The organism is Bradyrhizobium sp. MI1.4, assembly GCF_055811315.1.
The window spans coordinates 1-56695 of the sequence record NZ_JBVVPP010000026.1 but is presented as its reverse complement, the minus strand read 5'-3'; the positions used below and the strand labels follow the sequence as shown (position 1 = coordinate 56695).

The following is a 56695-nucleotide window of genomic DNA, read 5'->3' as shown; positions in this document are numbered from 1 at the left end:
ACCGGCCTGACCGTATTTCAGCACAAGAAGACGGTCGTCCCGATCCCGGGCTGGGGACTCAATGATCTGATCTTCGCGCGGATTCGCGCCACGATCCCTGCCGGCGTGTCCGTTCTGAGAATCCCCTACAACCCGGCGAAATTTCCTCCCCGCGATGAGTCCAAGGACACATTGAAGGACAGGTTGTTCCGCGATCTCAATGCGGAGCTGGCCCAATACATGCGCGACGTCGTGAAAGGAACGAATTGCCGGCACTACATCCAGATCCTCAATTCAATCAGCCCTTTCGGATCATCCAACTATACGGTCCGCGGCTTCGGCATCCTCAACCATGATGTGGTGCTCGGGCGTCGCATCTATCTCTACGCCCTGGCGTTTGTCCGCATCTTCGATGGGCGCGACTTCTCCGTTGTCAGACAGAGTTCTGCGCTGATCAACACGCATCATTCCCTTATGGTGCAGAGGCTCTTGGGCGTGCAAATCGGCGGCCCCTATCGCGAACTACCCGCAGAATCGTTTCCAACCCGCCCTGAAGATGCCGCCGACAATCCCGCACTGCGCGACGACGTGCGTGCCATGCTGACGGAAAGCCTCGACAAGACGCTGCCGCTGCTGATCGGGGTTCAACGAGCGGCGCGCAACAGCGACGCGCGCTGATCGACACGTCCTTCGCAGCAGGAACTGGTCTCGATTATTGAGAAATCGTGGGCACGTCGCTTGCGCGCCTTTGCCCACTCTACGAGAGCTAATCCTGCGCCTTCAAATCGTCCGGCCGCGGCATCAGGACGGTGTTGTAGCCGGAATCGACATAGTGGATCTCGCCGGTCACGCCGCCGGAGAGATCCGACAACAGATACAGCGCCGAGCCGCCGAGCTCGTCGAGCGTCACGCCCCGGCGGAGCGGCGAATGTTTTTGCATGAAGGCGAACATGGCGCGCGCCTCGCCGATGCCGGAGCCGGCGAGCGTGCGGATCGGGCCGGCGGAGATCGCGTTGACGCGGATGCCGCGCGGTCCGAAATCCGAGGCGAGATAGCGCACCGAGGCTTCCAGCGCCGCCTTGGCCACGCCCATCACGTTGTAGTTCGGCATCGCGCGTTCCGAGGCGCCGAAGGTCAGCGTGATCATGCTGCCGCCCTCCGTCATCAGCTCGGCGGCGCGTTTTGCCACTTCCGTGAAGGAGAAGCAGGAGATCACCATGGTGCGCGAAAAATTCTCGCGGCTGGTGTCGGCGTAGCGACCCTTGAGCTCGTTCTTGTCGGCGAAGCCGATCGCGTGGATCACGAAATCCAGCCGGCCCCACTTTTCGCGCAAGGCCGTGAATGTGGCGTCGACGCTGGTGATGTCCTCGACGTCGCAGGGCAGCACCATGTCGACGCCAAGCTGCTCCGCCAGCGGCTTAACACGCTTGCCCAGCGCCTCGCCCTGGAAGGTGAAGGCAAGCTCGGCGCCGTGGGCATGCAGCGTCTTCGCCATGCCCCAGGCGATCGAATGATCATTGGCGATGCCCATGATCAGACCGCGCTTGCCTTTCATTAAGCCTTCCATTGCCTGATAGCTCCCATTATTCCGGCGTCATCGCCCGCCTTGCGCGCACTTGCGCACTGGGGCAGGCGATCCAGTATTTCGAGGCGATTACTGCAAATCGAGAAGTTGCGGCGTGCTGGATGCCCGCCTTCGCGGGGCATGACAGCGTGCCAAAATTACGCATCCAGCCGGCTGAACACCAGCGTGGCGTTGGTGCCGCCGAAGCCGAAGGAGTTCGACAGCACGGTGCCGATTTTGACGTTGTCGATGCGCTTGCGCACGATCGGCATGTCGGCGAACACGGGGTCGAGCTCCTGGATGTGGGCGCTCTCGCAGATGAAACCATTGTTCATCATCAGCAGCGAATAGATCGCTTCCTGCACGCCGGTTGCGCCCAGGGAGTGACCGGTCAGCGCCTTGGTCGCCGAGATCGGCGGGCACTTCTCGCCGCTTCCGAACACCCTGCGGAGTGCGTCGATCTCCGGCGGATCGCCGGCCGGGGTCGATGTCGCGTGCGGATTGATGTAGTCGACCTTGGTCTTCACGGTCGACATCGCCATGCGCATGCAGCGCTCGGCGCCCTCACCTGATGGTGCGACCATGTCGTAGCCGTCGGACGTCGCGCCATAGCCGACGATCTCGCCGTAAATGCGTGCGCCCCGCGCCTTGGCATGCTCGAGCTCTTCCAGCACCAGCACGCCGGCGCCGCCGGCAATCACGAAGCCGTCGCGGTTGACGTCGTAGGGACGGGAGGCCGTCGCAGGCGTGTCGTTGTACTTCGAGGACATCGCGCCCATGGCGTCGAACAGCACCGACAGCGACCAGTCCAGCTCCTCGCAGCCGCCGGCGAAGATGACGTCCTGCTTGCCGATCTGGATCGTTTCATAGGCATTGCCGACGCAATGGTTCGACGTCGCGCAGGCCGACGAGATCGAATAGTTCACGCCCTTGATCTTGAACCAGGTCGCAAGCGTTGCGGAGGCCGTGGAGGACATCGCCTTCGGCACTGCAAACGGCCCGACACGCTTCGGTCCCTTGGTGCGGGTGATGTCGGCGGCTTCGACGATGGTGCGCGCCGACGGACCGCCGGAGCCCATGATGATGCCGGTGCGAATATTGGAAATTTCGTCGGGCGAAAGACCGGAATCCTGGATCGCCTGTTCCATCGCGACGTGATTCCACGCCGCGCCCTGACCGAGGAAACGCATGGCGCGGCGGTCGACTACCGTCGAAGGATCGAGCGTTGGCGCACCCTGCACCTGGGAGCGGAAGCCGAGCTCGGCATATTTCTCAGCCCGCGAAATGCCCGACTTCGCCTCGTGAAGGCTCGCAAGCACTTCCTGGGTGTTGTTTCCGATGGAGGAGACAATGCCCATCCCGGTGACCACAACCCGCCTCATGACAGCCTCGCCTCAATCGTTGTCTTCGTGGTGATGCGCTCAGCCCAGGCTCGTGCCCTGCTTGAACAGGCCGACCTTCAAATCCTTTGCGCGATAGATAATCTGGTCATCCACCGAAAGCCATCCGTCGGCGATACCGAGCACCAGCTTTGAACGCATCACGCGCTTGATATCGATGTTGTACACAACCTTGCGGGCCTCCGGCAGCACCTGGCCGCTGAACTTCAGCTCGTTCAGGCCAAGCGCGCGACCACGACCTTCACCGCCGCTCCAGCCCAGATAAAAGCCGACCATTTGCCACAGCGCATCGAGCCCGAGGCAGCCGGGCATCACCGGATCGTTCTTGAAGTGGCAGCCGAAGAACCAGAGGTCGGGCTTCACGTCGAGCTCGGCGCGCACCACCCCCTTGCCGAATTCGCCGCCGGTCTCGCTGATGTCCGTGATGCGGTCGAACATCAGCATCGGCGGCAGCGGCAATTGCGCATTGCCAGGGCCGAACATCTCGCCGCGGGCACATGCCAGCAGATCTTCATATTCGTAACCGTTGCGCCTGTTCAGCATGCGGAAGCCTTTGTGTTCAAACCCCGATTGAGCGGCGTTTCCGGCGAAAATGGGCCCCATCCTGTTCGAAAGGCGACATCTGTTGCCATTGTCAGCGAGAATACCGAAGGACCCTGGATGGATAGCGAGCGGCCCTCAATGCCGGGTCGCGCCAAAATGGGTTAAGCGGAACCGCGGGCTCTCTAACACAGGCCATTTCGGGTAGCAAAGCGCTCTCATGAAGGTAAAATGACGGGCCGCCACCCCGGTTCCCTGCCTGATTAGAACCACTCTAGTTGCGAGAAACTTGCATCTGCATCTATCTCTCCATATATGTTGGGCAACGACAGTGTTCACGCGTGCCCGAAGCTGGAAATGAACGAAAATAACGCGCCCCATCGCGACGAAGAGGCCCATGCGGCGGCTCTTATGTCCGGCCGCCAGCCGGCGTTGACCGGCTGCCCGTGGCACGACGTCAACGAAATGCTCCAGTCCGCAGGGCTTCGCCCCACGCGCCAGCGCATGGCGCTCGGCTGGCTCCTGTTCGGCAAGGGTGCACGTCACCTCACGGCTGAAATGCTTTACGAGGAAGCGACGCTGGCCAAGGTGCCGGTCTCGCTCGCGACCGTCTACAACACGCTGAACCAGCTCACCGATGCCGGTCTGCTGCGTCAGGTCAGCGTCGACGGCACCAAGACCTATTTCGACACCAACGTCACGACCCACCATCACTACTACCTCGAGAACAGCCATGAGCTGGTCGACATCGAGGATCCGCATCTGGCGCTGTCCAAGATGCCTGAGGTGCCCGCGGGTTACGAGATCGCCCGCATCGACATGGTCGTACGGTTGCGCAAGAAGCGCTGAGATCTATCCTGAACTGCTGATTTGATCGTCATGGCCGGGCTTGTCCCGGCTATCCACGTTATTCGGTCAGGCGTCAAAAAATGCGTGGATGCCCGGGCATGACGGTGGAGCAACAGCTCCGCTCCCGCCCAGATCAGTTCACCTGCTCGTCCGAGTAGACGCCCCAGAGGCGCTCCTGCTGGATCCAGCCGTCAAAGCCGTTACCGCTGACGCGGCACCAGTTTGCAGTGCACTTCTTCACCTGGGTGACGACACCGGCCTGGAGCCTGGCCGCAACCGCGCTCTCGGGATCGGCGCGGTCGTAGATCGGCGCGAGCTCGTCCTTGTGCTTCATGGTGACGACAGCGGTACGGCGGCCCGACAGCAGCGAGTGATAGACCCAACCCTCGGCGCCCTCGGAATCGCGGACCCGGCGCCAGTTCTCGAACTCGGCGGTGATTTCGACCGGCAGGCCGGAACGGGTGTAGACCCAGGCGACGTCGTTGTCCTTGGTCGGGCCGGCGCGGACGTTGACGTGATCCGATTTCAGGCTGACGTAGCGCGGCACCGGGAGGCCCGAGGCCGTCTGAGGGGTGTTGTCCTTTGCCGAATGCCCGGGACTGACCGAAGCGCTCAACCAGGTGCAAACGAGCGCCATCACCGAACAAAAACGCCCCAACGCCATCAACCCGTCTCCTGTCGAAGGTCCGGCCGAGCCGATCCCTCGCCCCTAAATTCCCAAACCAGGCCGCTGTCGCCCCTGACCCCGCCCCACGCGGGTGTTCCCGAGCCCTTTACCCGTGGTTCTTGTCTTGGCCCCGCCTTCTGCTAGAGAGGACGGACATCTGAACAACCGGTTTGTCCCGATTTTCCGGCCGGAAATGTCGGGAGAGCTTGAAGGAAACGCCGGGGACGACACGGCAAGCGCAGTGTCGAACAACCGGGTTAATGAGGCCTCAACGGCCGGCCTTTGGCGACAGAGGCGGCTCGCAACGCCTCATGAGGGCAGGACATGTCGGTGAAGAAAAAGCCCCTCGTCGTGGTGACGCGCAAGCTTCCGGACTCGATCGAGACCCGGATGCGCGAGCTGTTCGACGCGCGGATCAATCTCGACGACACGCCGATGTCGCCCGAGCAGATCGCGGAAGCCGCCCGTACCGCCGACGTGCTGGTCCCAACCGTGACCGATCACATCTCCGCCGACATCGTCAACCAGCCCGACTGCAGGTTGAAACTGATCGCGAATTTCGGCAACGGCGTCGACAACATCGATGTCGAGGCCGCGCATGCCCGCGGCATCACCGTCACCAACACGCCGAAAGTTCTGACCGAAGACACCGCCGACATGACCATGGCGCTGATCCTCGCCGTGCCCAGGCGGATGATCGAAGGCGCCTCGATTCTGACGGAAGGAAAACCATGGCCGGGCTGGTCGCCGACCTGGATGCTCGGTCATCGCATCGGCGGAAAGCGCCTCGGCATCATCGGCATGGGCCGGATCGGCCAGGCGGTCGCACGCCGCGCCCGCGCCTTCGGCTTGCAGATCCACTACCACAATCGTCGGCCGGTGGCGCCGAAGATCGCCGAAGAGCTGGGCGCGACCTATTGGGAAAGCCTCGACCAGATGCTGGCACGGATGGACATCATCTCGGTGAACTGTCCGCACACGCCGGCGACCTACCATCTGCTGTCGGCGCGCCGGCTGAAGCTTATTCGCAAGGACGCCTACATCGTCAACACCGCGCGCGGCGGGGTCACCGACGAGGACACCCTGATCAAGCTGATCGAAGGCGGCGAGATCGGCGGCGCCGGCCTCGATGTCTACGAGCACGAGCCCGCGGTGAATCCGAAGCTGGTGCGGCTCGCCAAGGCCGGCAAGGTGACGTTGCTGCCGCATATGGGCTCGGCCACGATCGAGGGCCGGGTCGAGATGGGCGAGAAGGTGATCATCAACATCCGCACCTTCCTCGACGCCCACAAGCCGCCGGACCGCGTGCTGCCGAGCATGCTCTGACGTCTATTTGCTGCGTGTTTCGCGCTTGCGCCAGTCGGCAACGAAATCGATAAAGGCCCGCAGCGCCGGCGGCGTTTGTCGCCGGCTTGGATAGTACAGGAACGGCCCGGGAAACGGCTCGCACCAATCCTGAATCAGACTGACGAGCGCGCCGGACTTCAGGGCTTCGCCGACATAACCATCAAGCGTCGCCCAGATGCCGGCGCCGTCGAGCGCGGCGCGCATGGAAAGGCCCATGTTGGTCGAGATCAGCTTTGCCGGCGGATCGACCTTCACGAGCTGGCCGGCCTTCTCGAACTCCCAATCGTGCATGACACCGCTGGAGTAGCGGGCACGGATGCAATCATGGTCGAGCAGATCCTTCGGATGCTCCGGCTTGCCGCGGCGCGCGAGGTAATCGGGCGAAGCGACCACGACATAGCTCTGCGGGCCGCTGAGCGAGATCGCGACCATGTCCTGCGCGAGATGCTCGCCATAACGCACGCCGGCATCGAAGCCCGCGCTGACGATATCGACGAACCCGCTCTCGGAGACGATGTCGAGGTCGACCTGCGGATAGGCCTTGAGGAACGGCCCGATCATGGGGGCCAGCACGAGATCGACCGCGGGCGGCGGCGCGTTGATGCGCAGCCGGCCCGAGGCCATCTCGCGCAGGCCGCGGACCTGATCGAGGGCGTCGCCGACATCGCGCAGCGCCGGAGCCACGCGCGACAGCAGCAGCTCGCCCGCCTCGGTCAGGGCGACGCTGCGGGTGGTGCGGTTCATCAGGCGGACGCCGAGGCGCTCCTCCAGGTCCCGCAATCGCTGGCTAAGGCTCGACACCGACACACGAATATCGATCGCCGCGCGCCGGAAATTGCGGGTGCGGGCGACCGCCATGAAGACGTCGAGATCACGCAGGTCGGGCTCAGCCATTGTTCGTTAATGTGAACAAGCCATTCTCGATTGTCCAGCTTATCGGCGCAATCGATCAAGCGCATATCAGGCCTCGTCACGCGGCGCAGTCAGCGCCTTTCGAGGAGAGCCATCATGGAACAGCGCAAACTCGGTTCGACCGGTTCCACCGTCTCCGCTCTCGGTCTCGGGTGCATGGGCATGTCCGAGGTCTACGGCCCCGCCGATCGCGGCGAGAGCATCGCCACGATCCACGCCGCACTGGATGCCGGCATCACCCTGGTCGACACCGGCGATTTCTACGCCATGGGCCACAATGAAATGCTGGTGCGCGAAGCGCTCAAGGAGGTGCCGCGCGACAAGGTGCAGATCAGTGTCAAGTTCGGTGCGCTGCGCGGTCCTGCTGGCGAATTCACCGGCATGGACACGAGGCCGGCCGCAACGAGGAACTTCCTCGCCTATTCGCTGCAGCGGCTCGGCACCGACTACATCGACGTCTACCGTCCGGCGCGGCTCGATCCCAACATTCCGATCGAGGAGACCATCGGCGGCATCGCCGATCTCGTGAAGGCCGGCTACATCAAACATATCGGCCTGTCCGAGGTCGGCTCCGCCACCATCCGCCGCGCGCATGCCGTGCACCCGATCGCCGATCTTCAGATCGAATATTCGCTGATCGAGCGTGGCATCGAACGCGACATCCTGACGACCTGCCGCGAGCTCGGCATCGGCATCACGGCTTACGGCGTGTTGGCGCGCGGCCTCATCAGCGGCCATTGGTCGAAGGACTCCGGCAAGACAGGCAAGGACTACCGGCTGATGACGCCGCGCTTCCAGGGATCGAATCTCGATGCCAATCTCGCATTGGTGGAGCAGCTGCGCGCCATCTCCGCTGAGATTGGCGCGACGCCGGCACAGGTCGCGATCGCCTGGGTGGCGGCGCAAGGCAAGCAGATCGTGCCGCTGGTCGGCGCCCGCACCCGCAACCGCCTCACCGAAGCACTCGGCGCGGCCAAGGTCACGCTGACGCCGGCTCATCTCGCCGTGCTGGCAACGGCCTTCCCGCCCGATGTCGCTGCCGGCACGCGTTACGCCGCCGAGCAGATGGCGCATCTCGACAGCGAGAAGCCGGCCACAGCATAACGTCTGCAATCAAGTGCGATGGGCGCTGAGATCGGTGATCACAGGCCCATCGCCATTGAGCGGATTGGCGGGATCGCGCGCGTAACGCAGCGTCTCGAAGCGCATCGCGCGCGCATCGATCATCAGGAGGCGGCCGACGAGGCCGTCGCCAAAGCCGACGATCTCGCGGATCGCCTCCAGCGCCATCATCGAGCCCATCACGCCCGCGAGCGCGCCCATGACGCCGGCTTCCGCGCACGCCGGCACGGTCCCGGCCGGCGGCGCTTCCGGGAATAGGCAGCGATAGGTCGGATTGAATTCGCCCTGCTCGTTTGTCTCATGCGCGCGGATGGTGGTCAGCGAGCCATCGAAGGTGCCGAGCGCCGCCGTGATCAGCGGCCTCTTGGCGAAGAAGCAGGCGTCCGAGGCCAGATAGCGGGTCGAGAAATTGTCGGAGCCGTCGAGCACGAGGTCATAGTCCCCGATCAGCGACAGCGCATTGTGGGCATTGAGCCAGGTGGCGTGACCGACGAAGCGGACATGCGGGTTGAGCGCCGAGATCCGTTCGGCCGCGCTCTCGACCTTGTGCCGGCCGATATCGGGCGTGGTGTGAATGACCTGGCGCTGGAGGTTCGACAGCGACACCACGTCGTCATCGACCACGCCGAGCGTACCGATGCCGGCGGCCGCCAGATACATCAAAGCGGGCGCACCGAGCCCGCCGGCGCCGATCACCAGCACGGAGGCCCGCTTCAGCGCAGCCTGGCCGGGGCCACCGACATCGCGCAGCACGATATGGCGGGCATAACGTTCGAGTTCGTCCGGGCTCAGCATCGTTATCCTTCCAGATCCTCTCCTCATGGTGAGGAGGCGCGAAGCGCCGTCTCGAACCATGCAGGCCCCGCTGCGGCTGCACGGCCTTCATCCTTCGAGACGCCGCTTACGCGGCTCCTCAGGATGAGGAGCTAGACCTCTCCTGCCGGTCTGAACCACCGCAACATTGTTCGCGACCAACGAGATGTGCTTCAATGGCATTGCGTTCAATGGGCGGGCTGGATTTGTCATGAGATCGATGCTTGCGGCAACACTGATGTTTGCGGCTGCGACAGGCGCGAACGCCCAGATGACGACACCGCAGCTTCCCGGCACCAAGCCGAAGCCGGTCCAGACCGTTCCGATCCGGCCTCCTGCATTGCAGACGCCGGCTGCGACGGCCGATGCCATGGCGCAGGCGGAGCGGCTGTCGCTGCAGTCCGACCTCGCCTGGGTCGGCCAGTATAACGGCGCCATCACCGGCGACGTCAGCGCGCGCCTGGTCGAGGCCATCAAGGAGTATCAGAAGGCCAAGGGCGGCAAGGCGACCGGCGTGCTCAATCCGCAGGAACGCGCAGCGCTCGCCGAGACCGCGCGCCGCAAACAGGACAGCGTCGGCTGGAAGATCGTGACGGAAATGACCAGCGGCGCGCGGCTCGGCATTCCCTCAAAGCTGGTGCCGCAGCAGGCGACCGACGCCAACGGCTCGAAATGGACCTCGCCCACTGGCACGGTGCAGGTTCTGCTCAGCCGCCGCAAGGAGGCGAACCCGACCACAGCCAAGCTTGCCGAAGCGGAGAAGAAAGAGCCGGGTCGCAAGGTCGACTACACCGTGGTAAAGCCCGACTTCTTCGTGCTGTCGGGTCTGCAGGGCCTGAAGAAATTCTATTTGCGCGGCACCTCCAGGGGTGACGAGGTCCGCATCATGACGATCCTCTACGATCAGGCGACCGAGAACACGGTCGAGCCGGTCGTGATCGCGATGTCGAGCGCCTTCAACGCGTTTCCGTCGGGGCCACAGGCGGGGCCGCCGCCACGCAAGACCGTCGAATATGGCACCGGCATTGTCGTCAGCGACGATGGCGCGATCCTCACGGACCGCCTCGTCACTGATAGCTGCCTCGCGATCACGATCGCCGGCTATGGCAGCGCCGACCGTCTCGCCGAGGACCGGGAACACGACCTCGCGCTGCTGCATATTTACGGCGCCCGCGGCCTGAAGCCCCTCAACCTCGCGGCCGGCGCAGCGAAGACGAGTGTCGATGTCATCGGTATCGCGGATCCGCAGAGCCAGGGCGGAGCCGCGGGTGTGTCGAGCCTCAAGGCTACGCTGGCATCCGTCGGTGGTGGCGATTCCCCACTCTCACCGCCACCGTCTGTCGGCTTCTCCGGCAGCCCCGCCATCGACGGCGACGGCAAGTTCGCCGGCATCGCACTATTGAAGCCGGCGATGGTTGCGGGCCCCGCGACGTCGGTGCCGGCGTCGCAGGCGGTGATGGTCTCCGCGGAGACGGTGCGCGATTTCCTGAAGGCGAACGGTGTCGCGGCGAACGGAACGTCCACAGATGCGAAAGCCGCTGTCGTGCGCGTGATCTGCGTGCGCAAGTAGCTCTCGTGTCCCGGGCGCGGTGCGGCATGAAATGCGCGCCGCTGAAGAAGCGCTGCGCTGCGTCCGGGGCATGAGACCTAGCTCAGCCTGAACCTGATCCCGGCCTTCGCAAGACCACCCGAGATCCCGACCGGCGTGCCGTCCGCACGCCAGCAAGCGGCGCCACTCATGGTGCCGTCGTCGTGGAAGGCGATACCATTCATGCCGCCGGCGACTGCCGCGACAGGCTGCACCTTGTGGCCGAGCTCCGCGAGCTTCGCGCGCACGCTCTCCGGCACCCTCTGCTCGACCTCAAGCGCATTGCCTTCGGTCCAGACCCGCGGCGCCTCGACTGCTTCCTGCAAGCTCATACCGTGGTCGATCAGATTGAGCAGCGCCTGCATCGCGCTCGGGAAGATTCGTTTTCCGCCGGGCAAGCCGAGCGCATAGCGCAACTTTCCATCACGGAGTGCCATCATCGGCGACATCGAGGTCGTCACCCGCTTGCCCGGCGCCAGCGACAGGGCGTGGCCTGGACGCGGATCGAACAGGTTCATGTAGTTGTTGGCGATGGCGCCCAGGCCCGGGATCATGATCTTGGCGCCGAACAGATTGTTGATGGTCTGCGTGGTCGCAACCACGTTGCCGAACGCATCCGCCGCCGTCATGTGCGTGGTGTGAGCGCCTTCAAGCTGCGACACGCCGGCGCCCCAGCTCTGCGCCCGTGCCGGATCGATCGCAGCGCGGCGCTCCTCGGCGTAGGCCTTCGAGGTCAGCCGCTCCACGGGGACGCCGACATAATCAGGATCGCCGCTGGCCGCGGCGCGGTCGGCGAATGCGATCTTCAGGACCTCGGCAAGATAGTGGATGGTCTCGGGCGTACCGAAGCCGAGGCCTTGGATGTCGTAGCCTTCCAGGATGTTCAGCATCTGTGCGATATGCACGCCGGAAGCCGCGGGCGGCGGCGGGCCAAAGATAGTCCAGCCGCGGTAATCGGCGCGGATCGGCTGCCGTTCGACGGTCTTGTAGCTGGTGAGATCGTTGCGCCGGATGAAGCCGCCGGCCTTTTCCATATAGTCGACCAGGATATCGCCAAGCGGCCCCTCATAGAGCGCCTTTTCGCCGTGGTCGGCGATATGCCGCAACGTCTCGGCATACTCGGCCTGTACCACGCGCTCGCCGACCTTGAGCGGCTCGCCGTCTGGCAGATAGATCGCCGCGATCGGCTTGTCCTTGCGCATCTCGGCGGCGCTCTCGGTGATGCATTCGTGCAGATAGGGTGTCGTCGCATAGCCGCGCGCGGCGTGCTTGATCGCGGGCTGCATGACGTCGGCAAGGCTCATGGTGCCGAAGCAGCGCAGCGTCTCGCACCAGGCTTTCGGCGAGCCCGGCGTAGCGACCGCCTTTGGTCCGTTGAGATTTTCATTGCCGACGGTGTCGAACACATCATGCGCGGAACCCGGCGTGGGGGTGTAGCTGGTGTCAAGCACCGCCGCAGGCACGGTGCTCTGCCCGTCGATGAAACGGTGGCTGCCGTCGGCGAGCCGGATGTGCGCCATGCCACCGCCGATGATGCCCACCATCATCGGCTCGACCACGGTCAGCGTGAACAGGGTCGCTATCGCGGCCTCGATGGCGTTGCCGCCGGCGGCCAGCATCTCCGCGCCGGCGCTGGAGGCCAGTGGATGGTTGCTGACCACCATGCCGCGGCTCGATACCGCGGGCATCTTCTGGCATTCGAAATTCGCCGTCGTCCGGTCGCGCCAGTTTCCGCCCATGCCGCTTGTCCTTATTATTCACGGCTGCAAGCACAGCACACGTACGAGTACGGGTCCAGTAATGGTACGGATTCGCTGGTATTCCCGATTCCGCCATCATCGTGACTGCTGATTCGGACCTCGGCGATCTCCTTTGGATCGGGCCGGCACGTCCTGAGCGAGAAGAGCTCAGCATCGAGATCGATGCACGTTCGCGTGGCGTTTCCCGAGACCCAAGCACTCCAAAGGATTGATCTTCAATGCACACGATCGCACTGGCCACCCAAAAGGGTGGCAGCGGCAAGAGCACGCTCGCCATCGGCCTCGCGCTGGCAGCCAAGCAGGCCGGCTTCACCGTTCGCCTGATCGAAACCGACCCGCAGGGCACACTGTCGAACTGGCAGCGCCGCCGCACCACCGATGATCTCGTCGTCGAGCCGATCTATCACGCCGCCGATATCGAGCCGCGCCTGAAGATGCTCGCCGACGGCGGTCTCCAGATTGCGATCGTCGATACCGCCGCCGGCCTCAGCGCCGCGACCACCGCCGCGATCCGCCATTCCGACCTCTGCCTGATCCCGGCACGCCCGAGCGTCGCCGACATCGAAGCCACCGTTTCGACGCTGAGCGTCGCGCGCGCCTGGAAGCGGCCTTACAGCTTCGTGCTGAACCAAACCCCGATCCGCGGCCAGCGCATCGACAACGCCGCCAACACGCTCGCCGAGGAAGCAGCGCTTGATCTCGCCGAGGTGCTCGCGCGTCCCCTGATCGTGATGCGCAACGATCACCAGGACTCGCTCGCCAGCGGCCTTGCGGTGAGCGAATTCGCGCCGAACGGCAAGTCGACCGAGGAGATCCGCGGCCTCTGGCATTGGATTGAGACCCGGCTCGAGCTCGACGTCACCACCAATGTCTTGATCGACCAGGTCATCGCGGCCGCGGATGGAATGTTGCACGTCGCCGCCGAGCTGGCCGCCGATGAAACTACGATACTGGCGTCCTGAGCGGGGGTATCGCTCGGATGGCAGCCGGACCTTCACCATCCGGAAGGGCCTTAGCGACGAAGCAATCCGGCCACCAGCCCGGCCGGATTGCTTCGCTTCGCGTTTTTGGGAAACCCTATCTCCGCTGTCATTGCGAGGAGCTTTGCGACGAAGCAATCCAGACTGCTTCGTTGGAAAGATTCTGGATTGCTTCGCTGCGCTCGCAATGACGGTCGTGGTGGGCTCGTCACCGCCGCTGAACTTACGACCTCTCGGATACGAGCCTGATTTTCACTTCTGACATTTCGGACACCAGAAGGTCGACCGGCCGTTCTGCGTAAAACGCTTGACGATGCCGCCACATCGCGGCGTGGTGCATTTCTCGCCCTCGCGATCGTAGACCTTGAACGAGTGCTGGAAATAGCCGAGCTCGCCCGAGGTCTGGCGATGATCGCGCAAGCTGGAGCCGCCGGCTTTGATGGCGTCGTTCAGCACGGTGTGGATCGCGCCGACCAGTCGCTTTGCATGGTCGGTCGGCTCGCCCCCGGCAACGCCCTTGCGTTGTCCGGCCTTGGTCGACAACGTCGCGGCGATCCGGCGCGGCGACAGATGCGAGCGATGCAGGGCTTCGCAGACATAGATATTGCCGAGCCCGGCGACCACGCGCTGATCGAGCAGCGCGGCTTTCAGGCTCGTGGTCTTGCCGGCGCAGGATCGCGCCAGCATCGCGGCGTCAAATTCGTTGCCAAGCGGCTCGGGCCCGAGCCCGCGCAGCAGCGGCTCCTCGTCGAGCGCGCTGCGCGCGATCACTTTCATGTAACCGAAGCGGCGCGGATCGTTGAAGATGATGTCGGCGCCGGAGGACATCCGAAACAGCACGTGATCGTGCGCGGAGTCCTTGGCTCGCGGATAGTGAAACTCGCCCGGCTGAGCCTCGTTGTCCGGCTTGATGACGCGAAACGAACCCGACATGCCCAGATGCATCAACAGCACGTCGCCGGAGGCGAGATCGGCCATGAGATATTTTGCACGGCGGCCGAGCCCCGTGACGACCTGCCCCTTCAGTCGGGCCACGAAATCCGGCTGGAAAGGAAAGCGCAAATCGGGCCTGCGGGTCTCCGCGACCAGGATTTTCGCACCCTCCATGACAGGCTGAAGGCCGCGGCGGACGGTCTCGACTTCGGGCAATTCGGGCATGGTCAGGCATTCACCTTATGAGGGCGGTGTGATAGCGCCATTGCGGCGGGCGCGCTATGGTCCGCCTCGTGGAGTAGAGTAATGGATCGGCCGGGCGAAACCACGCATTTTGGCTTCAGGGACGTCCCCCTGGGCGACAAGCAGACGCTGGTGAACGATGTGTTTCACAGCGTGGCGTCGCGCTATGATTTGATGAACGATTTGATGTCCGGTGGCCTGCATCGGGTCTGGAAGGACATCATGATCACCGCGCTCGACCCGCCGCGAGGCGACCGGCGGTTCGCGCTGCTCGACGTTGCCGGCGGCACCGGCGACATCTCGTTCCGCGCCGCCAAGGCCGCAGGCCCCGGCTTCCATGCCACCGTCTGCGACATCAATTCCGGGATGCTGGAGGTAGGCCGCGAGCGCGCCGCAAAGCGGCATCTCAAGACCCAGGTCGATTTCGTCGAGGGCAATGCGGAAGCGCTCGCCTTCGCCGACCGCAGCTTCGACGCATATACGATCGCTTTCGGCATTCGCAACGTGCCTCGGATCGATCTCGCGCTGGCCGAGGCCTATCGCGTGCTCAAGCCAGGCAGCCGCTTCCTCTGTCTGGAATTCTCCACCGTCGAGATGCCCGGACTCGATCGTCTTTATGACCTGTTCTCGTTCAAGGTCATCCCGCCGCTCGGCCGCATGATCACGGGTGACGCCGAGTCCTACCAATATTTGGTCGAGTCGATCCGCAAGTTCCCAAGACCCAACGCCTTCGCCGATATGATCCGTAATGCCGGCTTCGCCCGCGTGAACTGGCAGATATTGTCCGGCGGCATCGTCGCACTGCATTCGGGCTGGCGTTTGTGATCTCTGCCATAACCCATAGTGCGCGCCTGATGCGCGCCGCGTTCGTATTCGCGCGCGAGGGCGTGTTCGGCGCCGTCGATCCCAGCCTGGTGCCGCCGCCCGGACAGCTCGCGCTGAAGCTTGCGCGCATCGTCGAACGGGGCGGCCCTAAGGACGGGCCTCGGCTGTCGCGCGCGCTGACCCGGATGGGCCCGGCCTATCTCAAGCTCGGGCAATTTCTGGCGACGCGCCCCGATGTGGTCGGCGTTGCCATGGCGCGTGATCTGGAAAGCCTGCAGGATCGCCTGCCGCCGTTTTCGCAAGTCGAAGCGGAAGCCGTGATCGCGACGTCGCTGGAGCGTCCGCTGACGGACGTATTCGCGAGCCTCAGTGCGCCGGTCGCAGCGGCCTCGATCGCACAGGTGCATCGCGGCGAAGTCTTGCGCGATGGCATCCGCAAGGCAGTCGCCGTGAAAGTGCTGCGCCCCAACGTGGCCGCACGCTTCCGCCGCGACCTCTCCGACTTCTTCTTCGTCGCATACAAGGCCGAGTCCTATTCGTCCGAAGCGCGGCGCCTGCGTCTCATCGAGGTCATCAACACCATGTCGCGCTCGGTCGCGATGGAGATGGACCTGCGCCTCGAGGCCGCGGCGCTGTCGGAGATGGCGGAGAACACGCGCGACGATCCTGATTTCCGCGTACCGACCGTGGACTGGGACCGCACCACGCACAACGTGCTGACGATGGAGTGGATCGACGGCATCGCGCTGAACGATCACAAGCGCCTGGCCGAGTCGCAGGTCGACCTGCCCGATCTCGGCCGCAAGGTGATTCAGAGTTTCCTGCGCCACGCGCTGCGCGACGGCTTCTTCCACGCCGACATGCATCCGGGCAATCTGTTCCTGGATGACGCCGGTCGCCTCGTCGCGGTTGATTTCGGCATCATGGGCCGGCTCGGCATGAAGGAGCGGCGCTTCCTTGCCGAAATCCTGCTCGGCTTCATCACCCGCGACTATCGTCGTGTCGCGGAAGTGCATTTCGAGGCAGGCTACGTCCCGGCGCATCACTCGGTCGAGAACTTCGCGCAAGCGATCCGCGCCATCGGCGAGCCCATTCATAACCGCACGGCGGAAGAGATCTCGATGGCGCGGCTGCTGACGCTGCTGCTCGAGGTCACCGGCCTGTTCGACATGACCACGCGGCCCGAGCTGATCCTGCTCCAGAAAACCATGGTGGTGGTCGAGGGCGTGGCACGCGGCTTCGATCCCAAGCTCGACATCTGGAAGGTCGCCGACCCCGTGGTGCGGGAATGGATCGAGCGCAATCTCGGTCCGATCGGCCGGGTCCAGGGCGCGATCTCCGGCACCGGCGATCTCGCGCGCATCCTGATGCGCCTGCCTGATATCGCCGCGCGCTCGGTTGCGGTGCTCGAACAGCTGGAGACCATGACCCGGGAGGGCATCCGGCTGTCGCCGGAGAGCATCGCGGCGATGGGCCGCAGCGAAGGCCGCAAGAACCGTTGGCGCACCGTGGCGCTCTGGATCATCGCCGCGACCTTCATCGGCATCCTGATCGCCGTCCGGAATCTTTGATTGCAGTGCAATCATGCGAATGATAGCATCGCCATCATTTGTGCTGGAGGGGCGTCATGGCGAGCCTGACCATTCGCAAGCTCGATGAAGGCATCAAAACTTACCTTAGGCTGCGCTCGGCCAGGAACCGCAGGTCGGTCGAGGAAGAGGTCCGGGTCATCCTCGGCGAGCTGATCGAGGGCCGCGAGGAGCCCCTGACGCCGTTCACGGCGCCGCCCGCGGCTTCCGCCACCCCCACGCCCCAGCGCAGCGGCGCCCTCCCCGAGGCCAACGTCACCCTGATCATCGGCGGCGGGATCGCGGCCTACAAATCGCTCGACCTGATCCGCAGGCTCAAGGAGCGGCGGATCGAGGTCCGCTGCGTGCTGACCAAGGCGGCGCAACAATTCGTCACGGCATTGGCCGTGAGCGCGCTCTCGCATGAGCGCGTCTACACCGACCTGTTCGATCCCCAGAGCGAGTTCGACGCCGGTCATATCCGGCTGGCGCGCGAGTGCGACCTGATCGTGGTGGCGCCTGCGACCGCGGATTTGATGGCCAAAATGGCCAACGGCCATGCCGACGATCTCGCCAGCGCCATCCTGCTTGCGACCAACCGCAAGGTCCTGCTCGCGCCGGCGATGAACCCGCTGATGTGGAACAACGCGGCGACGCGGCGCAATGTCGCGCAACTTCAACGCGACGGCGTGATGCTGATCGGGCCGAATTCCGGCGAGATGGCGGAAGCCGGTGAAGCCGGCATCGGTCGCATGTCCGAGGCGATCGAAATTGCGGCTGCCACCGAGCGACTGCTGCGGCCGCCGGTGCCGCGCCCCCTCGCCGGCAAGCGCGTGCTGATCACGGCTGGTCCGACCCACGAGCCGATCGATCCGGTGCGCTACATCGCCAACCGATCCTCCGGTAAGCAGGGCTTTGCGATCGCCGCCGCGGCACAGGCCGCGGGCGCCGAGGTAATCCTGGTCAGCGGCCCGGTCGATCTCAGCGATCCCCAGGGCGTGACAGTCAAGCATGTGGAATCGGCACGGCAGATGCTGGAGCAGGTGCGGGCCGCGCTCCCCGCTGACATCGCGATCTTCGCCGCCGCCGTCGCCGACTGGCGGGTCGCCAATGAAGGCGAGCAGAAGCTGAAGAAGACTTCGGCCGGCATGCCGCCGCTCCAGCTGGTCGAAAACCCCGACATCCTCGCGACGATCGCCAAGCTGACCGACCAGCGGCCGCCACTGGTGATCGGCTTTGCCGCCGAGACCGAGCACCTCATCGACAACGCCAAGTCGAAGCTTGCCCGCAAGGGCTGCGACTGGATTGTCGCCAACGACGTCTCCCCCGCAACCGGCGTCATGGGCGGGGACCGCAACACCGTGCACCTCATCAGCCGCAAGAGCGGTGAGAAGGATGGCGAGCTTGCAGTTGATTCCTGGCCGGCGATGACCAAGGAACAGGTCGCCATCGAACTGGTCGCGCATATCGCAAAGAGCGTGACCGGCAAATCCCGGGAGCCCGCATCTTGAGCACCAAAGTCACCGTCGAACTGCAACGCCTGCCCCATGCGGAGGGGCTGCCGCTGCCGGCCTATCAGACCAATGATGCCGCCGGTCTCGACCTGATGGCGGCGGTGCCTGAGAACGAGCCGCTGACGCTCGCGTCCGGCCAATACGCGCTGGTGCCGACGGGACTCGCGATCGCGTTGCCGCCCGGCTACGAGGCGCAGGTGCGGCCGCGCTCCGGGCTTGCGGCCAAGCACGGCGTCACCGTGCTGAACTCACCGGGCACGATCGACGCGGACTATCGCGGCGAGATCAAGGTGATCCTGATCAACCACGGCCAGACCGCCTTCGTGGTCAAGCGCGGCGAGCGCATCGCGCAGATGGTGATCGCGCCAATGGTGCAGGCCGCGCTGGTTCCCGTGTCGACATTGTCCGCGACCGATCGCGGGACCGGCGGATTCGGCTCGACCGGCCGCTAACACACGGCACATCCTGCCGAATCACCCGAGGAACTACGTGAATTGGAACACCGCCTCCGGCATTTTTTTGGGACCGCCGTTGCGTTCACGATCTGGACTCTTACCGGTGGAGTCACGGTGAGGGTATTGTCGTTTGATTCGCGCGCGACGGGGGTCGCCGCGCGCAAATTCGTGCGATCTTGGGGCAACTATGTCAGGCGTGATCGTGTCGATGCGTCGGACGCTGCTGTCGTGCACATCGCTCGTGCGCAACGGCTTGTTGGGAAGCGCTCTCGCAGCGCTGCTGCCGGCTGCGCCGGCTGAGGCCGCCGACCTCGTCGACACACTCTCAACGTTGCTGGATTTCAACCGGCAGGAGCTCGCGGTGCTGGCCACCGCGCTGGCCTTGCTCGGCTTCTCGGTGGTCGCCGCGATCCTCCTGATGCGCACGCGCGTGCGCACGGCGAAGAACGAGGCGCGGCTGCGCGCCCGGATCGGGGAACTCCAGCTCCAGGCCGACCGCTTCGGCGCATTGCTGTTCGCCGAGCCGCAGATCCTGATCTCCTGGCCGGCCGGCGACAATCGCGCGCAGATCTCCGGTGACATCTCCATGGTGCTGCCGCGCGACTCCTCTCCCCAGCGCGTGCTCGCGTTTGGAACCTGGTTGCCGCCGGAACCGGCGCTGCAGATGGATCACGCCGTCGATGCGCTGCGCGACCGCGGCGACGGGTTCCAGCTGACGCTCACCACCGCGCATGGCCACACGCTGGAGGCCATCGGCCGCGCCATCGGTGGCCAAGCCATCGTCAGGATTCGCGAACTCTCGGGGCTCCGCCGCGATCTGGCCGAGACCAATCTGCGTTACAAGGCACTTTCCGACGAGACGGAGATGTTGCGCGGCTTCGCGACCGCCGCCCCCTGGCCGATCTGGGCCAAGGGCGAGAACGGCGCGCTGGCTTATGCCAATCCCGCCTATGTCCGTGCGACCGAGGCGGCGAGCATCACCGACGCCCAGGAGCGCAAGCTCGAGCTGCTCGACAGCGCCGACCGCACCGCGATGGAGCGGGGACTGAAGGAAGCGGCCAATTTCACCTCGCGGCTGCCGATCGTGATCGGCGGCGAGCGGCGCATCTATGATGTGCGCGCCGTCAATGTCGGTGGCGGCAATGTCGGCGTTGCCATCGATGCCAGCGAGGCGGATGCCTTGAGCTCGGCGCTGGTGCGGATGGCGGAGGCGCATCGCCGTACGCTGGACCAGCTCTCCTCGGGCGTTGCCGTGTTCGACGGCCAGCGCCGGCTTGCCTTCTACAATGATTCCTACCGCCAGCTGTGGGACCTCGACCGCACCTTTCTCGACGCCAACCCCGATGATTCCAGCGTGCTCGACAAGCTTCGCGCCGCGCGCAAATTGCCGGAGCAGCCGGACTTCCGCGCCTGGAAGGCCAAGCTGCACGAGGCTTATCGGGCGGTCGAGGCCGCCAAGGACACCTGGTATCTGCCCGATGGGCGCGCGCTCTCCGTCGTCACCACGCCGAATCCCGAGGGCGGCGTCACCTATCTGTTCGACGACGTCACCGAGAGCCTGGAGCTCGCCCGCCGCTTCGACGGCATGATCCGGGTCCAGCGTGAGACGCTGGATAGCCTCGCCGAGGGCGTTGCGGTGTTCGGCAGCAATGGCAGGGCGCAGCTGTTCAACCCGGCGTTCGTCCGGATGTGGAAGCTGTCCGCTGACGCCATGCGCGACGAGCCGCACATCCAGACGGTCGAGGGCTGGTGCCATCAGCTGTTCGACGACGCGATCGTTTGGCGGCAGATCCGCGAGGCCGTCACCTCGATCGAGAGCCGCGCCGACATTCCGCTGAAGCTTGAGCGCAAGGACGGCAGCGTGCTCGACGGCATGATCCGGCCGCTGCACGACGGCGCCACGATGCTGACGTTCCAGGACATCACCGACACCGAGAACGTCGAGCGCGCTCTGCGCGAGCGCAACGAGGCGCTGGAGGCGGCCGACCAGATGAAGGTGGATTTCGTCCACCACGTCTCCTACGAGCTGCGCTCGCCGCTCACCACCATCATTGGCTTTGCGCATTTCCTCAGTGATCCCTCGACCGGGCCGCTGACCCCGAAACAGGCCGAATATCTCGACTACGTCACCAAATCGACCAATGCGCTGCTGGCGCTGACCAACAACATCCTGGATCTCGCCACCATCGACGCCGGCGCCATGAAGCTGGAACTCGGTCCGGTCGACGTCAGCAAGACCATCGAGCTCGCCGCCGAGGGTCTCCAGGACCGGCTCGCCACCGACCGCATCCGCCTCAAGGTCGAGATCGCGCCCGATGTCGGCAGCTTCACCGGCGACGAGAAGCGCGTGGTGCAGGTGCTCTATAACCTCCTCGCCAACGCCGTCGGGTTTTCTCCACCGGATTCCACCGTCGGCATCAGCGCCCGCCGCACCGAACGCAGTGTGGTCTTCACCGTGACAGATTCCGGGCCTGGAATACCTGCCGACATGAAGGACAAGGTGTTCAACTGGTTCGAGAGCCGCTCGCAAGGCTCGCGTCATCGCGGCGCCGGGCTCGGCCTGTCGCTGGTGCGCTCCTTCGTCGAGCTGCATGGCGGCAATATCCGGGTGGATTCGATCGTGGGCAGGGGCACGGTGGTGATCTGTGACTTCCCGACCGACCAGGCGGCGCATCGCGACGCCGCCGAATGACTGCGCCAACCACATTCGCCGTCGCGCTCCACAACGAGACAGCCACTGCGCAACTGATGGCCGACCTCGCGCTGCTGGTCGGCCCCGGCGATGTCATCACGCTCACCGGCGATCTCGGGGCCGGCAAGACCGCGGCGGCGCGGGCCATGATCCGCTACCTCGCCGGTGACGATGCACTGGAAGTGCCGAGCCCGACCTTCACGCTGGTGCAGGGCTACGAGCTGCCACCGTTCCCGGTGATGCATGCCGACCTCTACCGCGTCGAGGACGAGAGCGAGCTCGAAGAGATCGGGCTGTCGCCGCTGCCGGAAGCAACCCTCGTCCTGATCGAATGGCCGGAGCGCGCGCCGTCGGCGATGCCTCAAGACCGCATCGACATCGCGCTGACGCACCGGCCGGCGCTGGGCTCGAATGCACGCGCCGCCGACATCACCGGCCATGGCAAGGCTGCCGCCATCGTCGCGCGGCTGCAGGCGCTGCGCGAATTCCTCGATGCATCCGGCTACATGGAGGCAACGCGCAAACGCATGGCGGGCGACGCCTCGACGCGCTCCTATGCGCGGCTGCAGCGCGACGACGAGATCGTCATCCTCATGAATTCGCCGCAGCGCCCCGATGGTGCTGCGATGTACAACGGAAAATCCTACAGCGCCGCGGTGCATCTCGCCGAAAACATCAAACCCTTCGTCGCCATCGACGAGGGCCTGCGCGCGCAGGGAATCTCGGCGCCCGCGATCCATCATTCCGACCTCGACCACGGGTTCCTGATCAGCGAAGACTTCGGCACCGAAGGCGTGATCGAGGGCGATCCGCCGCGCCCGATCGCCGAACGCTACGAAGCCGCGGCCGATCTGCTGGCCGTGCTGCACGGCAAGACGCTGCCGCAAACGCTGCCGCTCGGGCGGCAGACCTACGCCATTCCCGTCTTCGATATCGAGGCGCTGCTGATCGAAATCGGCTTGATGCCGGAATGGTACCTGCCTGATCGCAACGCGCCGCTGGACGACGCGAAGCGCGCCGAATTTTTCGCCATGTGGCGCGAGTTGCTGCAGAAGGCGCAGGCCGCGCCGAAGACCTGGATCATCCGCGATTATCACTCGCCGAATCTGATCTGGCTCAGCAATCGCACCGGCATCGAACGCGTCGGCGTGATCGATTTCCAGGACACCGTGCTGGGGCCGCAATCCTACGACGTGGTGTCGCTGCTCCAGGACGCCCGCATCGACGTGCCCGAGGCGATCGAGCTGACGCTGCTGTCGCGCTACATCAAGGCGCGCCGCGCCAGCGAGGCGAGCTTCGATGCGGCCGGCTTCGCCGAGCTCTACGCCATCATGTCGGCGCAGCGGAACACGCGTCTGCTCGGCACCTTTGCCCGCCTCAACCGCCGCGACGGCAAGCCGCATTATCTGCGTCACCAGCCGCGGATCTGGACCTATCTCCAGCGCTCCCTGGCGCATCCCGCGCTCGCCCATCTGCGCGACTGGTATCTCGCCAACGTCCCGCCGCCCCAAAGGCAGGCCCAAGGCTGAGGCCCAAGGCTGAAAAGGCTAGTAGGGGCTGAAAAGGCTGATTCAGGGCTCGATTTACCGGCTGTTGGCCAAGACGCCGGTAATCTGGCGGCGGAGCAGCCGGATGATTACGGGCTGGAGCAGGGCAGATGGCGGTGAAGACGGACCAGCGCGGCAGCAGCCGGGTTGTTTTCGAGCGCGGGATCGCGGCCCAGATGATGGGTATCGACGGCACCTGGCGGCGCGACTGCACCATGGAGGACGTCTCCGACAGCGGCGCCAAATTGACCATCGACGGCTCGGTCGAAGGCTTGCATCTCAAGGAGTTTTTTCTGCTGCTATCGTCCACCGGACTTGCATACCGACGCTGCGAGCTCGCCTGGGTCAATGGCGACCAGATCGGCGTCAACTTTCTCAAGCTCGGCGACAAGAAGAAAAAGACGCGGTCAACGTCCATCGGGGCGTAACGGCAACACCTGTCGTACAAGCGTCACGGCAGGTGGTTAAGGCGGTTAAGACGCGGTGCGGTCGGTCGAACCTCATGTTAGGATTGCTGCGAACGCGAGATCAGTAGGTCTGAGAAAGCGAAGGATGCCCGTCAAACCGACCAAAGCCATGGTGCTCGCCGCAGGGTTCGGCCTGCGCATGCGTCCGTTGACGGACAAGATGCCGAAACCGATGGTTCCGGTGGCCGGCCAGCCGCTGCTCGACCATGTGCTCGACAAGCTCGGTCGGGCCGGCGTGAGCGAGGCGGTGGTCAACGTGCATTACCTGCCGGACCAGATCATCGATCACACCGCATCCCGCCAGCATCCGCGCGTGACCATCTCGGACGAGCGCGACCAGGTGCTCGGCACCGGCGGCGGCGTGGTCAAGGCACTGCCGCTGCTCGGGGACGCACCGTTCTTTCACGTCAATTCCGACACGCTGTGGATCGACGGCGTACGCTCCAACCTGACGCGGCTCGCCGAAAACTTTGATCCCGCGCGGATGGACATTTTGCTGCTGATGGCGCCGACGGCGACCAGCATCGGCTATAGCGGCCGCGGCGATTACGGCATGCTGGCCGACGGTGCCCTGCGCAAGCGCAAGGAAAAAGAGGTCGTTCCGTTCGTCTATGCCGGCGCTGCGATTTTGTCGCCGTCGATCTTCGCCGATGCCCCCGCGGGCGAGTTCTCGCTGACCAAGATGTTCGATCGTGCCAACGAGCAGGAGCGGCTGTTCGGCCTTCGCCTCGACGGCGTCTGGATGCATGTCGGCACGCCTGATGCCGTGCACGCGGCGGAAGAGGCGTTTCTGGAGAGCGTGGCGTAGGGCTGCGCCATTGTCCCCTACGGCACCTGTTCTGGTCCGGCAAACAGCGGGGACTATCCCACCTCCGCCCATGACCATTTGACTCCGCCTCCCTATATTGGCGCCTGATTCCCGAATCAGGCAGCTCATGCGCGTTTTCAGCGTTCCCATCTCAGTTCCGTTCCTGCGCACCGTCGTCTCAGGCTTGCTCGACGGCCGGCTGGTCGAGGGCTTTGAGGCACGCAAGGAGCCGGCACGGCTGGCGGATACCACACTGTACCTGCCGACACGGCGCGCCATGCGCGTCGTCCGCGAGATCTTCCTCGACGAGATGAAGGCGGATGCTGTCGTGCTGCCGCGGATCGTCGCGCTCGGCGACATCGACGAGGATGAGCTCGCTTTCGCCGATGAGGGCGAACAGTTTTCCGGCGCAACGCCGCTCGACATTCCGCCGCGGCTCGGCGAGCTCGAACGGCGGCTGACACTGGCGCAACTCGTCGCGGCCTGGGCCAAGGGTCCGGTGCTGTCTCCGCTGGTCGTCGGCGGCCCCGCATCGACGCTGGCGCTCGCTTCCGATCTCGCGCGGCTGATCGACGACATGGTCACGCGCGGCGTCGACTGGAGCGCGCTCGATGGCCTCGTGCCCGATATGCTCGACCGCTACTGGCAGCATTCGCTCGAATTCCTGCGCATCGCGCGCATCGCCTGGCCCGGTCATCTCGCCGAAATCAAACGCATCGAACCCGCTGCCCGCCGCGACCTCCTGATCAATGCCGAAGCCAGGCGGCTGACCGTGCATCGCCATGGCCCCGTGATCGCGGCCGGTTCGACCGGCTCGATGCCGGCCACGGCAAGATTTCTCCACGCAGTCGCTTCGCTGCCGCATGGCGCCGTGGTGCTGCCCGGCCTCGACACTGATCTCGATGACGATGCCTGGCGCAGCATCGGCGGCGTCCGCGATGCGCTCGGCAAGTTTGCGGAGCATCCGGTCTCGAACCATCCGCAATATGCCATGCACGCGCTGCTGGATCGCTTTGGCATCAAGCGCAGCGACGTCGATATCCTCAAGCCTCCGGCGGAAGGCGGTCGCGATCTGCTCGCCTCCGAATCGATGCGGCCATCGGCCAAGACCGAGATCTGGCACGACCGGTTGAAGCAGCCGGATGTGGCCTTAAAGATCACCGGCGGCATGAAGAACCTCGCGGTTGTCGAAGCTCCCAACCCTGAAATGGAAGCGCTCGCCATCGCCATTGCGATGCGCGAGGCGCGGCACCTCGACAAATCCGCCGCACTTGTCACGCCCGATCGCGCCCTGGCGCGGCGGGTGATGGCCGCGCTGACCCGGTGGGATCTCGCATTCGACGATTCCGGCGGCGACGTCCTGATGGAAACCTCCGCCGGCGTCTTTGCCCGACTGACAGCTGAGGCTGCGACCAAGGGACTGGAGCCGCCGACGCTGCTCGCAATGTTGAAGCATCCGCTGTGCCGGCTCGGCCGGGCCCCTGGCGCATGGAAGGCTGCGATCGAAGGCCTGGAGCTCGCCTTGTTGCGCGGCACGCGCCCGCCTGCAGGCACCGCCGGCCTCTTGCGCGAATTCAATCGCTTTCGCGAGGAGCTGACCAAGCTGTGGCGCAGCGAAGTCTCCGCGCTGCATAAGGCCGAGCCGCGCGCACGTCTCAAGGCGGAAGACCTCGATCGCATCCAGGCGCTGATCGATGCCTTACGACAAGCCTTGGCGCCGATCGAGAGTCTTGCGTCATCAAAACCGTATGACTTCGCCGAACTCGCGCATCGGCATCGCGAGATCATGATCGAACTGTCGCGCGACGAGCAGGGCATTTCCGTGGCCTTCGAGGACCGCGAGGGCCTCGCGCTCGCGAGCGCCTTCGACGATCTCCTGCGCGGCGGCACGACCAGCGGACTGATGGTCACGCTGCCCGACTACGCAGACGTGTTCCAGACCGCGTTCAGCGATCGCGCGGTGCGGCGGCGGGACAGGCCAGGCGCGCGGCTCCAGATCTACGGACCGCTGGAATCACGCCTGATGCAGGCCGACCGCATCATCGTCGGCGGGCTGATCGAGGGGGTCTGGCCACCGGCGCCGCGCATCGATCCGTGGCTGAGCCGGCCGATGCGGCACCAGCTGGGCCTCGATCTGCCGGAACGCCGTATCGGCCTCTCCGCGCATGATTTTGCGCAACTGCTGGGCGGCGACGAGGTCATCCTCACCCACTCCGCCAAGGCTGGCGGTGCCCCGGCGGTTGCCTCGCGCTTCCTGCACCGGTTGGAGGCGGTCGCGGGCGATGCGCACTGGAAGGCCGCGATTCGCGCGGGCGAGAAATACGTGCAGTTCGCAGCCGCGCTGGACCAGCCCGACGAGGTGAGGCCGATCAAGCAGCCCGAGCCGCGACCGCCACGCGCGACCCGGCCGCTCAGGATGTCTGTGACTGGGATCGAGGACTGGCTGCGCGATCCCTATACGATCTACGCAAAACACATTTTGCGGCTCGACGCGCTCGATCCCGTCGACATGCCGCTGTCGGCCGCCGACCGCGGCTCGGCGATCCACGATGCGCTCGGAGAGTTCACGGAACGCTACGCCACCGATCTGCCCGACGATCCGGCGCGCGTGCTGCGCGCGATCGGCGAAAAATACTTTGAGCCGCTGATGGAGCGACCCGAGGCGCGGGCGCTGTGGTGGCCGCGCTTCCAGCGCATCGCACGCTGGTTCGGCGAATGGGAGACGGCGCGGCGCGACGCGATCGAGGCGATCGCCGCGGAAACTCGCGGCGAGATCTCGATCCCGCTCGACCATGGGCGCAGCTTCCGTCTCTCCGCGCGCGCCGACCGCATCGAACGGCGCCGGGGCGGCGGCTACGCCATCCTCGACTACAAGACCGGCCAGCCACCGACCGGCAAGCAGGTCCGCATGGGCCTGTCGCCGCAGCTCACGCTGGAAGCCGCGATCCTGCGCGAGGGTGGTTTTCCCGACATTGATGCCGGCGCGTCCGTGAGCCAGCTCGTCTATGTTCGCCTGAGCGGCAACAATCCGCCGGGCGAAGAACGCATTCTCGAACTCAAGTTCAAGCAGGGCGACGAGCCGCAGCCGCCGGACACCGCGGCTGCCGAGGCCAGGGCCAAGCTCGAGGCGCTGATTCGCGCCTTCGAGGACGAGAACCAGCCCTATACCTCGTTGAACCTGCCGATGTGGACCAACCGCTACGGCGCCTATGACGATCTCGCCCGGATCAAGGAATGGTCCGCGGCCGGCGGATTGGGGATCGAGGAATGGTGAAGGCACCGCGCCCCATCCCGGATGAGGTGCGCGCCAGGCAAGCGCGCGCATCGGACCCGTCCGCGTCGGCCTTCGTGTCGGCCAATGCCGGCTCGGGCAAGACGCATGTGCTGGTGCAGCGCGTGATCCGCCTGCTGCTCGCGGGCGTGCCGCCGGAAAAGATCCTCTGCATCACCTTCACCAAGGCGGCCGCCGCCAACATGGCCGAGCGCGTGTTCACCACGCTCGGGCATTGGGTGACGCTCGACGACACGGCACTCGATGCGGCGATCCGCGCGGTCGGCATCCCGCACCCCACTACAAAATTGCGGCGCGACGCACGTAAGCTGTTCGCCTGTGCGCTGGAGACGCCCGGCGGGCTCAAGGTGCAGACCATCCACGCGCTGTGCACGCGTTTGCTCCAGCAGTTTCCGTTCGAGGCCAATGTCCCCGCGCGCTTCGCCGTGATCGACGAGCGCGACCAGACCGACATGATGGAGCGCGCCAATCTGAAGGTGCTGCTGGAGGCCGCGCGCGATCCTGACAGCGTCACCGGCCGCGCGCTGCTGACCGCGATGGCGAGCGCCGCCGATGTCACCTTCAAGGAAGTGGTGCGCGAGGCTTGCCTGAGCCGCGATCACTTCATGGCCTGGACCGATGAAGCCGGCAGCGCGGAGCTGGCTGCCGCGCAGATGGCAGCGGCGTTGGGGGTGGACGCGAACGATCGGATCGAGGACATCGAGACCGAGATTGTCGACGGTCCGTTCCTGCCGCGATCGCGCTGGGACGACATCGCCGTTGCGCTGGAGGACGGCAGCAAGTCCGACAACGACCAGGCCTGCCGGCTTCGCGAGGCAATGGTCTTTTCCGGCGCCGCGCAGGTCGATGCCTATCTCAGCGTCTTCCTCACGGACGAAAAGCTGCCGCGCAAGGCGGTGCTGACCAAGAAGTTTTGCGATCACAACCCGTCCGTCGCCCGCCTGTTCGAGAACGAGGCGCAGCGCGTCAGTGGGTTAATCGAGACGCGCCGTGCGGTCACCATGCGAGACCGCACCGCGGCCCTGCTGCATATCGCGACCGCGGCTGCCGCAAACTACCGCCGCGAGAAGCAGGAGCGCGGGCTGCTTGACTATGACGACCTCATCGACAAGACGCTGGCGATGCTCGATCGCGTTTCCTCGGGCTGGGTGCATTACAAGCTCGACCGCGGCGTCGATCACGTGCTGATCGACGAGGCCCAGGACACCAGCCCGCGGCAATGGGACATCGTCGCGCACATCATCTCGGAATTCACAGCCGGCGAAGGTGCGCGCGAAGGCCTGAACCGCACCGTCTTTGCTGTCGGCGACGAAAAGCAGTCGATTTTCTCCTTTCAGGGCGCCCAGCCCCGGGAATTCGATGCGCGCCGGCGCGAACTGCACCGCAAGTTCACGGGGGCCGGACTGAAATTCGATCCGGTCGCCTTCACCTATTCGTTCCGCTCCGGCGCCGCGATCCTGCATTCGGTGGACCACGTCTTCCGCGAGCCCGCGATCTACAAGAGCATCCATTCGGTCGAGACCGGTCATCCCCTGCACAATGCACTCGGCGATGCCGGCCCCAGCGTGATCGAGCTGTGGGACCTGGCGGAAGCCGACGACAGGCAGGAGATCGAGGGCTGGCGCGCACCGTTCGACGGGGTCGCCGCCACCAGCCCCGAGGTGAAGCTCGCGCGCCGGATCCAGACCGAGATCAAGCGGCTGGTCGAAAGCGGCACGCTGACCGGGCACGAAGGCGAGCGGCGTCCCCTACGCTATGGCGACATGCTGATCCTGGTGCGCCGGCGCGGCAATGCGTTCGACGCGGTGATCCAGGCGCTGAAGCACGCCAACGTTCCGGTCGCCGGCGCCGATCGGCTCAAGCTCACCGAGCACATCGGAATCATCGACCTGATGAATCTCGCCGATGCGCTGCTGCTGCCGCAAGACGATCTCGCGCTCGCGGTGGCGCTGAAGAGCCCGCTGTTCGGGCTCGATGACGACGATCTGTTCCAGCTGGCCCATGACCGCAAGGGATCGCTGCGTCGCGCGCTCGGCGAACATGCCCCGACAAGCGAGACATTCGCTGCGGCCCTGCGACGCCTCGAAGCCTGCGAAATCCGAGCCCGCGAGGAGACGCCGTTCGCCTTTTACGCCTGGTTGCTCGGGGGAGACGGCGGACGCGCGCGCATGCTGCGCCGGCTCGGTCATGAGGCCAATGACGCGCTCGATGAGTTCCTGGAGCTGGCGCTGAACTACGAGCGCAAGGCGCCCGCCTCGCTGCAGGGTTTCATGGCCTGGCTGCGCTCGGCCGATACCGAGGTGAAGCGCGACATGGAGATCTCGCGCGATGAGGTGCGGGTGATGACCGTGCACGGCGCCAAGGGCCTGGAGGCCTCGGTCGTGTTCATGGTCGACACTACATCGTCGCCAGCGGATTCGCAGCGGCTGCGGCTGATCCATGTCCCGCGCGGCAATGGCGGCGAGGTGGTGGTCTGGGCCGGACGCAAGGCGGATGATCCCAAACCCGTCGTCGAGGCGCGCAAGGCGATGCTCGAGGAGACCGAGGACGAATATCGCCGCCTGCTCTACGTCGCGATGACGCGCGCCGCCGACCGGCTCATCGTCGGCGGCTGCATGCCCGGCAACATGAAGACGGTTCGCAAGCTGAGCTGGTACGATCTGGTCGACACCGGGCTCGCCGGCTCGGGCCTGACGAAGGAGACGATCGAGACGCCGCTGGGAAAGGCGACGCGCTTCTCCCGACCGGAGGATGTCGTGGCGCTGGGCACGCCCGCGGCCTCGTTGGACCAGGCGACCGCGCTCCCGGACTGGCTGCGGACGCCGGCACCGCGCGACACCATCGACGACGATCCGGTGCGCCCCTCCGGCCAGCCGTCCGGGGACGGCCGCGCCGTGCAGTCGGGCGAATCAGTGCAGTCCCGCGCGCTCGCGCTGCAACGCGGCACGCTGGTGCACCGGCTATTGCAATCGCTCCCCGACATCGCCACTGAGCGCCGACGCGAGGCCGCGCTCGGCTTCATGGCGCGCAACGCGGCGGATTGGGCGGAGGCCGACCGGACCGCGCTGGCCGACAAGGTGCTCGGCTTGATCGCCGAGCCACGGTTTGCGCCCGTGTTTGCGGCCGGCAGCCGGGCGGAGGTCGCGATCGTCGGCCGGCTGGAACGGCCGGGCCACGCCCGGGCGCTGGTGTCGGGGCAGATCGACCGGTTGGTCGTTCGGCCGGATGAGGTCCTCATCGTCGATTTCAAGACCAATCAGGCGGCTCCCAGGAGCGCCGATGCGGCGCCCGCCGCCTATGTCCGGCAGCTTGCGCTCTATCGGGCGGTGCTATCGCGGCTTTATCCCCAAAAGCCTGTCCGCGCCGCCCTGCTTTGGACCGAGGCCCTTGAATATATGGAGATTTCGGCTCCCGCGCTGGACGCGGCGCTGGCATCTCTTCATCTCGGTGTGAGCGTCCTTGACCCGGCAAGGAGCCATTCATAGGTTGACGCCATGATCTTGGCGCGATTCCCGTCGCGCCGTTCTCTCAGGTACGAGGTACTCCCATGGCCGTTGGTAAGGTTTCTGACACCGATTTCGAAGCCGAAGTGCTCAAGGCAAACGGCCCCGTGGTCGTCGATTTCTGGGCCGAATGGTGCGGCCCCTGCCGCATGATCGCACCCGCGCTCGACGAGATCGCCGGCGCGATGGGCGACAAGGTCAAGATCGTGAAGCTCAACGTCGACGAGAGCCCGAAGACCGCGTCGAAATATGGCGTGATGTCGATCCCGACCCTGATGATCTTCAAGGGCGGCGAGATGGCCTCCCGCCAGGTCGGCGCGGCGCCGAAGGCGAAGCTGCAGCAGTGGATCACTTCCGCGGTCTGATCCGCCGCGCGCAAGATTATTTTTGGAAACGGCCGGCGAAAGTCGGCCGTTTCGCGTTGATGGGACATGTCCAGCGTATGATGAGTCCCGCCTGTTGCCTCCTCCTCCCGCAAAACGCGCGCGAAAGTCGGACCCCCTCGTGGCGATGGAGGCGCGCTCGGTCGACGCGATCCCGCGCGGCAAGGAGTGGCAATACGAGCCGAAATGGGATGGCTTTCGTTGCCTGCTCTCGCGCAACGGCGGCAGCATTGATCTGCGCTCGAAATCCGGTGAAGACCTTGCGCGTTATTTCCCCGAGATCGTCGCCGCGGCGCTGAAGCTGAAGGCGGATCGCTTCACCCTCGACGGCGAGATCGTCGTGCCGCACGGCAAGGGGTTTTCCTTCGACGCGCTGCTGCAACGCATTCACCCTGCGGCGAGCCGCGTGAAGAAACTCTCGGAGGAGACGCCGGCGCTCTATCTCGCCTTCGATCTGCTTGCGACGGCCAGGGAGAAGCAGCTTGCCGGGCAACCGCTGAGGGAGCGGCGACCGGCGCTGGAAGCGTTTGCCAAGGCCAATCTGAAAGGCAGCATCTTCCGCCTCTCACCGGCGACGACGAGCTACGCCATTGCGAAGAAATGGCTGGCGCAATCCGGCGGCGGCTCGGACGGCGTCATCGCCAAGCGCGTCGACCTGCCCTACCAGGCGGGAAATCGCGACGGCATGCAGAAGATCAAGAAATTCCGCAGCGCCGATTGCGTGGTCGGCGGTTTCCGCTATGCGACCAACAAGATCGCCGGCTGGAGCGTGGTCGGTTCGCTGCTGCTCGGGCTTTACGATGACGATGGTCTCCTGCACCATGTCGGCTTCACCTCGGCGATCAAAGCGGCGGAAAAGCCTGACCTGACCGATCGGCTTGAGGCGTTGATCGGCGAGCCCGGCTTCACCGGCAACGCGCCGGGCGGCCCCAGCCGCTGGTCCACCGAGCGCTCGGCGAAGTGGTGTCCGCTCAAACCGAAACTCGTGATCGAGGTCTGCTATGATCATTTCAGCGGCGAGCGCTTTCGCCACGGCACCTCGATCCTGCGCTGGCGCCCCGACAAGGCCCCGCGGCAATGCAGCTTCGAGCAGCTGAAGCAGAAGGCGGTGGATCCGATGAAGCTGCTAAAACAGCCGTAGCCGGTCGCCCGGATGGAGCGGCAACTATCCGATCCATCCCGTCGCCAGCGCATTCGCCAACTCCGGCTGGCCGTTGCGGCGAGCGAGCGTGGCCATCGCCTCGTGATCATAGACCACATGGCGGAACGTGACCTGCCAGGCACCATCGGTTAGCTCAAGGATCGCATAGCGCGCGTGCGGCGTGCCGGCCTCCACGACATGCGGGAACGGATGCTTGTCACGGAAGCCCGGGCCGCCCAGGCTGCCGGGATTGACGATCAGCCTTCCGTCGCGAAGTCGCACGGCACGGGCGAGATGGGTGTGGGCGCACAGGATCAGTGATTGCGCGATACCTTGCGCAAACTGCTCGATGCGATCGAGCGGCGACAGCGCCACCGCGCCGTCGGGATGCACGGTATCGAGCCAATACACCTCGTCATTGTCGGGAGTCGCATGACACATGAAAATCTGCTCGCGAAAGACGCGCGTCATCGGCTGCGCGCGCAGCCAGTCGAGTTGCGCGGCATTGAGCGCTGCATGGGCCGGGCGATCCCACGAGCCCATCTTCTCGGGCGCACGGTCGAGCAGATAGCGATCGTGATTGCCGAGCACGTGCACGGCATCGAGCTTCATCAGGATTTCGATGGTTCGGCGCGCATCAAGCGGGCCGCTCAGCATGTCGCCGAGATCGACAATCTCGGAGACGCCTTGCGCGCGGATGTCGGCGAGCACAGCTTCCAGCGCGAGGTAGTTTCCGTGAACGTCGGCAATCGCGGCAAAACGCATGGGTCTTCCCGTAGCTCGGATGGAGCGAAGACTATACAGGAGGCGTGCCGTTGATGGCGAGCACGTGGCCGGCGAGATAGAGCGAGCCGGTGATCAGAATGCGCGGCGGCACTTCGTAGGCGAGCTTCGCCAAGGTGCGCAGTGCGGCCTCCACGCCGGGCGCGGGCTCGACGCGCATGCCGAGGCTGCGCGCGGCATCCGTAAGGCGGTCGACCGGCATCGCGTTGTCGGTGTCGGGAATCGGCACCGCGATGATGTGACGGGTCAGACCGGCGAAATTGGCGAGAAAGCCTTTCGCGTCCTTGTTGGCCATCATGCCCGCGATCACGACCAGCGGCCGCGACACCCGCTCTTCGAGATCGCCGAGCGCGGCCGCCGCGACGCGGCCGCCTTCCGCATTGTGGCCGCCGTCGAGCCAGATCTCCGAGCCCTGCGGGCCGAGAGCGAGCAGCTCGCCCGAAGCGATGCGCTGCATCCGCGCCGGCCATTCCGCACCGACGATCCCCGCCTCGAACGCCGCCTGGTTGATCTTGAAGGCGTTGGTGGCCCGCAACGTCGCGATGGCGAGACCGGCATTGTCGAACTGGTGCCGGCCGAACAGGCGCGGCGCTGTGAGATCCATCAAGCCGCGCTCATCGGAATAAACCAGCCGCCCGTTCTCGACATTGACATGCCAGCTCTCGCCCGCGGCAAACAATGGCGCGCGCATGCGCCTGGCCTGCGCCTCGATCACGGCCATCGCCTCAGCCGGCTGCTCGGCGCAAACCACGGGCACGCCACACTTGATGATCCCAGCCTTTTCGCCCGCGATCGACGTCAAGGTGTCACCGAGCAAATCCATGTGGTCCATGCTGACAGGCGTGATCACGCAGGCCGCCGGCGCGTCAACCACATTGGTTGAATCAAGCCGGCCGCCAAGGCCGACCTCCAGCAGAACCACATCGGCCGGGTTCCGCGCGAACAGATGAAATGCAGCCGCCGTCTTGAGCTCGAACACGGTGGCCGGCTCGCCGGCATTGACACGCTCGACCTCTTCCAGTGCCGCGCGCAACTCGTCGTCGCCGACCAGCACGCCGCCCCCGACGCGGCCGAGCCGGAAGCATTCGTTGATGCGAACGAGATAGGGTGAAGTGTAAGCGTGGACGCGCAGGTTAGCTGCCTCCAGCGTCGCGCGCAGATAAGCGAGCGTCGAGCCCTTGCCGTTGGTACCGGCGATGTGGATCACCGGCGGCAGCTTGCGCTCGGGGTGACCGAGCCGCTCGAGCAGGCGGTGCATCCGCTCCAGCCCGAGATCGATGCGTTTCTGATGCAGGGCCGACAGCCGCCCGATCAATTCGCCGAGCGGCGGCTTTGCGCTGTCAGAGGAAGCGTTCACGCGTGCGGCGCGGCCGGCGCCGTTTCGGGAGCCGATACGATCTGCGCCGGACTGACGACCGGCTGTACCGGCTGTGATGCGGCCTCAAGCGCAGGTGCCCTGGTCAACAGTCGGCAGAGCCGCGCCAGGGTCGGGCGCAATTCGTGGCGATGCACGACCATGTCGATCATGCCGTGCTCCTTGAGGTATTCGGCGCGCTGAAACCCCTCGGGGAGTTTTTCGCGGATGGTCTGCTCGATCACGCGCGCGCCGGCAAAACCGATCAGCGCACCGGGCTCGGCAATCTGCACGTCGCCGAGCATCGCATAGGACGCAGTGACGCCGCCGGTGGTCGGGTTGGTCAGCACGACGATGTAGGGCTGTTTTGCTTCACGCAGCATCTGCACCGCGACCGTGGTGCGCGGCATCTGCATCAGCGACAAGATGCCTTCCTGCATGCGCGCGCCACCACTGGCGGCGAACACGATGAAGGGTGACTTCTTCTCGACCGCGAGCTCGAGCCCGCGCACGATGGCTTCGCCCGCGGCCATGCCGAGCGAGCCGCCCATGAAGTCGAAATCCTGCACCGCGACGACGACGGCGGCACCTTCGAGCTTGCCGTAGCCGACCTTGATCGCGTCGTTCAGATTGGTCCGCGCGCGGGCATCCTTGATGCGATCGACGTACTTCTTCTCGTCACGGAACTTGAGCGGATCGGGCGTGACGTCAGGCAGCGCGACGTCGTACCAGGTCTCATTGTCGAAAATCGACTTCAGACGCGCCACCGCATTCATGCGCATATGATAGTTCGAGCCGGGGATGACGAACTGGTTGGCCTCGACGTCCTTGTAGAACACGAGCTGTCCGGAATCCGGGCACTTGATCCACAGATTCTCCGGCGTCTCCCGCCGCAGCATGTTGCGGATCTTCGGCCGGACCACATTGGTAAGCCAGTTCATGGTTTGCTCCGATGTGCGATCCCGCCTGGGGACCACCTGAAGGGATATATGGCGGCCGGGACCCGGCCCGGCAAGCCGCCGTATCGTCCGCCTTGCTCGTCGGACTTGGCAGCGGAATTAAGGCCTATTCCGCCGCCTGTTGCGCGCCCTTGACGCCCTGGGCCAGTGCCGCCGTCAGCTCGGCGACGGCGTTGACGGTTTTGGCCGTCGCGCGCCCTTCCGCATCGAGGCTGTTCTTGAGCGCATCGACCAGCGCGGTGCCGACTACCGAGCCATTGGCCTTTTCGGCAATGGCGCGCGCCGCCTCCGGCGTGCGGATGCCGAAACCGACGCATATCGGGAGCTTGGTATGCCGCTTGATGCGCGCGACCGCGTCGCCGACGGCATTGGCGTCCGCCTCCGCTGCACCGGTGATGCCGGCGATAGAGACATAGTAGACAAAGCCTGACGTGTTCGCGAGCACGGCCGGCAGGCGCTTGTCGTCGGTGGTCGGCGTCGCCAGGCGGATGAAATTGAGGCCGGCCTTCATCGCGGGCAGGCAGAGCTCGTCGTCCTCTTCCGGCGGCAGGTCGACGATGATGAGGCCGTCGATGCCGGCACTCTTCGCATCACCTAAGAACTTGTCGACGCCATAGATGTAGATCGGGTTGTAGTAGCCCATCAGCACGATCGGCGTGGCATTGTCGTCCTTGCGGAAGCCGCGCACGAGATCGAGCGTCTTCTTCAGCGTCATGCCGGCCTTAAGCGCGCGCAGGCCTGCCGCCTGGATCGACGGACCGTCGGCCATCGGATCGGTGAAGGGCATACCGAGCTCGATCACATCGGCGCCCGCCTTCGGCAGCGCCTTGATGATCTCGAGCGAGGTGGCCGGATCGGGATCGCCGGCCATCACGAAAGTGACGAAGGCCGCGCGGCCGGCTTTCTTCAGCTCGGCGAAGCGGGTGTCGATACGCGTGGTCACTTGCTCTTGCCCCTCAGGATGTCGCCGACCTGCGGGACGTCCTTGTCGCCGCGGCCGGAGAGGTTGACGACCATCAGGTGATCTTTGGTCCGCTTCGGCGCGAGCTCCATCACCTTGGCGATGGCATGTGCCGGTTCGAGCGCGGGGATGATGCCTTCCAGCTTTGACAGCACCTGGAACGCTGCGAGCGCCTCGTCGTCGGTCGCGGAGAGATAGTTCACGCGGCCGATCTCGTGCAGCCAGGAGTGCTCGGGGCCGATGCCGGGATAGTCGAGCCCGGCGGAGATCGAATGCGCGTCCTGGACCTGGCCGTCGGCGTCCATCAGGAGATAGGTGCGGTTGCCGTGCAGCACGCCGGGACGACCGCCCGCGATCGACGCCGCATGCAGTTGCGTCAGCCCGTGGCCCGCAGCTTCGACGCCGAAGATCTCGACGGTGGAATCGTCGAGGAACGGATGAAAAAGGCCCATCGCGTTGGAGCCGCCGCCGATGCAGGCCACCAGCGAGTCCGGCAGGCGGCCTTCGATCTCCTGCATCTGCGCCTTGGTCTCATTGCCGATGATCGACTGGAAGTCGCGGACCAGCGTCGGATAGGGATGCGGACCCGCGACCGTGCCGATGCAGTAGAAGGTGTTGTGCACGTTGGTGACCCAGTCGCGCAGCGCCTCGTTCATGGCATCCTTCAGCGTGCGCGTGCCCGACTGCACTGGAATGACCGTTGCGCCCAACATCTCCATGCGGATGACGTTGGGCTGCTGCCGCTCGACGTCGACGGCGCCCATGTAAACGATGCATTCGAGGCCGAAGCGCGCGCACAGCGTCGCGGTGGCGACACCGTGCTGGCCGGCGCCGGTCTCGGCGATGATGCGCTTCTTGCCCATGCGTCGCGCCAGCATGATCTGGCCGAGCACGTTGTTCACCTTGTGCGAGCCGGTGTGGTTGAGCTCTTCGCGCTTGAGGTAGATTTTCGCGCCGCCCAGATGCTCGGTCAGACGCTCGGCGAAATAGAGCGGCGAGGGCCGGCCGACATAATTCTTGAGATAGCCGTTCATCTCGATCTGGAAGGCCGGATCGACCTTGGCCTCGGTGTAGGCTTTCTCCAGATCGAGGATCAGCGGCATCAGGGTTTCGGCAACGAAGCGTCCGCCGAAAATGCCGAAATGGCCGCGCTCGTCGGGGCCGCTGCGATAGGAATTGGGTTTTGCAACATTCATCGGACGCTCAACTCTTGACTTGCATCTTGGCTTGCGCGCGCGGCGCGAATGAAGGCCTTGATCATCTCGGGGTCCTTCACGCCCGGGGCGCTCTCGACACCGGAGGAGACGTCGACGCCACCGGCCCGGGTGACGCGAACGGCTTCGGCGACGTTGTCGGCGCTGAGGCCGCCCGAGACCATATACGGCAACGCGAGCTCCAGGTTTCCGAGCAGATGCCAATCGAATGGTGCGCCGAGGCCGCCTGGCCGCGTTGCGTCCTTCGGTGCGCGCGCATCGAACAGGATGCGTTCGGCAACCTCTGCGTAACCGGGCAGCACGGCGAGATCGGCTGACGTTGCGACCGGCACGACCTTCATCACCGGACGACCGACCCGTTGCCTGATGTCGCGCAGCCGGGCCACGCTCTCCGTGCCATGAAGCTGGAAAATGTCCGGCGACAGCGCGTCCATGATGTTGTCGAGCGTGGCATCGTCGGCATCGACGGTGAGCGCGACCTTGAGCGCGCGCCGCTTCACCTGCCGGCCGAGCTCCCGGCCGGCTTCCAGCGACAAATGTCGCGGCGACGGCGGGAAGAACACGAAGCCCACCATGTCGGCACCCGCCTCGAGCGCCGTTTCGAGCGTCTCGGGCGTGGACAGGCCGCAGATTTTGACGAGCAAGGACATGTTCTCGACGGATATGGGCTCAAAGCAAATGGAGGGCCGCGGGTCCGCGGCCGGAAAACGGGCTTTTCGGTTGCGGCCGCTTCTACAACGTCGCGCGCTGCTTGTCTCGCCCGACGGGCCCGTAAAGCCCCACACCGGAGGGAACGGGGAGGCGCTGGGACTCAGGCCTTGCTGCGGCAGACTGGGCCCGCAGATCAGCCAGCTCGCCTCGCGCGGCCCGGGCATCCGCGTCATGCCGGCGCGCCGCACGCCGCCAGTGCCGCTGGCCCAACCAGACGGCACAACCACCCGCGACCACCCCGAGCGCAGCCACCACGATCAGGAGCAGGAACAGCGGCAGCGTGACCGAGAATGACGGGTCATTGGACACGAAGGGATCGAACGAGACCGTGACGAAATGCCGGTTGGCGACGGCAAACACCATCAGGATCAGGCCCAGCGGAATCACGACCAGCGCGGTCAGGAATTTTCGCATCTCGGCTCGCTCGCCTTGAATCAAGCTTGCGGTCGCATCGCTCGCGACCGCGGGAAACCCTGAGGTGGACCTCAGTCTGGCGCGCCTGGATCCGGATGGTCGCGATTCAGCCGTTCGCGCATTTCCTTGCCGGTCTTGAAGAACGGAACGCTCTTCTGATCGACAGGCACATGGGCGCCGGTGCGCGGATTGCGCCCTGCGCGTGCAGGGCGATGCTTGACCGAGAAGGCACCGAAGCCGCGCAACTCGACGCGATCACCGCGCGCGAGGGCCGCTACGATCTCTTCGAGAATCGCATTCACAATGTTCTCGACATCCCGCTGGTACAGATGCGGGTTGTGCTCGGCGATACGCTGAACAAGTTCGGATTTGATCATCGAGAGATAGGACCCGGGAGCGTGCGGACGACCATTTCCGTGAAAATACCGTGATCTGTCAAGACGCTAAATGAGGGTTGAGCGTCGTGAAAACACGTGACAAATGCCGAAAAAGCGGGCTGGACCTACACGCGCCGAACGGGAAAAACCTCTGTAGCTCGCCCGGTTCCGGTCAGTTCGACGCCGCCGGCTGCCACAAGGCGAGCATTCCATCCATTCCGAGCCGATCGACCGCCTGTGCGACGCCGGTTTGTCCGATTTGATGCGCAATCGAGCCTAAACCCAGTGCTTCCAGCGTTACTGCGGCCGCCGTCTTGAGGAACGGCAGATCGCTGAAGCGCGGCTGCAGCTTGTAATCGCGCACGGAGAGCCCCTTCTTGACGCCCTTCTGCTCGACCAGCCAGGTCACGGCGGTCTTCTCGTCGCCGATCTGATCGATCAGCTTGAGATCGATGGCCTGGCGTCCGGTGAAGACACGGCCATCAACCACTTTCTCGAGCTGCGTGTCATCCATGCCACGCCGTTCCTTCACCAATCCCTTGAACCAGGCATAGGAATCCTTCACCAACGCATCGAGCGCCGCCCGTGCCTCAGGGCTGGTTGGCTCGAAACCGTTGGGCGCGGCCTTCAGCGGCGTGGACTTTACCTCCTCGACCTTGACGCCGACGGTCTTCAACAGCTCCGAGACGTTCGGAAACTGGAACAGCACGCCGATCGAGCCGACCAGCGAGCTCTGCTGGGCGATGATGTGATCGCTGGCGATCGCGGTGATGTAGCCGCCGGAGGCGGCGAGGCCTTCGACGACGACAACGAGCGGCTTCTTTGCCTTCAACCGTACAAGCGAATCATAGAGCTGCTCGGAGCCGGCGGTGGTGCCGCCCGGCGAATTGATGTGAACGATGACGGCGGCGGCCTGCGAATTCTCCAGCCGCTCGAGCGCCTGGGTCCGATCGGAATCGCTGCGGATCAGGCCCTCGATCTGGACCCGCGCGATCGAGCCGGCGGACGCGAACGTGCCGCGCGCACCAGGCGTCGCGACCAGCGCGAAGCCTGCGATCGCCGCGATCGCGATCAGCGCGGCCAATACGCGCCAGAACGTCAGCTTGCGGCGGATCCTGCGGCGATCGACGATGATGTCCGAATCGAGTGACATCTCAATATCTCCAAATGAAAGGCCAGGCGCGTTGTGCCGTCGCAGCGTCGCCATTGGCTTATCTGGATACATCAATTGCGGCGCAATTAGAAGAAAACAAGGCCGGCTGCCGCGTAGCCCGGATGGAGCGCAAGCGTAACCCGGGGTTCTCGCCTCACGGAGAGGCTTTCCCGGATTTCACTTCGCCCCATCCGGGCGACGACCTCACTACAAAAAAGCCCCGGCTCGCGCCGGGGCTTTGATGCAGTGAAACCTGCGTTTCGCTTACTTGGTGTCGCGGTTCTTGAGCGCGGTGCCGAGGATGTCGCCGAGCGTTGCTCCCGAATCGGAAGAGCCGTACTGCGCGATGGCTTCCTTCTCTTCGGCGACTTCGAGCGCCTTGATCGACACCTGGACCTTGCGGGCCTTCTTGTCGAACTGGATCACGCGGGCATCGACCTTCTCGCCGACGGCGAAGCGTTCGGCGCGCTGATCGTTGCGGTCACGAGCGAGCTCCGAGCGCTTCACGAACGTGGTGAAGTCGGTACCGGTGATCTTCACCTCGATGCCGCTCTCCTTCACTTCGATCACTTCGCAGGTCACGACCGCGCCCTTCTTGACATCGCCCGGCTCGGCGAAGGGGTCGCCTTCAAGCTGTTTGATTCCAAGAGAAATGCGCTCCTTCTCGACGTCCACATCGAGCACCACGGCCTTCACCATGTCGCCCTTCTTGTAGTTGTCGATCACCTGCTCGCCCGGCTGCTTCCAGTCGAGGTCGGAGAGATGGACCATGCCGTCGACGTCGCCCTCGAGGCCCAGGAACAAACCGAATTCGGTCTTGTTCTTGACCTCGCCCTCGACCGTCGAACCGGTCGGGTGACCTTCGACGAAGACCTCCCACGGGTTGCGCATGGTCTGCTTGAGGCCGAGCGAGATGCGGCGCTTGACGGAATCCACTTCCAGCACCTGCACTTCGACTTCCTGCGAGGTCGAAACGATCTTGCCGGGGTGCATGTTCTTCTTGGTCCACGACATCTCGGAGACGTGGATCAGGCCTTCGATGCCCGGCTCGAGCTCGACGAACGCGCCGTAGTCGGTGATGTTGGTGACGCGACCGGTGAAGCGGGCACCCAGCGGGTACTTGGCTTCGATGCCCTGCCACGGATCGTCCAACAGCTGCTTCATGCCCAGCGAGATGCGGTGCGTCTCGTGGTTGATCTTGATGATCTTGACCTTCACGGTCTGGCCGATCGAGAGCACCTCGGTCGGATGGTTGACGCGGCGCCACGCGATATCGGTGACGTGCAGCAGACCGTCGATGCCGCCGAGATCAACGAACGCACCGTAATCGGTGATGTTCTTGACCACGCCGTCGATGACCTGACCCTCTTCGAGGTTCTGCACCAGTTCCTGGCGCTGCTCGGCGCGGGTCTCTTCGAGAACCGTGCGGCGGGACACGACGATGTTGCCGCGGCGACGGTCCATCTTGAGGATCTGGAACGGCTGCGAGTTGTTCATCAGCGGCGCAACGTCGCGGATCGGACGGATGTCGACCTGCGAACGCGGCAGGAAGGCCACGGCACCGTCGAGGTCGACGGTGAAGCCGCCCTTGACCTGGTTGAAGATGACGCCGTTGACCTTCTCGTTGTTCTGGAAGGCCTTCTCGAGCTTGCCCCAGCTCTCTTCGCGGCGCGCCTTGTCGCGCGACAGCACGGCTTCGCCGAGGGCGTTCTCGATCCGATCGAGGAACACTTCCACCTCGTCGCCGACCTTGAGCTCGCTGTCACGGCCGGGGCCGGAAAATTCGCGCAGGGCAACGCGGCCCTCCGTCTTCAGGCCGACGTCGATGACGGCCATGTCCTTTTCGATTGCAACAACCTTGCCCTTGATGACTGAGCTTTCCTGCAGGTTGCCGCCTGCGAAGGACTCGTCGAGCATCGCGGCGAAATCGTCGCGCGACGGGCTATAGGTATCAGCAGAAGTCGAAGCCATTTGTTCTCCAGTTGCGGATGTCGTGCCGGCCGTTGGGTTCTTGGGCGCCTCGTACGCGCAGTGTCGGAAGGTCCGCAGAACCTTCGAGCGACCGCTCGCTGCTCCGACCTGGAGGGCGGAACAGCGGAAGCGGGCCGGCTGAGGCCCGCGCGTTCGATACGTGGAAATCTTTTGTCCGGAGCCTGGATCGCGTCGGCCCCAAGCAGGGACCGAGAGTATCGACCTCAAAGAGCGGGAGCGGGCGCTTCCTCCAATGACGGCAGCGGCTTAACCCCGCGACCGGCCCGCTCGGACGGCCTCGATAATGTCGATGGCGGCCCGGACGCCGCCTTCTATATCCAGTTGGGAGTTATCTAGCAAGTAAGCATCCGCGGCCGGCTTCAGGGGGGCGATCGCCCGGTTCTTGTCGCGTTCGTCGCGCTGGATGATGTCGGCGAGCACGGCCGCCTCGTCGGCCTCCTCGCCCCGCGCCTTGGCCTCCATGGTCCGGCGGCGGGCACGGACCTTGGGGTCGGCGACGACGAAGATCTTCACGTCGGCATGGGGGCAGATCACGGTTCCAATATCGCGCCCATCGAGCACGGCGCCGGGCGGATCGGCGGCGAATTGCCGCTGAAAGTTGATGAGGGCCTCGCGCACCTTGGGGATCGCCGAGACGATCGAGGCGCCCTCGCCGGCCTTCTGGGTCTTCAGCGCGGGATTGCCGAACTTTTCGGGATCGAGTTCCAGCGCCGCAGCGACCGCCGCCGCCTCGTCCCGGAGATCATGACCGGACTGCATCAGGGAATAGGCCACCGCGCGATAGATCACGCCGGTATCAAGGTGACGGTAGCCGTAATGGTGGGCAAGGCGCTTGCCGAGGGTGCCCTTGCCCGACGCCGCGGGCCCGTCGATGGCAATGATCATGAAAAATCGGCCCCAAGCGAACGCATCATCGGGATGAAATCCGGAAAACTGGTGGCGATGAAGGCGGTGTCATCGACGGTTACCGGCTGATCGGAGGCGCAGCCCATCACCAGCGCGGACATCGCGATGCGATGATCCATGTGGGTGGCCACGACGCCGCCCCCAGGAACGTGGCCGCGGCCTTCGACGATCAAATCGTCGCCGGAGACCTCGACCTTGACACCGTTGACGCGGAGCATGGCGGCGGTTGCCTCCAAACGGTCGGATTCCTTGACGCGCAGCTCCTGGAGGCCGCGCATGATGGTCGTGCCCTCGGCAAAGGCGGCCGCCACCGCCAGCACCAGATATTCGTCGATCATCGACGGTGCACGCTCCGGCGGCACCTCGACACCGCGCAATTTCGAGGCGCGTACCCGCAGCTTTGCCATCGGCTCGCCAGCGTCGCCGCGAACTTCGCTTTCCTCGATCGAGGCGCCCATTTCGCGCAGCGTGGTGAAAAGACCCGTCCGCAGCGGATTGGTCATGACGTCGGGCAGGACGATTTCGGAGCCTTCGACGATCAGCGCAGCAACGATGGGGAACGCCGCCGACGAGGGATCGGCGGGCACGACGACATTGGCGCCATGCAGTTCCGGCTGCCCCACGAGCGTGATACGGCGGCCGTGCTGACCTTCTTGCACCGAGCTGATCTCGGCGCCGAAATGCTTGAGCATCAGCTCGGTGTGGTCGCGACTGGCCTCGGTCTCGATGACGGTCGTGGCGCCCGGCGCGGCCAGGCCCGCGAGCAGCACGGCGGATTTGATCTGGGCCGAGGCCACAGGCGTCTTGTAGGTGATCGGCAGCGGATCGCGCGCACCCTGGACGGTCAGCGGCAGACGGCCGCCCGCGCCGCCGGAGACGACCTTCGCGCCCATCTTTTCCAGGGGATCCAGGATCCGGCGCATGGGCCGGCTGCGCAGTGAGGCATCGCCGTCGAAAACCGCGGAGATCGGACAGCCGGCGACGGCGCCCATGACGAGCCGGCAGCCGGTGCCGGAGTTGCCGAAATCCAGCGGCGCTTTGGGCTCCGCGAAGCCTGCGACACCCACGCCGTTCACCTTCCAGGCGAAATCTCCGGTACGCTCGACCCTGGCGCCGAGCGCCTGCATGGATTTGGCGGTGTTAAGGACGTCCTCGCCCTCCAGGAGGCCCGAAATCCGCGTCTCTCCGACCGCGAGCGCGCCGAGGATGAGGGCACGGTGGGAGATCGACTTGTCTCCGGGCACCCTTACTTTCCCGGTCAGGGGACCGCTGGCGCGCGACTGGAGCGGCGTCGGCTTGTCGGAATCGGTCAAGTTTGTGTCCTTGGGTAGGCCCGAAACGTCCCTGCGGGACTCGCGGGGCAGGTACCACATGGTCTCCCCGCCGTCACGGGCATGTCGTTCTCCCGCAATGCGCTATTGACAGCGGGCCGCCAACTAGCCAAGTGAAGCACCGCTTTTCAGACATTTCCAGGATTCCTCTGCCGTGGCCAAGTCCGAACTCGGAACTAAACGTATTTGCCCGACCACGGGCAAAAAGTTCTATGACCTCAACAAGAATCCGGTGATCTCGCCCTATACCGGTGAAGTCGTGCCGATCGCGCCCATCGCGCCGGCTCGCGCACCCCGCGGTGCCGAAGCCCGTCACGCAGCCGCTGCCGCCGACGCCACGCCAGAGCCGGCGGAGGTCGAGGAGGTCTCGCTCGAGGAGGCCGATGCCGAGGAGAACACCGGCAAGGTCAAGGCCGTCGTGCCCGAATCCGAGGACGACATCGAAGTCGATGAAACTATCGAGGACGATGACGACGATGATTCGACCTTTATCGCCGACGACGAAGAAGGCGATGAGGACGTCACCGACATCATTGGTGATGTCGGCGGTGACGAAGAGACTTGAGATAATTCCAGAACTGTGGTTCTGGGTCTTTCCCGACGCGTCGCCCAAGGCGCGTCGGACGGTTAAGGGGCCATAGCTCAGCTGGGAGAGCGCTTGCATGGCATGCAAGAGGTCGGCGGTTCGATCCCGCCTGGCTCCACCACGCTTCGCCCTTCGGGCTACGCGTGGCGCAGCCGCGCGGAGCTCGAAGGGCGAAGCGTGGTGTCCGGCGAAGCCCGAAGGGCGAAGACGGACTGGTGAGACTCCCACGCAGCGGCTGCCCGGGCGATAATCGTCAATGTGGTACGTCTACATCCTCCGCAGCATCGAATTTCCCGAGCAGGAATACGTTGGGGCTACGGAAGATCTGAAGCGCCGGTTTCCAGAGCACAATGCTGGCAAATCCACCCACACTGCCAAGTTCAAGCCTTGGAAGCTGATCTGGTACTGCGCCTTCCCTGACAAGCACAAAGCGCTCGCTTTTGAAGCCTACCTGAAGTCTCACTCCGGCCGAGCCTTCACAAAGAAGCGGCTGTCCTAAGAGCGCACCTCTAACCCTACTCCCCGATCACCGCATTCAACCGATCGCGCAACGCCACAATCTCGTCCTTCATCGCGACAAGCTCCGAGACCGAGCAGTCCGATGCCGCCAGAATCGATTGCGGCACGGCCCGCGCCTTGTCCTTCAAGGCCTGGCCCTGCGGCGTCAACGCGATCAGCACCTGACGCTCGTCCTCGCTCGAGCGCGTGCGCTTGACGAGGTGGGCCGCCTCGAGCCGCTTGAGCAGCGGTGTCAGCGTGCCCGAATCCAGGTGCAGCTTTTCGCCGATGCTCTTGACCGGCACGTCGTCGCGCTCCCACAGCACCAGCATCACCAGATATTGCGGATAGGTCAGGCCGAGCCGGTCCAGCAGCGGCTTGTAGACGCGGTTGAACGCATGCGCGGCGGAATAGACCGCGAAGCAGATCTGGTTGTCGAGGCGCAGCGGCGCGTCCGCTGCCGAATGTTTCCGGGGCATCGAGAATCTCACAGGACTTGCTCCATTCTGGGGCCGGCCGTCGCTACATTCAATTGCGAACAATTAAATGTGAGACGCTATAATTTCAATTGCGCGCAATCTAATTGCTTGCGATAAAGATGGCGCCCCCACCCCGAAAACACAGGGAGACAAAAATGTCAGTGAACGTCCTCTACAAGACCAGCGCAAAGGCCACCGGCGGCCGCGACGGCCATGCCGCGACCCTCGACGGCGCGCTCGACGTCAAGCTCACCACGCCGAAGGAGCTCGGCGGCGGAGGCGGCGCCGGCAACAATCCCGAGCAGCTGTTTGCTGCGGGCTATGCCGCCTGCTTCATCGGCGCGATGAAGTTCGTGTCCTCGCAGGGCGGCCCCAAGGTTCCGGCCGACGCCTCCGTGACTTCGACCGTCGGCATCGGCCCGCGCGCGGCCGGCGGCTTCGGTCTCGACATCGACCTTGCCGTCTCGCTGCCAGGCCTCGCCCGCGCGGAAGCCGAGGCGCTGGTCGAGAAGGCGCACCAGGTGTGCCCGTATTCCAACGCGACGCGCGGCAATGTCGACGTCCGCCTGACGGTGGTCTGACCGGTTTCGGTGAAGCGGCTGGCCCGGGATACCCCCGGGCCGGCCGCTTCCCTTTATTTGCCATCTCGCGGGATTGCGGCGAGCGGCCTGCATGACGCCCTACGCGCGAAGCCATTGCCGGCTCGGACGAACCTCGTTAGGCCTGTGATCACATCGACACAGGGGACGCGAAGGCATGACTGAAGCCGCCAGTTCTGGAGCTGCCATGGGTGCAATGAGCGGCCTGCGCGTCATCGATCTGACGCGCGTGCTCGGCGGCCCCTATTGCACCCAGATCCTCGCCGACCATGGCGCCGACGTGATCAAGGTCGAGCCGCCCGCAGGCGACGAGGTACGCGACTGGGGCCCTCCCTTCCACGAGGAAGACGCGGCCTATTTCATCGGCATCAACCGCAACAAGCGCTCGATCGGCCTCGACCTCGCCTCCGAGGGCGGCCGGACCGTGCTGCTCAAGATGCTGGAGAGCGCCGACGTCCTGATCGAGAACTTCAAGCCGGGCACGCTGGAGAAATGGGGCATCGGCAACGAGGTGTTACGCGAGAAATTTCCGCGCCTCGTGCATTGCCGGATCTGCGGCTTCGGCGCCGACGGCCCGCGCGGCGGCAATCCCGGCTATGACGCCATCATCCAGGCCATGACCGGCATGATCGCGGCGACCGGCTCGCCCGAGAGCGGACCGATGCGGATCGGCGTGCCGCTGGTCGACATCGGCACCGGCCTCTATGCGGCGATCGGCATCTTGATGGCGCTGTCGGAGCGGCAGCGCTCGGGCCAGGGCCAGTTCCTGGAGACCACGCTGTACGAGACCGGTCTCGCCATCATGCATCCGCACACCGCGAATTATTTCATGCATGGCAAGCCGCCGTCGCTCACCGGCAACGAGCATCCCAACCTCGTGCCCTATGCGATCTTCCCGACCAAGACCGACGACATCTTCATCGGCGTCGGCAATGACGGCACCTTCCGCAAGCTCGCCAAGGAGATCGGCAAGCCCGAGCTCGGCACCGATCCGCGCTTTGCGCGCAACAAGGATCGCATCGGCAATCGCGAGGCGCTGCGGGCCGAGCTTGCCGCCGTGTTCAGCCAGCACGAGGCCGAGCCGCTGTGCAATCGCCTGCTCGCCGCGGGCCTGCCCGCCGGCCCCGTGCAGAAGATCGACCAGGCATTGACCAACCCGCACACGATCGCGCGCGGCGATATTATCGAGAAGGATTGGTACAAAGGCGTGGCGTCGCCGATCCGGCTCGACCGCAGCAAGCCGAGCCTGCGGCGCCTGCCGCCGAAATTCAGCGAGCACGCCGCCGAGGTCCTGGGCGAATTCGGCTACTCCAGGTCCGAGATCGACGCGATGGTCGAGCAGGGCACTGTCTGCGGCCCCGAGCGCAAGCGCTAGCGCCCTCGCCTTCCACATCCCACGGCAATGCCGCAGTGCGGTGCGGGCGCTCTGTGCACCGCGAACGGAGGACGCTGCGCGCGCGGCATTCGCCTATTTGACGGCTTCCCTTTTCCAGCGCTTGCCGCTTTCGTTTCGGCCGCTTACACAGTCATGTGAACGTCATATGGCGCTGCTAGCGCAAGCGATCATTTTTGACGGCCCAAGGGAGGTTTACTTGATGGCTCTTCGACATTTTGGAGCGGCTGCCGCTATTGCACTCACGGTTGGACTATCGGCCTCGCCGGCCTTGGCCGTGACCGAAATCCAGTGGTGGCACGCGATGACCGGCGCCAACAACGACGTCATCGTCAAGCTCGCCACCGACTTCAACGCGTCGCAGAGCGACTACAAGGTGATCCCGACCTACAAGGGCAACTATCCCGATACGATGAACGCCGGCATCGCGGCGTTCCGCGCCGGCAACGCCCCGCACATCATGCAGGTGTTCGAAGTCGGCACCGCGACCATGATGGCCGCGACCGGCGCCGTGAAGCCCGTCTACAAGCTGATGGCCGACGCCGGCGAGAAGTTCGACCCCAAGATCTACCTGCCCGCCATCACCGGTTATTATTCGACGTCGAAGGGCGAGATGCTGTCCTTCCCTTTCAACTCGTCCTCGACCGTGATGTGGGTGAACCTCGACGAGCTGAAGAAGGCGAACGTAGAGATCCCGAAGACCTGGCCCGAAACGTTCGAGGCCGCCAAGAAGCTGAAGGCTGCCGGTCATGACACCTGCGGCTTCTCGGGCTCCTGGATCACCTGGGTCAATCTCGAGCAGCTCTCGGCGTGGCACAACGTGCCGCTCGCCAGCAAGGCCAACGGCCTCGACGGCTTCGACACCGTGCTCGAGTTCAACGGACCGCTTCAGGTCAAGCATCTCGAAACCCTGGTCGAGCTGCAGAAGACCAAGACCTATGACTACGCCGGCCGCACCAACACCGGCGAAGGCCGCTTCACTTCGGGCGAGTGCCCGATCTACCTGACCTCGTCGGCCTTCTTCGGCAACGTCAAGGCGCAGGCCAAGTTCAACTTCACCGCCGTGCCGATGCCGTATTATCCCGACGTCAAAGGCGCACCGCAGAACTCGATCATCGGCGGCGCTTCGCTGTGGGTGATGGGCGGCAAGTCGGCCGAGGAATACAAGGGCGTCGCGAAATTCCTGACCTTCCTCTCCGACACCGATCGCCAGGTCTACATCCACAAGGCCTCCGGCTACCTGCCGATCACCAAGGCGGCCTACGCCAAGGCGAAGGAAGAAGGCTTCTACAAGGATCAGCCCTATCTCGAGACCCCGCTGCTCGAGCTGACCAACAAGGAGCCGACCGAGAATTCGCGCGGTCTGCGCCTCGGCAACATGGTGCAGCTGCGTGACGTCTGGTCGGAAGAGATTGAGCAGGCGCTGGCCGGCAAGAAGACCGCCAAGCAGGCGCTCGATGCCGCCGTCGAGCGCGGCAACACGATGCTGCGGCAGTTCGAAAAGACCGCCGTCAAGTGAGGCAATGAGCGGCAGGCCGCGACCCGGCCTGCCGCTCTGCTGGCATCATGCAAAAGCAAGCCATCTTCCAGTCAAGACTGTTACCGTACGCGCTGGTTGCGCCGCAGCTCGCGATCGTCCTGATTTTCTTCTATTGGCCGGCCCTGCAGGCGGTGATCCAGTCCTTCCTGCTCCAGGATGCGTTCGGTCTGTCGACCACCTTTGTCTGGTTCGAGAATTACGTCGAGCTGTTCAAGGACGCAGCCTATTTCGAGGCGATCGTCCGGACCTTCTTGTTCTCGTTCGCCATCGCCGTCTCGTCGCTGTCCTTTGCGCTGCTGCTCGCCGTGATGGCGGACAAGCCGCTGCGTGGCTCGATGCTCTACCGCACGCTCCTGATCTGGCCCTATGCGGTGGCACCGCCCGTGGTCGGCGTGCTCTGGATCTTCATGCTGCATCCCTCGCTCGGCGTGCTCTCGCGCTATCTGCGCAATATGGGCGTCGACTGGAATCCGCTGCTCGACGGCGACCAGGCCGCGGCGCTGATCATCCTCGCCGCCGCGTGGAAGCAGATCTCCTATAATTTCCTGTTCTTCCTCGCCGGCCTGCAAGCGATCCCAAAGAGCGTGTTCGAGGCCGCCGCGATCGACGGCGCCCGTCCGATGCGGCGGTTCTGGACCGTGACCTTCCCGTTGCTGTCGCCGACCATCTTCTTCCTGCTGGTGGTCAACATCGTCTACGCCTTCTTCGACACGTTCGGCATCATCGACACGATGACCCGCGGCGGTCCCGGAACGTCGACGGTCACGCTGGTCTACAAGGTCTATTCCGACGGCTTGCTCGGCGGCAATCTCGGCAGCTCGGCGGCGCAGTCGGTGATCCTGATGGTCATGGTCATCGTGCTCACCGGAATCCAGTTCCGCTTCGTCGAACGCAAGGTGACCTACTGATGGTCGAGGAAGAGGGCTTCCGGCGCTACATCGCCCACATCATCCTCTGGATCGGGATCGCGGTCGTCGCCTTCCCGGTCTACATCGCGTTCGTCGCCTCGACCCAGGACAACGCGCTGATCGCCAACGGGCAGATGTCGCTGCTGCCGGGCGGTCATTTCTTCGAGGTCTACTACCAGACCATTTTCGTCGGCACGAGCGGATCGACCCGCGAGCCCGTCGGCAACATGATGCTGAACTCGCTGGTGATGGCACTGCTGATCGCGGTCGGCAAGATCGCGATCTCGATCATCTCCGCCTATGCGATCGTCTATTTCCGCTTTCCCTTCCGGATGCCGATCTTCTGGATCATCTTCATCACGCTGATGCTGCCGGTCGAGGTGCGCATCTATCCGACCTACAAGATCGTCGCAGATCTGCACATGCTCGACAGCTATGCGGGCCTGTCACTGCCGCTGATCGCCTCGGCCACCGCGACGCTGCTGTTCCGCCAGTTCTTCATGACCGTCCCGGACGAGCTGCTGGAAGCCTCGCGCATCGACGGCGCCGGTCCCTTGCGCTTCTTCTGGGATACGCTGCTGCCGCTGTCGCGCACCAACATGGCGGCGCTGTTCGTGATCCTCTTCATCCTCGGCTGGAATCAATATCTCTGGCCGCTGCTGATCACCACCCGCGACGACATGCAGACCATCCAGGTCGGCATCCGCAAGATGATCACCACCACCGACGCGCTGACCGAATGGCCGATCGTGATGGCGACCGCCGTGCTCGCGATGCTGCCCCCGGTGTTCGTCGTCGTCGTGATGCAGAAATTGTTCGTGCGCGGACTCGTGGAGACGGAAAAGTAAATCCCATGGCTAACGTCACCCTGCGCAACGTCCGCAAAACCTATCCCGGCGGCTTCGAGGCCATCAAGGGCGTCAACGTCGATGTCGGCGACGGCCAGTTCTGCGTGCTGGTCGGGCCCTCCGGCTGCGGCAAGTCGACATTGCTGCGCATGGTCGCAGGCCTCGAAACCGTCACCGGCGGCGAGATCGACATCGGCGGCCGCATCGTCAACCAGATCGAGCCCGCCGACCGCGACATCGCGATGGTGTTCCAGAACTACGCGCTCTATCCGCATATGAGCGTCTTCAACAACATGGCTTACGGCCTGCGCAACCGCGGCATGAAGGAGGCCGAGGTCAAGACCCGCGTCGACGAAGCCGCCCGCGTGCTCGAGCTCACCTCGATGCTGGAGCGCAAGCCGCGCCAGCTCTCCGGCGGCCAGCGCCAGCGCGTCGCCATGGGCCGCGCCATCGTGCGCCAGCCGAAGGTGTTTCTGTTCGACGAGCCGCTGTCCAACCTCGACGCAAAGCTCCGCATCGCGATGCGGGTCGAGATCCGCAAATTGCAGCGCCGGCTCAACACCACCTCGGTCTACGTCACCCACGACCAGCTGGAGGCGATGACGCTCGCCGACATTCTCGTGGTGATGAATGGCGGTCAGGTCGAGCAGGTGGGCAATCCGCTCGCGATCTACGAGAAGCCGGCGACGACCTTCGTCGCCTCCTTCATCGGCGCGCCACCGATGAATCTGATGTCGATTCGCGCCGACGAGATCAAGTCGCAGCTCGGCAGCACCGACGCCGGCATCCTCGGCATTCGCCCGGAGGATTTCGTCATCACCGACCAGACCCCGGCCGGCGGCGTCGCCCTTCCGCTCACCGTGGAAGCGATCGAGCGCGTCGGCGCTGAAACCTTCGTTTACGGCACGCGGGCTCAGGACGAGCAGCGCATCGCCGCCAACCCCGGCGAACTGCCGCCCGGCGAGGTCATCGTCCGCATTCCCGGCTCAGAGGCGCCTCCGATCGGCGAGAAGATCCGCGTCGCAGCAATGCGCCAAAAGCTGCATCTGTTCAGCGGCGATGGGCGGACGCGGATCGAGGCCTGATCGGGTTCCGCTGGGCCGTCGATTAAAAAACGCGAAAACAACCCCATGCACAGTAGAAGGGGGTTTGTTTTTGTTGAGAAAAATCACACCGCAATTTCGTCGGGCCGGCTTGTGGCAGGCGTTTCGCGCCATGGCGACAAGTCAGCTTTTGTGCATGGCAGAGCGGGTGAGCTGCCAGTCCACAGCCCCGGCTACGTCCTTGAACCCACACGCGGATATGCCCATATTGCTGATCAAGGGGTGCCTGTACGGGCCCTGATGCACCAAAGTCGCTTCGAGAGGACTTTGTAAACTATGTCTCGTGTTCCCACGCTTTCCAGTCCCTTCCTTCTGGGCTTCGACGAGATCGAGCGCGTGCTCGATCGGGTCGTCAAAGGCGCCGACGGTTACCCTCCCTACAATATCGAGAGGTGCGACCGGTCGGAGGGCCAGCCCGAGCGTCTGCGGATCACGCTGGCGGTCGCCGGATTCACCCGCGACCAACTCGATGTAACCATTGAGGAAAACCAGCTCGTCATTCGCGGGCGGCAGCAGGACGACAAGACCCGGCAATACATCCATCGCGGCATCGCCGCGCGCCACTTCCAGCGCACTTTCGTGCTGGCGGAGGGGATGCTGGTGCTGGGTGCGGATCTGAAGAACGGATTGCTGGCGATCGATCTTGCCCGGCCGGAACCGGAGAGGATCGTTAAGACAATCGCTATCAATGAGCACGAATAATGGAACGAGTAGCGGACTCGACCGCTTAGTTTCGAGAGAGGAGTCGAGACCATGAGTGAAGGTCACGTTGCGTTCGAATACGAAGCCAAGAACGTCTCGCCGGAGACGCTGGCAACCCTCGGCGAAGGCCATATCGCCTATGTGAAGCAGATCCGCTCTGAGGATGTGCCGGGCCTGTTTCCCGAAGCGCCGAAGATCGCGCCGGGCCTCAAGCTCTTCGCGCTCCACGCCGCCGACGGCACGCCGATCATGCTGACCGACAGCCGCGAAGCCGCGATCGCCAACGCCTGGAGCAACGAGCTGCAAGCGGTGAGCGTGCACTGAGCACGCGCGCGTCGCACGAATAGGGTTTCAAGCGGGCATGCCTTCGCAGGAAGGCGTGCCCGTTTGCTTTGGGGGATCCAGAATCTTTCCGTGGCAAGATTTTGGATTGCTTCGCTCGCTCGCAATGAGGCAGTGTGCGGCGATGGCTCGCGTCCCGGATGCACCTCAACGCCCGGCCGGAAGCAGTGCCCGCAGGATGTCCGGCTTCCAGGCTTGACGCGCGCTGTCGAAGGCCGCGAAATCATGATCGAACTGCCAATAGGCCCAAGCCCAGCCAAGCCGCTCTGCGCTCCGCGCCACGAATGACAGATATCTGGTCCGTGCTTCGGCTGGAGCGGCCTCGTACACGCCGAACTCGCCGAGATAGATCGGGCGCTTTTCTCTTTGGGACCAGGACCGAATCTTCTCGAAATCGGCGCGGGCCTTCTGTTTATCCTCCGGGGTACCCCAGTCGAGCGGGCCGATTCGCGAAAATGTGGGCGACCACGGTGCGCCCTGATGGGTGAAACGGATCGGCGCGTAATAGTGAAACGTGACGATCAGATTCCGGTCATCCGACGGCAGGACCAGGTCCTCGACCGGCATCTCGTCGACGTTGAGAACCGAAGCGATGACCGTCCGCCGGGGATTGGTGGCGCGGATGATGCTGAGGCACTCGTTCAGAAGGCCGTTCCAGCCGGTGGACGACATCTGCCCGCCCGGCTCGTTGAGGACCTCGAAGACAAGTGCTGGATATTTCCCGGCATAGCGCGCGGCGATTTGGGTCCAGAACGATTTCAGCTTGTCTGTGCACTCGGAGATGTCGCGCTGACAAACATGGGTATCGTGCTCGTCCAGGATGGGGATGAGATTTCGGGCGAGCACTTCCTCGATGACGCCATCGAGCCGCCTCAAGACGACTTCATCCATTACCTTCTCCGGATTCATGAATTTAAAGCCGAAGAAATTGATCCGAACGTGCGAGAACCCGGCGCGTCTGATCGCAGTGAGGTTGTCCAGACGAAATGGCGCGTTTCGGCCTCCCTCCCAGACGCCGTCGTAGCCGAGGATGTTGATGCCGCGCCCCAATTTTGGAGCAGGAGGCGTGTTGGCCTGTCCGGCTGCCTCGGTCCGGAAGCAGATCGGAAGCACGGATAGTGCCAAGACAAGACGAAAGGCTATCGTCCAGCGGACGCGGATGGCATTCATCCTGTTTGCCCCGTCATTGCTGCAGGCCCCTGCTGGGGCACCGGCCTGCACACTGCGAAGAAGAATGCGACGAGCAGCACCGACGTGAACATTGTCGAGCGAAGAAACATCGTCTCCGTGAAGTTCGATTGAAAGCTCAGGACGACGAAGCCGATGATCAGCGCGCAGTGATACCGATCGATCGACCGGGTGGCGATCAAATAGAGGACCTTTTCCGAGAACAGATAAACGCTCGTGACGAACAGCAAATATCCCAGAAATCCAGTTTCAATCGCGACCGCGATGTAACCGCTATGATAATTGTCGAGCACCCAGCCATGATTCTGGTTGAAATAGTCGTAGATCGCGGGGCGCGTCCAGAATCCGTTGATGCCGAAGCCCAGCAGCGGCGCATCGTTGAAATGGCCGATGGCGTACTGCCAAATGAAGGTCCGCTCGGTCAAATCGACGGTCGCCTCGCCGAGATGGATGGAATCGTACCCCGTCACGTAAAAATACAGCATCAGCAGAGCGGCCAGGATGCACATGATGAATGGCAACACCGCATAGATTTTCATGCAGCGGATCGACCACATGGAAGTCACGAGCAGCCCGCCCGCCGCGAATGCGACAGCGCCGGCACCACGCGACTCCGAGGCGATGACGCAGGTCGATGCCAGAACAAGCGACACGAGGAATGCAATCCATCCCTGCCCCGTGATCTTCTGATAACAGGCAAAGAACATCAGATATGCGCTGATAAAGCCGAGCGTCTGCTTCGATTCGTAGATTCCTTGCCACTGGCCGTTGTGCATCCAGCTCTGGTCGACGCCGATCTCGGGCACGAAGACGGCGCACAACGCCGAGGCGGCGACCAGAACGAACAGCCCGAGCGCCGTGGATCCGACGATCTCGTCGATGTCGATACGCGTGATGAGGCAATACGCACCGAAAGTCGTCACCACAAGTGCAACGCTCTTCATGATCGCTGCGATGGAAAGCGTGGTCCAGAGAACGGAAATGGCCGCGAGGGCATAAAATGTGACCAACGCGATGAGATCTGGATTGGGCTGGATCCGGACCCGCGGCCGTACGAAGACACTGGCATAGATCGAGACGATCCACATCAGCAGCGCGACCGCCTGCTGCACATAGCTCCACTCTGAAGGTAGTAATGCCGGGTGAAGAACACCCATTGATGCGATCACGTTGAGGGTGATCGAGCTGCGGATCACGTTTCTGGCCAGCCGTTCCACGCCGGCGCTTGGCGCTTTCCAGATCGCGCTTTCATATGCATCGGAGTCCGCTGCGGTATGCAGTCCGGCGCCAAGCTGACCGCCCTGAAGCACGGCCGCGGGCCGCTCTTCCGCCCCGGCACCGATGTGCAGCGGCGCCCTTCCATTCCCAGTCACGTGCACTCAGTCGTAAACGTCGTTCTCAGGCCACGGCTTTGAGGGATTGCGCGCGATAGGCCCAGGGAAGCAGCTGATCGATTTCGCTG

The 56695-nt window shown here is 64.5% G+C and carries 51 protein-coding genes and 1 tRNA gene (1 of these 52 cut by a window edge); 29 read left to right on the top strand and 23 right to left on the bottom strand.

All coding sequences use genetic code 11. The features are described 5' to 3' along the window. Nucleotides 1-657, top strand: partial view of a hypothetical protein gene (locus AC0L23_RS24880; protein ID WP_085362010.1) — the 3' portion only. The gene continues 297 nt to the left of window position 1, outside the view; the window shows 657 of its 954 coding nt (coding positions 298-954); its start codon lies beyond the left edge, outside the window; the stop codon is at nucleotides 655-657. An 88-nt stretch (nucleotides 658-745) separates the two neighbouring features. Here the strand turns inward: AC0L23_RS24880 and fabI are convergent, their stop codons facing one another. The 3 genes from fabI to fabA all read right to left on the bottom strand — a co-directional run bounded on the left by fabI (nucleotide 746) and on the right by fabA (nucleotide 3486). Next, nucleotides 746-1546 (bottom strand): enoyl-ACP reductase FabI, encoded by an 801-nt coding sequence (fabI, locus tag AC0L23_RS24875; protein WP_085349883.1) that lies wholly within the window; start codon nucleotides 1544-1546, stop codon nucleotides 746-748. 155 nt (nucleotides 1547-1701) lie between these two features. Further along, nucleotides 1702-2925: a beta-ketoacyl-ACP synthase I gene (gene fabB, locus AC0L23_RS24870; protein ID WP_026233025.1), complete on the bottom strand. Its 1224-nt coding sequence runs from the start codon at nucleotides 2923-2925 to the stop codon at nucleotides 1702-1704. A gap of 39 nt (nucleotides 2926-2964) precedes the next feature. Further along, on the bottom strand, nucleotides 2965-3486 hold the full coding sequence (fabA, locus tag AC0L23_RS24865; protein ID WP_007603915.1) for a bifunctional 3-hydroxydecanoyl-ACP dehydratase/trans-2-decenoyl-ACP isomerase: 522 nt from the start codon (nucleotides 3484-3486) through the stop codon (nucleotides 2965-2967). 354 nt (nucleotides 3487-3840) lie between these two features. Here fabA and irrA point away from each other — a divergent pair, with 354 nt between their 5' ends. Then, complete coding sequence (irrA, locus tag AC0L23_RS24860) at nucleotides 3841-4332, top strand: iron response transcriptional regulator IrrA (protein ID WP_018455787.1); 492 nt, start codon at nucleotides 3841-3843, stop codon at nucleotides 4330-4332. 133 nt (nucleotides 4333-4465) lie between these two features. Here the strand turns inward: irrA and AC0L23_RS24855 are convergent, their stop codons facing one another. Next, the gene (locus AC0L23_RS24855) at nucleotides 4466-4996 is read right to left on the bottom strand and encodes an SH3 domain-containing protein (RefSeq protein WP_026233024.1); all 531 of its coding nucleotides are present in this window, start codon (nucleotides 4994-4996) and stop codon (nucleotides 4466-4468) included. A gap of 327 nt (nucleotides 4997-5323) precedes the next feature. Here AC0L23_RS24855 and AC0L23_RS24850 point away from each other — a divergent pair, with 327 nt between their 5' ends. Then, complete coding sequence (locus AC0L23_RS24850) at nucleotides 5324-6325, top strand: 2-hydroxyacid dehydrogenase (protein ID WP_018455785.1); 1002 nt, start codon at nucleotides 5324-5326, stop codon at nucleotides 6323-6325. 3 nt (nucleotides 6326-6328) lie between these two features. Here the strand turns inward: AC0L23_RS24850 and AC0L23_RS24845 are convergent, their stop codons facing one another. Further along, complete coding sequence (locus tag AC0L23_RS24845) at nucleotides 6329-7240, bottom strand: LysR family transcriptional regulator (RefSeq protein WP_085362011.1); 912 nt, start codon at nucleotides 7238-7240, stop codon at nucleotides 6329-6331. 114 nt (nucleotides 7241-7354) lie between these two features. Between AC0L23_RS24845 and AC0L23_RS24840 the strand changes: the two genes are divergently transcribed. After that, nucleotides 7355-8362: an aldo/keto reductase gene (locus AC0L23_RS24840; protein ID WP_085362012.1), complete on the top strand. Its 1008-nt coding sequence runs from the start codon at nucleotides 7355-7357 to the stop codon at nucleotides 8360-8362. A gap of 9 nt (nucleotides 8363-8371) precedes the next feature. Here AC0L23_RS24840 and AC0L23_RS24835 read toward each other — a convergent pair whose 3' ends face one another. Beyond that, nucleotides 8372-9175 (bottom strand): HesA/MoeB/ThiF family protein, encoded by an 804-nt coding sequence (locus tag AC0L23_RS24835; protein WP_085362013.1) that lies wholly within the window; start codon nucleotides 9173-9175, stop codon nucleotides 8372-8374. A 229-nt stretch (nucleotides 9176-9404) separates the two neighbouring features. On the opposite strand from AC0L23_RS24835, the gene AC0L23_RS24830 reads away from it, so the two are divergent. After that, the gene (locus AC0L23_RS24830; RefSeq protein WP_085385575.1) at nucleotides 9405-10763 is read left to right on the top strand and encodes a serine protease; all 1359 of its coding nucleotides are present in this window, start codon (nucleotides 9405-9407) and stop codon (nucleotides 10761-10763) included. Between the two features lie 77 nt (nucleotides 10764-10840). Here AC0L23_RS24830 and ggt read toward each other — a convergent pair whose 3' ends face one another. Then, nucleotides 10841-12520, bottom strand: coding sequence for a gamma-glutamyltransferase (ggt, locus tag AC0L23_RS24825; protein ID WP_085362014.1), 1680 nt, complete (start codon nucleotides 12518-12520; stop codon nucleotides 10841-10843). A 239-nt stretch (nucleotides 12521-12759) separates the two neighbouring features. Here ggt and AC0L23_RS24820 point away from each other — a divergent pair, with 239 nt between their 5' ends. Then, a complete protein-coding gene (locus AC0L23_RS24820; protein WP_085362015.1) occupies nucleotides 12760-13503 on the top strand; it encodes a ParA family protein in 744 nt (247 codons plus the stop codon). 270 nt (nucleotides 13504-13773) lie between these two features. Here the strand turns inward: AC0L23_RS24820 and mutM are convergent, their stop codons facing one another. Next, complete coding sequence (gene mutM, locus AC0L23_RS24815; RefSeq protein ID WP_085362016.1) at nucleotides 13774-14679, bottom strand: bifunctional DNA-formamidopyrimidine glycosylase/DNA-(apurinic or apyrimidinic site) lyase; 906 nt, start codon at nucleotides 14677-14679, stop codon at nucleotides 13774-13776. Nucleotides 14680-14760: 81 nt separating this feature from the next. Here mutM and ubiE point away from each other — a divergent pair, with 81 nt between their 5' ends. The 12 genes from ubiE (at nucleotide 14761) to AC0L23_RS24755 (ending at nucleotide 32892) form a co-directional block, all read left to right on the top strand. Continuing rightward, a complete protein-coding gene (gene ubiE, locus AC0L23_RS24810) occupies nucleotides 14761-15522 on the top strand; it encodes a bifunctional demethylmenaquinone methyltransferase/2-methoxy-6-polyprenyl-1,4-benzoquinol methylase UbiE (RefSeq protein WP_085362017.1) in 762 nt (253 codons plus the stop codon). Continuing rightward, the gene (gene ubiB / locus AC0L23_RS24805) at nucleotides 15519-17093 is read left to right on the top strand and encodes a 2-polyprenylphenol 6-hydroxylase (protein ID WP_085362018.1); all 1575 of its coding nucleotides are present in this window, start codon (nucleotides 15519-15521) and stop codon (nucleotides 17091-17093) included. Before ubiE ends, ubiB begins: the two co-directional genes overlap by 4 nt. A gap of 56 nt (nucleotides 17094-17149) precedes the next feature. Then, a complete protein-coding gene (gene coaBC, locus AC0L23_RS24800; RefSeq protein WP_085362019.1) occupies nucleotides 17150-18601 on the top strand; it encodes a bifunctional phosphopantothenoylcysteine decarboxylase/phosphopantothenate--cysteine ligase CoaBC in 1452 nt (483 codons plus the stop codon). Beyond that, nucleotides 18598-19056 carry a dUTP diphosphatase gene (dut, locus tag AC0L23_RS24795; RefSeq protein WP_085362020.1) on the top strand — a complete coding sequence of 153 codons (459 nt, stop codon included), beginning with the start codon at nucleotides 18598-18600 and terminating at the stop codon, nucleotides 19054-19056. Before coaBC ends, dut begins: the two co-directional genes overlap by 4 nt. 190 nt (nucleotides 19057-19246) lie before the next feature. After that, entirely contained in the window at nucleotides 19247-21751 is a 2505-nt protein-coding gene (locus tag AC0L23_RS24790; RefSeq protein WP_018455773.1) for a sensor histidine kinase, read from the top strand. Then, nucleotides 21748-23280, top strand: coding sequence for a tRNA (adenosine(37)-N6)-threonylcarbamoyltransferase complex ATPase subunit type 1 TsaE (tsaE, locus tag AC0L23_RS24785; protein ID WP_085362021.1), 1533 nt, complete (start codon nucleotides 21748-21750; stop codon nucleotides 23278-23280). The genes AC0L23_RS24790 and tsaE overlap by 4 nt, the downstream gene beginning before the upstream one ends. 128 nt (nucleotides 23281-23408) lie before the next feature. Next, nucleotides 23409-23726 carry a PilZ domain-containing protein gene (locus AC0L23_RS24780; protein ID WP_085362022.1) on the top strand — a complete coding sequence of 106 codons (318 nt, stop codon included), beginning with the start codon at nucleotides 23409-23411 and terminating at the stop codon, nucleotides 23724-23726. 124 nt (nucleotides 23727-23850) lie between these two features. Further along, on the top strand, nucleotides 23851-24573 hold the full coding sequence (locus tag AC0L23_RS24775; RefSeq protein ID WP_018455770.1) for a nucleotidyltransferase family protein: 723 nt from the start codon (nucleotides 23851-23853) through the stop codon (nucleotides 24571-24573). 127 nt (nucleotides 24574-24700) lie between these two features. Beyond that, the gene (gene addB / locus AC0L23_RS24770; protein WP_085362023.1) at nucleotides 24701-27847 is read left to right on the top strand and encodes a double-strand break repair protein AddB; all 3147 of its coding nucleotides are present in this window, start codon (nucleotides 24701-24703) and stop codon (nucleotides 27845-27847) included. Beyond that, nucleotides 27841-31350, top strand: coding sequence for a double-strand break repair helicase AddA (gene addA, locus AC0L23_RS24765; RefSeq protein ID WP_085385556.1), 3510 nt, complete (start codon nucleotides 27841-27843; stop codon nucleotides 31348-31350). Before addB ends, addA begins: the two co-directional genes overlap by 7 nt. Before the next feature lie 62 nt (nucleotides 31351-31412). After that, the gene (trxA, locus tag AC0L23_RS24760; protein ID WP_007598398.1) at nucleotides 31413-31733 is read left to right on the top strand and encodes a thioredoxin; all 321 of its coding nucleotides are present in this window, start codon (nucleotides 31413-31415) and stop codon (nucleotides 31731-31733) included. Nucleotides 31734-31878: 145 nt separating this feature from the next. Further along, nucleotides 31879-32892, top strand: coding sequence for an ATP-dependent DNA ligase (locus tag AC0L23_RS24755; RefSeq protein WP_473357477.1), 1014 nt, complete (start codon nucleotides 31879-31881; stop codon nucleotides 32890-32892). A 24-nt stretch (nucleotides 32893-32916) separates the two neighbouring features. On the opposite strand, the gene AC0L23_RS24750 is transcribed toward AC0L23_RS24755, so the two are convergent. The 12 genes from AC0L23_RS24750 to aroA all read right to left on the bottom strand — a co-directional run bounded on the left by AC0L23_RS24750 (nucleotide 32917) and on the right by aroA (nucleotide 45089). Then, a complete protein-coding gene (locus tag AC0L23_RS24750; protein WP_085362026.1) occupies nucleotides 32917-33657 on the bottom strand; it encodes a metallophosphoesterase family protein in 741 nt (246 codons plus the stop codon). Between the two features lie 31 nt (nucleotides 33658-33688). Next, nucleotides 33689-35032, bottom strand: a complete 1344-nt coding sequence (locus AC0L23_RS24745; RefSeq protein ID WP_085362027.1) for a bifunctional folylpolyglutamate synthase/dihydrofolate synthase — start codon at nucleotides 35030-35032, stop codon at nucleotides 33689-33691. Beyond that, nucleotides 35029-35970: an acetyl-CoA carboxylase, carboxyltransferase subunit beta gene (accD, locus tag AC0L23_RS24740; protein ID WP_085362028.1), complete on the bottom strand. Its 942-nt coding sequence runs from the start codon at nucleotides 35968-35970 to the stop codon at nucleotides 35029-35031. The genes AC0L23_RS24745 and accD overlap by 4 nt, the downstream gene beginning before the upstream one ends. 124 nt (nucleotides 35971-36094) lie before the next feature. Then, on the bottom strand, nucleotides 36095-36931 hold the full coding sequence (gene trpA, locus AC0L23_RS24735) for a tryptophan synthase subunit alpha (protein WP_085349901.1): 837 nt from the start codon (nucleotides 36929-36931) through the stop codon (nucleotides 36095-36097). After that, nucleotides 36928-38145 (bottom strand): tryptophan synthase subunit beta, encoded by a 1218-nt coding sequence (gene trpB / locus AC0L23_RS24730; protein ID WP_085362029.1) that lies wholly within the window; start codon nucleotides 38143-38145, stop codon nucleotides 36928-36930. The genes trpA and trpB overlap by 4 nt, the downstream gene beginning before the upstream one ends. Then, on the bottom strand, nucleotides 38142-38813 hold the full coding sequence (locus AC0L23_RS24725; RefSeq protein WP_085362030.1) for a phosphoribosylanthranilate isomerase: 672 nt from the start codon (nucleotides 38811-38813) through the stop codon (nucleotides 38142-38144). Before AC0L23_RS24725 ends, trpB begins: the two co-directional genes overlap by 4 nt. An 82-nt stretch (nucleotides 38814-38895) precedes the next feature. Next, nucleotides 38896-39288, bottom strand: coding sequence for a lipopolysaccharide assembly protein LapA domain-containing protein (locus AC0L23_RS24720; protein WP_085362052.1), 393 nt, complete (start codon nucleotides 39286-39288; stop codon nucleotides 38896-38898). A 71-nt stretch (nucleotides 39289-39359) separates the two neighbouring features. After that, a complete protein-coding gene (locus AC0L23_RS24715) occupies nucleotides 39360-39665 on the bottom strand; it encodes an integration host factor subunit beta (RefSeq protein ID WP_007598410.1) in 306 nt (101 codons plus the stop codon). Nucleotides 39666-39837: 172 nt separating this feature from the next. After that, nucleotides 39838-40818 carry a signal peptide peptidase SppA gene (gene sppA, locus AC0L23_RS24710; RefSeq protein ID WP_018455760.1) on the bottom strand — a complete coding sequence of 327 codons (981 nt, stop codon included), beginning with the start codon at nucleotides 40816-40818 and terminating at the stop codon, nucleotides 39838-39840. 264 nt (nucleotides 40819-41082) lie between these two features. Next, the gene (rpsA, locus tag AC0L23_RS24705; protein ID WP_027566167.1) at nucleotides 41083-42789 is read right to left on the bottom strand and encodes a 30S ribosomal protein S1; all 1707 of its coding nucleotides are present in this window, start codon (nucleotides 42787-42789) and stop codon (nucleotides 41083-41085) included. 267 nt (nucleotides 42790-43056) lie between these two features. Then, nucleotides 43057-43695 (bottom strand): (d)CMP kinase, encoded by a 639-nt coding sequence (gene cmk / locus AC0L23_RS24700; protein ID WP_085362031.1) that lies wholly within the window; start codon nucleotides 43693-43695, stop codon nucleotides 43057-43059. After that, the gene (gene aroA, locus AC0L23_RS24695) at nucleotides 43692-45089 is read right to left on the bottom strand and encodes a 3-phosphoshikimate 1-carboxyvinyltransferase (RefSeq protein WP_143273913.1); all 1398 of its coding nucleotides are present in this window, start codon (nucleotides 45087-45089) and stop codon (nucleotides 43692-43694) included. The genes cmk and aroA overlap by 4 nt, the downstream gene beginning before the upstream one ends. A 112-nt stretch (nucleotides 45090-45201) precedes the next feature. Between aroA and AC0L23_RS24690 the strand changes: the two genes are divergently transcribed. From AC0L23_RS24690 to AC0L23_RS24680, 3 genes are all read left to right on the top strand, one after another. Next, nucleotides 45202-45612 (top strand): TIGR02300 family protein, encoded by a 411-nt coding sequence (locus AC0L23_RS24690; protein WP_007598417.1) that lies wholly within the window; start codon nucleotides 45202-45204, stop codon nucleotides 45610-45612. Between the two features lie 66 nt (nucleotides 45613-45678). Then, nucleotides 45679-45754 (top strand) — tRNA-Ala (locus AC0L23_RS24685). Nucleotides 45755-45889: 135 nt separating this feature from the next. Then, complete coding sequence (locus AC0L23_RS24680) at nucleotides 45890-46132, top strand: GIY-YIG nuclease family protein (RefSeq protein WP_018455755.1); 243 nt, start codon at nucleotides 45890-45892, stop codon at nucleotides 46130-46132. A 16-nt stretch (nucleotides 46133-46148) separates the two neighbouring features. Here the strand turns inward: AC0L23_RS24680 and AC0L23_RS24675 are convergent, their stop codons facing one another. After that, nucleotides 46149-46610 carry a MarR family winged helix-turn-helix transcriptional regulator gene (locus AC0L23_RS24675; protein WP_018455754.1) on the bottom strand — a complete coding sequence of 154 codons (462 nt, stop codon included), beginning with the start codon at nucleotides 46608-46610 and terminating at the stop codon, nucleotides 46149-46151. Nucleotides 46611-46765: 155 nt separating this feature from the next. Here AC0L23_RS24675 and AC0L23_RS24670 point away from each other — a divergent pair, with 155 nt between their 5' ends. From AC0L23_RS24670 to AC0L23_RS24635, 8 genes are all read left to right on the top strand, one after another. Beyond that, nucleotides 46766-47191, top strand: a complete 426-nt coding sequence (locus AC0L23_RS24670; protein WP_007598424.1) for an organic hydroperoxide resistance protein — start codon at nucleotides 46766-46768, stop codon at nucleotides 47189-47191. 175 nt (nucleotides 47192-47366) lie between these two features. Next, entirely contained in the window at nucleotides 47367-48584 is a 1218-nt protein-coding gene (locus AC0L23_RS24665; RefSeq protein ID WP_026233020.1) for a CaiB/BaiF CoA transferase family protein, read from the top strand. A gap of 220 nt (nucleotides 48585-48804) precedes the next feature. Continuing rightward, nucleotides 48805-50121, top strand: a complete 1317-nt coding sequence (gene ugpB / locus AC0L23_RS24660; RefSeq protein WP_026233019.1) for a sn-glycerol-3-phosphate ABC transporter substrate-binding protein UgpB — start codon at nucleotides 48805-48807, stop codon at nucleotides 50119-50121. 47 nt (nucleotides 50122-50168) lie between these two features. Beyond that, nucleotides 50169-51050, top strand: a complete 882-nt coding sequence (ugpA, locus tag AC0L23_RS24655) for a sn-glycerol-3-phosphate ABC transporter permease UgpA (RefSeq protein WP_018455751.1) — start codon at nucleotides 50169-50171, stop codon at nucleotides 51048-51050. Beyond that, nucleotides 51050-51898: a sn-glycerol-3-phosphate ABC transporter permease UgpE gene (gene ugpE, locus AC0L23_RS24650; RefSeq protein WP_027514732.1), complete on the top strand. Its 849-nt coding sequence runs from the start codon at nucleotides 51050-51052 to the stop codon at nucleotides 51896-51898. Before ugpA ends, ugpE begins: the two co-directional genes overlap by 1 nt. Nucleotides 51899-51903: 5 nt before the next feature. Then, nucleotides 51904-52983, top strand: a complete 1080-nt coding sequence (locus AC0L23_RS24645; RefSeq protein WP_085362033.1) for a sn-glycerol-3-phosphate import ATP-binding protein UgpC — start codon at nucleotides 51904-51906, stop codon at nucleotides 52981-52983. 294 nt (nucleotides 52984-53277) lie between these two features. Then, nucleotides 53278-53703, top strand: a complete 426-nt coding sequence (locus AC0L23_RS24640; RefSeq protein ID WP_007598583.1) for an Hsp20 family protein — start codon at nucleotides 53278-53280, stop codon at nucleotides 53701-53703. Between the two features lie 51 nt (nucleotides 53704-53754). Then, nucleotides 53755-54027 (top strand): BQ00720 family protein, encoded by a 273-nt coding sequence (locus tag AC0L23_RS24635; RefSeq protein ID WP_007598581.1) that lies wholly within the window; start codon nucleotides 53755-53757, stop codon nucleotides 54025-54027. A gap of 165 nt (nucleotides 54028-54192) precedes the next feature. Here the strand turns inward: AC0L23_RS24635 and AC0L23_RS24630 are convergent, their stop codons facing one another. Next, entirely contained in the window at nucleotides 54193-55215 is a 1023-nt protein-coding gene (locus tag AC0L23_RS24630; RefSeq protein ID WP_085349906.1) for a glycoside hydrolase family 5 protein, read from the bottom strand. Beyond that, nucleotides 55212-56345 carry an O-antigen ligase family protein gene (locus AC0L23_RS24625; protein ID WP_240543374.1) on the bottom strand — a complete coding sequence of 378 codons (1134 nt, stop codon included), beginning with the start codon at nucleotides 56343-56345 and terminating at the stop codon, nucleotides 55212-55214. Before AC0L23_RS24625 ends, AC0L23_RS24630 begins: the two co-directional genes overlap by 4 nt. Nucleotides 56346-56695 lie beyond the last annotated feature (350 nt).

What these genes read in the sequence shown, in the direction of transcription:
- fabI (WP_085349883.1), bottom strand. Translation starts at nt 1,546, where the DNA reads ATGGAAGGCTTAATGAAAGGCAAGCGCGGTCTGATCATGGGCATCGCC.
- fabB (WP_026233025.1), bottom strand. Translation starts at nt 2,925, where the DNA reads ATGAGGCGGGTTGTGGTCACCGGGATGGGCATTGTCTCCTCCATCGGA.
- fabA (WP_007603915.1), bottom strand. Translation starts at nt 3,486, where the DNA reads ATGCTGAACAGGCGCAACGGTTACGAATATGAAGATCTGCTGGCATGT.
- irrA (WP_018455787.1), top strand. Translation starts at nt 3,841, where the DNA reads ATGAACGAAAATAACGCGCCCCATCGCGACGAAGAGGCCCATGCGGCG.
- AC0L23_RS24855 (WP_026233024.1), bottom strand. Translation starts at nt 4,996, where the DNA reads ATGGCGTTGGGGCGTTTTTGTTCGGTGATGGCGCTCGTTTGCACCTGG.
- AC0L23_RS24850 (WP_018455785.1), top strand. Translation starts at nt 5,324, where the DNA reads ATGTCGGTGAAGAAAAAGCCCCTCGTCGTGGTGACGCGCAAGCTTCCG.
- AC0L23_RS24845 (WP_085362011.1), bottom strand. Translation starts at nt 7,240, where the DNA reads ATGGCTGAGCCCGACCTGCGTGATCTCGACGTCTTCATGGCGGTCGCC.
- AC0L23_RS24840 (WP_085362012.1), top strand. Translation starts at nt 7,355, where the DNA reads ATGGAACAGCGCAAACTCGGTTCGACCGGTTCCACCGTCTCCGCTCTC.
- AC0L23_RS24835 (WP_085362013.1), bottom strand. Translation starts at nt 9,175, where the DNA reads ATGCTGAGCCCGGACGAACTCGAACGTTATGCCCGCCATATCGTGCTG.
- AC0L23_RS24830 (WP_085385575.1), top strand. Translation starts at nt 9,405, where the DNA reads ATGAGATCGATGCTTGCGGCAACACTGATGTTTGCGGCTGCGACAGGC.
- ggt (WP_085362014.1), bottom strand. Translation starts at nt 12,520, where the DNA reads ATGGGCGGAAACTGGCGCGACCGGACGACGGCGAATTTCGAATGCCAG.
- AC0L23_RS24820 (WP_085362015.1), top strand. Translation starts at nt 12,760, where the DNA reads ATGCACACGATCGCACTGGCCACCCAAAAGGGTGGCAGCGGCAAGAGC.
- mutM (WP_085362016.1), bottom strand. Translation starts at nt 14,679, where the DNA reads ATGCCCGAATTGCCCGAAGTCGAGACCGTCCGCCGCGGCCTTCAGCCT.
- ubiE (WP_085362017.1), top strand. Translation starts at nt 14,761, where the DNA reads ATGGATCGGCCGGGCGAAACCACGCATTTTGGCTTCAGGGACGTCCCC.
- coaBC (WP_085362019.1), top strand. Translation starts at nt 17,150, where the DNA reads ATGGCGAGCCTGACCATTCGCAAGCTCGATGAAGGCATCAAAACTTAC.
- AC0L23_RS24790 (WP_018455773.1), top strand. Translation starts at nt 19,247, where the DNA reads ATGTCAGGCGTGATCGTGTCGATGCGTCGGACGCTGCTGTCGTGCACA.
- tsaE (WP_085362021.1), top strand. Translation starts at nt 21,748, where the DNA reads ATGACTGCGCCAACCACATTCGCCGTCGCGCTCCACAACGAGACAGCC.
- AC0L23_RS24780 (WP_085362022.1), top strand. Translation starts at nt 23,409, where the DNA reads ATGGCGGTGAAGACGGACCAGCGCGGCAGCAGCCGGGTTGTTTTCGAG.
- AC0L23_RS24775 (WP_018455770.1), top strand. Translation starts at nt 23,851, where the DNA reads ATGCCCGTCAAACCGACCAAAGCCATGGTGCTCGCCGCAGGGTTCGGC.
- addB (WP_085362023.1), top strand. Translation starts at nt 24,701, where the DNA reads ATGCGCGTTTTCAGCGTTCCCATCTCAGTTCCGTTCCTGCGCACCGTC.
- addA (WP_085385556.1), top strand. Translation starts at nt 27,841, where the DNA reads ATGGTGAAGGCACCGCGCCCCATCCCGGATGAGGTGCGCGCCAGGCAA.
- trxA (WP_007598398.1), top strand. Translation starts at nt 31,413, where the DNA reads ATGGCCGTTGGTAAGGTTTCTGACACCGATTTCGAAGCCGAAGTGCTC.
- AC0L23_RS24755 (WP_473357477.1), top strand. Translation starts at nt 31,879, where the DNA reads ATGGAGGCGCGCTCGGTCGACGCGATCCCGCGCGGCAAGGAGTGGCAA.
- AC0L23_RS24750 (WP_085362026.1), bottom strand. Translation starts at nt 33,657, where the DNA reads ATGCGTTTTGCCGCGATTGCCGACGTTCACGGAAACTACCTCGCGCTG.
- accD (WP_085362028.1), bottom strand. Translation starts at nt 35,970, where the DNA reads ATGAACTGGCTTACCAATGTGGTCCGGCCGAAGATCCGCAACATGCTG.
- trpB (WP_085362029.1), bottom strand. Translation starts at nt 38,145, where the DNA reads ATGAATGTTGCAAAACCCAATTCCTATCGCAGCGGCCCCGACGAGCGC.
- AC0L23_RS24725 (WP_085362030.1), bottom strand. Translation starts at nt 38,813, where the DNA reads ATGTCCTTGCTCGTCAAAATCTGCGGCCTGTCCACGCCCGAGACGCTC.
- AC0L23_RS24720 (WP_085362052.1), bottom strand. Translation starts at nt 39,288, where the DNA reads ATGCGAAAATTCCTGACCGCGCTGGTCGTGATTCCGCTGGGCCTGATC.
- AC0L23_RS24715 (WP_007598410.1), bottom strand. Translation starts at nt 39,665, where the DNA reads ATGATCAAATCCGAACTTGTTCAGCGTATCGCCGAGCACAACCCGCAT.
- sppA (WP_018455760.1), bottom strand. Translation starts at nt 40,818, where the DNA reads ATGTCACTCGATTCGGACATCATCGTCGATCGCCGCAGGATCCGCCGC.
- rpsA (WP_027566167.1), bottom strand. Translation starts at nt 42,789, where the DNA reads ATGGCTTCGACTTCTGCTGATACCTATAGCCCGTCGCGCGACGATTTC.
- cmk (WP_085362031.1), bottom strand. Translation starts at nt 43,695, where the DNA reads ATGATCATTGCCATCGACGGGCCCGCGGCGTCGGGCAAGGGCACCCTC.
- aroA (WP_143273913.1), bottom strand. Translation starts at nt 45,089, where the DNA reads ATGTGGTACCTGCCCCGCGAGTCCCGCAGGGACGTTTCGGGCCTACCC.
- AC0L23_RS24680 (WP_018455755.1), top strand. Translation starts at nt 45,890, where the DNA reads ATGTGGTACGTCTACATCCTCCGCAGCATCGAATTTCCCGAGCAGGAA.
- AC0L23_RS24675 (WP_018455754.1), bottom strand. Translation starts at nt 46,610, where the DNA reads ATGCCCCGGAAACATTCGGCAGCGGACGCGCCGCTGCGCCTCGACAAC.
- AC0L23_RS24670 (WP_007598424.1), top strand. Translation starts at nt 46,766, where the DNA reads ATGTCAGTGAACGTCCTCTACAAGACCAGCGCAAAGGCCACCGGCGGC.
- AC0L23_RS24665 (WP_026233020.1), top strand. Translation starts at nt 47,367, where the DNA reads ATGACTGAAGCCGCCAGTTCTGGAGCTGCCATGGGTGCAATGAGCGGC.
- ugpB (WP_026233019.1), top strand. Translation starts at nt 48,805, where the DNA reads ATGGCTCTTCGACATTTTGGAGCGGCTGCCGCTATTGCACTCACGGTT.
- ugpA (WP_018455751.1), top strand. Translation starts at nt 50,169, where the DNA reads ATGCAAAAGCAAGCCATCTTCCAGTCAAGACTGTTACCGTACGCGCTG.
- ugpE (WP_027514732.1), top strand. Translation starts at nt 51,050, where the DNA reads ATGGTCGAGGAAGAGGGCTTCCGGCGCTACATCGCCCACATCATCCTC.
- AC0L23_RS24645 (WP_085362033.1), top strand. Translation starts at nt 51,904, where the DNA reads ATGGCTAACGTCACCCTGCGCAACGTCCGCAAAACCTATCCCGGCGGC.
- AC0L23_RS24640 (WP_007598583.1), top strand. Translation starts at nt 53,278, where the DNA reads ATGTCTCGTGTTCCCACGCTTTCCAGTCCCTTCCTTCTGGGCTTCGAC.
- AC0L23_RS24635 (WP_007598581.1), top strand. Translation starts at nt 53,755, where the DNA reads ATGAGTGAAGGTCACGTTGCGTTCGAATACGAAGCCAAGAACGTCTCG.
- AC0L23_RS24630 (WP_085349906.1), bottom strand. Translation starts at nt 55,215, where the DNA reads ATGAATGCCATCCGCGTCCGCTGGACGATAGCCTTTCGTCTTGTCTTG.